This is a genomic window from Paenibacillus suaedae, from assembly GCF_032337355.1.
In the GTDB taxonomy this organism is placed as follows: Bacteria; Bacillota; Bacilli; order Paenibacillales; family Paenibacillaceae; genus Paenibacillus_B; species Paenibacillus_B suaedae.
Window position 1 is genome coordinate 230686 of the sequence record NZ_JAVYAA010000004.1, and the last position, 57671, is coordinate 288356.

The window sequence follows — 57671 nt, forward strand, 5'->3', positions numbered from 1 at the left end:
AGCGGCCAGTATGGGTCACGCAGCAGTTCGCGTCCGAGAAGGACGAGATCCGCACGGTCATTACGGACGATCTCTTCTGCTAGAGCTGGCTCGGTAATAAGGCCGACTGCTCCCGTAGCTATGCCAGCCGACTGACGAATGGCATGCGCATAAGGCACTTGGTAGCCGGGGAATACATCGATTGGATGCGGTACTACCGCGCCGGAACTGCAATCAACGAGGCTGACGCCTTGATCCTTCATACGGCGTGCATAGTCGATATAAGCTTCCAGAGAATTGCCTCCATCCGCATACTCATTGGCCGAAATACGCACGAACACGGGGCCTTCCCAATTGAGGCGTACTGCATCGATTACATCGCTTAAGAAGCGGTATCTTCCTTCTGTGCTACCGCCGTACATGTCCATGCGCTGGTTCGTAAGCGGGGAGAGGAATTCATTGATCAGGTAGCCATGAGCACCATGGATTTCTACGATATCGAAGCCTGCTTCCTTCGCTCTGCGAGCGGCCTCTGCAAATGCCTTCACTGTCCGTCGAATCTGCTCCTGCGACATTTCTTCCGGCACTGTGTATTCCTCGCTAAATGCAATTGCCGATGGGGCAATTGCGCCTGGAACGGTAGCCTTGCGGCCTGCATGGGCAAGCTGGATTGCGATCTTGCTGCCATGGGAATGCACCAGATCAGTTAGCTTGCGCAGACCCGCAATCTGATCGTCGCTCCAAATTCCTAAATCACGAGCACTGATACGACCTTCTGGTGTGACGGCAGTCGCTTCCACGATAATAAGCCCGACTTGCCCAACTGCACGAGAGGCATAATGGACCAAGTGCCATTCCGTTACTTTGCCATCTTCATCATCACATGCATACATGCACATCGGAGACATAGCAATCCGGTTCGGGATTGTAACTCCTCCGATCGTTATCGGTTCAAACAAGCGAGACATATGTAAAATCTCCTTCCATCTCCATTGGACTAAATCATTGACTCAAGTCTATTATACGCTGATCCAGATTGTGGGTACAAATGACAGACTAGCGAAACTTTAGGAGTTGGTCAAACTCGGGGTCTGACGCTGCAACCATGCAAGACAGTCCGCCGTAACCTCATCCCGATTCGTTTCATTTAGCAACTCATGGCGTGCACCTTCATACAGCTTGCACTCCACTTGTTCCAAGCCAAGCTGCATATATTGGTCCGCCAACCTCCTCACACCCTTGCCGTAGTTGCCTACCGGATCTTCATCTCCTGCAATAAGCAGCACAGGCAGCTGCTTCGGAATGCGGTTCATGACCTCGGGACGATGGATATTGCGCAGCAGCTTGAAGAAGTCGCGATAGAATCCGACCGTGCTTAGAAATCCACAGTAAGGATCTACAACATACTTATCGACTTCCTCCAGATCGCGGCTTAACCAGTCTACCTGTGTGCGTGCTGGCTTGAATTTGCGATTGAAGCTGCCGAACGCCATCTTATCGATGAAGGCGCTGCGATGGCGAGAACCCTTCACCGAGGCGATCAACTTCGTAACGCCGACACCTGCTAGCAGCTCAGGACCGCGAGGGCCATTGCTTCCGCATAGGATGACGCCGTCTATCAGGCTCGCATGTTCTGTTATATATTGCTGAGCGAGGAAAGAGCCCATGCTATGAGCGAACAGAAACAGTGGAATATCGCCATTCTGCTCTCGAATCATCTTGGTGAGCTGCGCCATATTGCGCACCATCCACGTGAATCCGTCCTCGCCAACATAGCCCAAGTCTTGCTCTGTTGCTGCTGTAAGGCCATGACCGCGATGATCATTGGCGTATACGATATAACCGGCAGCCGTAAGCTCTTCGGCAAAGCGCTCATAGCGAATCGCTGTTTCGGTCATCCCATGAGCGATTTGTACCACGCCTCGAACCTCAACTGTGTCCTCGGGCATCCAGTGGTAGACATGAATCCGTACTTGTTCTTCATCTATAAATTGAAAGGTGTTCGTTCTCATCAGATTGCCTCCTCATCGGCATTTGTCCCGTTACCCTTTTCTTACATTATATCGAGAGCTTTGAAACGAAAGCTACGTTATTTTCTAATTGCATCATACACGGAATTCATTCCACTATGGTATGATACATTACAAATAGGACTGAGGGAGGCGGTACAGATGTTCACACCGACACTATATACTGGCGATAGAGCCAAGGATTATCCGATTATCAATGGACAGCTGTCCGCATTAATCGCAGGTGAGCCGAATTTCATTGCGAATATGTCTAATGCAGCTGCGCTATTGTGGCATGGGCTTAAGGATATTAACTGGGCTGGATTTTACTTGATGGATGAGGGGAAAGGGGAGCTTGTGCTCGGGCCGTTCCAAGGACTGCCTGCATGTGTAAGAATTCCGCTTGGCCGCGGCGTGTGCGGAACGGCGGCGAAGGAACAGCGTACTGTAATCGTGTCGGATGTTCATGCATTTCCCGGACATATTGCCTGTGATGCGGCATCGCGCTCCGAAATTGTTGTCCCACTGATGAAAGAAGGCAAGCTTATCGGGGTATTGGATATCGATAGCCCGATTACGGATCGCTTCAATGAACAGGATCAAGAAGCGTTGGAGAAGTTGGTCAGTGCGCTTTTAGCGGAGAGCTAATTGTAGATATTTCGATTGGATGCGGAAAATAGAATATGGTGCTGCATGAAGGGAAGGAACATCGTTCTAGAACACTTCTGCAGCATCATATAGTAAATATAGGTAAATTTATTTTAGTGTTGAAACAATAATTTGACTTCTCTATAATATTTGGTGTCAACAAAATTTGCTGGTGTAGCTCAGGGGTAGAGCAACGCATTCGTAATGCGTGGGTCGGGGGTTCAATTCCCTTCTCCAGCACCATGTAATGTCGATAACGGCGCGGTTTCCGAGCAATCGGAGATCGCGCTTTTCCCTTTTTTAGGAGCTGACTTCTAACATTCTTCTAACCTTTATCCAGATAAAGTGGATTTTCAGTCTCGATTTTCGTTGCTGTAATCGAATCTCCTAGGCTGCGAAGAACCGCCTCCTGCATGTTTGGCAAGACATGTGAATAGAGATCCGATTAATTTTATTGTTATAGGAGATTTTGTCAGTGACGTACTGTTCGATGGACCCATAGGAAGGAAAAGAAAGCTAAATCCTTCAAGATACGATGGAAGGCATAGGATTAAAAGTTATTATGCTCAACCATATAGGGCAAACGGTAATTTGTAAAAATAATATTCCTTAACACTTCAACGCCCATTAACGTCATCTCACGTCGGTGGGCGTTTTCCTTATTATAAAAAGCATCCATACTGTAAATGGACTTGATACAAGAAATAGGCTGCCGTATTGGCAGCCTATTTGAGTTATGGTAGTCATTATTTTCAACGCTAAGCAGGTTCTTGTTCTGTTTATTCCTTTGAGATACTTACATGAACCTTCCAAAGACTACAGAGATACGTAAATTGAAGTGGGACCTGCTACAAAGGTATTCGTTGTGCCCCAAGCAAGCTGATTTCCATTTGACCCAACAGCTCTAATTTCTATTCTGTAAGCGGCGAATTCCTCCATCCCGACATCTCTGCCTGTAACACTCTGACTTCCCCACTCAACCAAATTTCCGTTTTTATACACGAAATACTCATAGCGAGTTGCGCCAGAAACATTTCTCCAAGAAACATTAGCGAAGAAGTAAGACGAAGCGGAAATCGATTTAGGATTAACAACACTTGTGGCTGCTGGTGCAGGAGCTTGAGTGCTTTCTTGGGCAAAAGCTGGAACAGCGGCAGTAAGTAAGAGAGCGGTCGTAAGTAAGGATACAAACGTTTTTTTCATAGTTTGGCACACTTCCTTTTTAATTTTTCAACTTTAAGTCCATTATGTGTAATATTCTTCCAGGTGAATCTATATTACCATTAATAGTAATAAAAGATGAATGATACAAATTACCTATTTTGTGGGTTTATTTATAATTTGTGGATATTTACTAATACTCTATTTGACAAAATAGGTAGGTATTTTGGGAGAATATGCAGGAATATAGTGGTATATGTCGAAGTGATGTGATTGGTCAATCCATGCTAAAAACATAAACAGGGGAGAACTGAATGATGAAGGAGAAACTAAAAGGCCTCCTGATGGGAGTAGTAATCGGGGGTCTGCTATTTGGTACAGCGGCATTTGCTGCTAGCACGGCAAAAATTGAAGTCTCGTTTGAAAACATAAAGTATATGTTCGATGGTGTCCAGAAAGTTAGCACAGATAATGCGATTCTCTATAAAGGGCAGCTATATGCTCCAGTGAAATTCGTTGCTGACGCTTCGGGGAAAGAATTTTCGTATGACGGGAAAAATAAAACAGCCTGGGTTGGTAAAAAAGAAGGTTCGTTTACATATTTATCTGATGTAAATTATGCAAGAACGGATGGCCCTAGTGGTTCAAGCGTTCATTTTAATCAAAACCCTTACAGCAATAAAATTGAAATTGCAGGAGATAAGTTCCAAAAAGGAATTGTTTTTAATCTTAGCTTTATGAACAACAAAAGTACCTCTATTGACTATAACTTAAATGAAAAATATAAAAAGCTATCAACTTTTATTGGTGTAGATGATGAAACGAAAAATTCGAATAGAGTGGTTACCTATCGCTTTATTGGTGATGGGACAGAATTGGCTTCGTTTGAAAATGTAAAGGGCGGAGATAACCCTAATCCTGTAAATATTGATGTGAGTGGGGTACTTAAGCTTCAAATTGTGGCGGAACCAGGCAATGTTTTCGAGTCTACGTGGGCAGCACTCGCAGAGCCTAAATTGTTTCAGTAACATGCATAAATGATACTTTATCAATCTTAACAAAACTAATAAAAGAGAGGGTCATCGAATAGCATTTCTCGTTGACTCTCTCTTTTTTGAATGACCTGATTTCTCAGTTCAGCGGATTGCAGAAGCTAGAGGTGTTTTACCTAAGCTCAAAGATACTATTTCTTAACAGGCGTAAACAAACCATTATGATAGGTTCCAAGATCATAGTTGCCTATCGTAATGGTATGCGTAAGCTCATTCCAATCTGGTGCAACGGCATCCATGCTGTACATTTCCAGACACCACTCATATTGATCTCGCGCTGCTTGCATGAACGTGGTTACAACATTGTTCAATTCTTTATCAGATAGAGTGAACTTCCCAGACCCCGCATATTTAGTGTTAAATTCGGGCTGAGTGCGAACGTCTATGGTCGTGCCGCTCGTTCCTTTGCGATAGACGATATCGTCGAAGTAGATTTTATCCAATATCAAATGATCGGATACGACGTTTTCCTCCATATCATGCTGAATATTTGCATACAAGAGATTGTTCTGCAGTTGATTCATCGTAAATCTCTGTTTGCTGTTGTCTCTTTTTAGTTCCTCATAGTCTGCTTGCAATTTAGAGAAGGATTGCTGCAGCTTCTCTGCGGCATCATTCACTTTCATGCTATGAACCAAAGTAAAGATAGACAAGCCGATTACACAACATGCTGCAAAGATAGAGGTGACGACGATACCGGTAGAGAATGGCCTCTTTTCAGTGCTAGGCGACGATTGTTCTAGTTTCCATTCACGCTCCACATAGATCTCTCCTAATTAATCAATTCTCATGAAGTCAATTGCTGGAATGCATGAGGTAATTGTATCATTGTCCTTCTAAACTGCGAATGCATGAAAAGTGAAATCAGCTATAAATTGGAATGATACTTTATTGCATTCATAATTCATTGTAGTTGATAGTTAACGAGATTCATTTGTTACTGTCATTTGAGGAGATTCATGGACATCTAAGCTGATGAGTGGAGCCAAAACAGACAAATCCATCGAGACAATTGCCAGAGCCAAACTTCTATGAAAGTACGTATGCTTTACTATAGAAGATTTGCGACGGCACTTATATCTTAGGGTGATTCTCCTATATACAATCCATTTGCGGCAATGATCCAAGCGGCGTTCAACTCCTTTGAACGCTTTTTGGTGATAGATCAGCTCTCGCAGCATGCATGCCAAGTCTTCTAGGACAACACATTATGCAGAAGCGAGATGATGAACCATGAGCATCGTCATTCAACAACGTCTGATTCCGGATGGCAGTCCGAACAAGCCGAGCAAGCCTATGACACCACAGTGGATTACGATCCACAACACGGACAATACAAGCGGAACAGCGGAATCGCACGCGCGCTACTTGTTAGATGGAAGCGGTGGGAGACAAGCATCATGGCACTATACGGTGGATGACAAGGATATTTATCAGCATCTGCGTGATAATGAGCAGGGATGGCACGCAGGCGATGGCAATGGGCCTGGCAACACGACAAGCATTGCTATTGAGGTATGCATGTATACGGGCATGAATCAAGATGTGGCTTGGAATAACGCAGCGTGGCTCGTGGCAACACTGATTTTGCGCTATACGCTTACGGTCGATCAAGTTGTCCCGCATAAGAAATGGTCAGGCAAGCAGTGCCCTTCGCAAATTCTCCCGTACTGGAGCCAGTTCATAATTTTAATTAAGGGGCAAGTACAGCAACTTCAAAATGGAATTCGCATTCTAGTCAATGGACAAGAAGCAGCGCAGGGAATAATGAAGGAAAATGTCGTATACGGTCCGATTCGTGATATAGCGTCAGCATTGGGTCTTTCTGTTGGATGGGACAATACGAAGAAGGTCGCGTATCTCAATAATATCTCTCAGCCAAATAGCATCATTCTGAATGGCAGTGCCTATGTACCTGTTCGAGCAATTGCCGAATCCATAGGGGCCAGCGTCACATGGAATGGAACAGAGAGAATTGTCAGCATCCAGCGCTAGGATAAGAAGGAAGGGGAGCGTAGAAGATTTACGTTCGTATCCCGTGTACCATAGGTTAATTTATTGGAGTAAAGTGGTAAAGGGGACGGATGTCGCCCCTTTTTTCTTTCTATATAGTCTTTTTAAAGAAAGTAATCAGTAAAATGAAAAATATAATTGCAAATTATAAATATTTTCCATCATTTTACTACCTGTAGGCTGATTCAAATGATACAATGTCTAGGAAAATATATCCTTCACAAAAATATCGAAAATGAGAGAGGGGAATTATGTGGCAAAAAAGAAATGGATGTCATTTATGCTGCTCTTGGTACTAATGGGATCGTTGTTGTCAGCGTGCGGAGGTTCAAGCACATCGACGAATCCTCCAAAGGATGAGCCCAAAAATACCGAACCAGCGAAAACGGAAGAGCCAGCGAAGGAGAATACGGCTCAGACCCCGAAAGATGGAGGTACAATCACGTTAGGTACCTTCTCGGATATCGTTTCGGTAAACCCATTGTACGTAAGTGATACTTCATCCGGGGATGCTGAAATCTTGATCTTCTCCAGCCTGTACGATCTTGACCGTCAAGCGAACGTAGTCGTAGAGCCTTGGTCTCTCGCGGCTGAGCCTCCTCAAATCAGTGAAGACTTGAAGACCTACACGGTCAAATTGAAGCCAGAAGCCAAATGGAGCGACGGCCAACCAGTAACAGCGGATGATTTGATCTTTACCATTAATACGGTACGCAACCCAGAAGTAGGTTCCCCAGGTATTAGCCAATTCGAACATGTTGAATCGGTAACGAAGATCGATGGACACACTGTTCAGATCAAGTTAAAGCAAGTATTTGCCCCATTCCTCTACTCTCTTAGACTTAAACCAGTGCCATATCACATCTTGAAGGATGTTCCGATTACAGAATTGAAGAAGCATCCATACGGTTCCAAACCAGAGCAGACTGTAACGAACGGTCCTTGGAAATGGACTGAATGGAAGCAAAAACAATACTTAAGCTTCGACGCAGACCCGAACTACTGGGGAGCGAAAAAACCTCACATCCAGAAAGTCATCTACAAAATCTACGCAGATCAAAATACAGAAGTGCAAGCTCTCATCAAGGGAGATGTCGACTCTGTATCAGCGATTCCAGTCACCCAACTAGCAGCTGTTCAAGCTCGCGACAACCTCAACGTCATCTTGGCACCAGGACCACTCTACGAATACATGGGCTTCAACTTTAACAAAATGAACTTCGATAATAAAGAAAGCTTCTTTGCTGGACAGAAGACAAGACAAGCGATCGCTCACGCGCTTAACCGCCAAGGCATGGTCGACAATATCCTTAAGGGAACAGGTAAGTTGATGAACTCGCCATTCCTGCCAGGCTCATGGGCAGATCCAGCCGAAACTGCAGTAGTTTATAACTATGATGTGGAATTGGCGAAGAAGCTGCTGGCTGAAGATGGATGGAAGGCTAGCACTGAAGGTGGCATTTTAGAGAAGAACGGCGTCAAGTTCTCCTTCGAACTTCAATACAATACAGGTAATAGCCGCCGCGAACAGGTTGCTGCTGTTATCCAACAGAACTTGAAAGATATCGGCATTGAAGTGAAGCCGAGAGGCGTTGACTTCGCTGCTTGGCAAGAGCAGAACATTGTACCGGGTAAATTCCAAGCTATCTTGGCGGCATGGTCATTAAATGATCCAGATCCGAACGCAGAAAGCATTCTCTCCTCAAAGTTCTTCCCGCCGAACCAAAATTCGGGTTGGTATAAAAACGAAAAACTCGATCAATTGTGGGTAAAAGGTTACTCTGTCGCTGATCAAAACGAGCGTAAGAAAGTTTACGCAGAGATCGGTAAAGAAATCACAACGGATCTTCCTTATGTATTCATGTATCAATATGGTACACCACAGGGCTTGAACCCTCGTGTGAAATATGCGGAAGAAGACAGACCTGAACCAGGACTCGCATATGGATACATGTTCCGCATGATCAACTGGTGGGTAGAATAAAATACCAAGCACAGGTTGAATATGCATGATGAGGGGAGGGGGTTGCTTGCCCCTTCCTCTTTTATATGGATGTGCTAATACATGAATTCACACGATACGATTTAGGAGGATTTCCTATGACGGAGTATCTGATCCGCCGTGTACTACAGTCACTCTTAGTGCTGTTTTTGATCTCCATCGTTACCTTTGGACTCATTCATGCAGCACCAGGAGGTCCGACGCAAATCTTTCTGTCGCCGGGACTGTCTCAGGAAGCGGGTAAAATACAAGCGAAAAATCTCGGCTTGGACAAGCCGATTCATATCCAATATATTCGCTGGGTGGGAGACCTGTTGAAGGGTGATTTGGGGAAAACCTTCAAGAATAATCTCCCAGTAGGTGATATACTCTGGCCGACGGTGAAGAATACGGTTGTTCTGATGAGCGTTGCATGGCTGCTCTCCTTAATCATTGCGATCCCCTGGGGGATATACAATAGTACGAGAGAGTATGGATTATCCGACCAGACAGCGTCGTTAATTTCTTATATTGGGTTTGCCATGCCGACATTCTGGTTTGGTATTCTTTTGCAGAGTTATTTTTCTATTAAGTTGGACTGGCTGCCTTTATCCGACATGTATTCGATGGGGAAAGAGGGCGATTTTCAGGACTTATTCATGCATCTTATTCTGCCTGTCACGGTTCTCACATTAGGCTTCTTGGCTTCTTACGTGAAATATTCTCGATCCAGCATGCTTGAGGTGCTGGGGCAGGACTACATTCGAACGGCGAGAGCGAAGGGAATGAAGGAAAGCAGGGTCATTTTCCGTCATGCCTTGCGGAATGCGCTCATCCCGATCATTACCGTACTTGGTCTGGATCTGCCGATACTCATAGCGGGAGCAGCGATTACGGAAAGCGTATTTAACTGGCCAGGCATGGGGCGGTTGTTCGTTGAGATGGCGGTGTCGCGGGAGTATTCGGTACTGATGGCAATTACCTTAATTACAACGGTTATCGTCGTTCTTGGCAACTTGATCGCGGACATTTTGTATGCGGTTGTTGATCCGCGTGTACAATTGGGCAAAGGGGGCATGTCGGCATGAGTGCAACGAGCTTACAAGGTGCTCAGCTTGACCCTGAACGCGGCAAGACGAGTGAGGTTGGCCCTAAGTCGGAGAAGCCGACAAGTATGACCTTAATGGCATGGAAGAAATTTATGAGCAATCCATTTGCAGTAGTTGGAGCCATCGTCCTATTGTTCTTTGTCGTCATTGCTCTATGTGCTAAATATATTGCCCCGTATGACCCAGCCGCGATCGATATGTTGAAGTCAAGTTTGCCAGCGGGCAGTCCTGGTCATCCACTGGGAACGGATGAATTGGGAAGGGACATCTTGTCACGGCTTATCTACAGCAGTCAAGTGTCGTTATCGGTCGGTTTCTCGGTTGCCTTTATTTCTGTCGTAATCGGAACCATTATTGGTTCCATTTCCGGATATTTCGGCGGCTGGATCGATACGATTTTCATGAGGCTGGTGGATGTCATGAACTCCATCCCGACCTTGTTCCTGAACATCTTGGTATTGGCTATCTTCGGTCCGAAGTTCAGCTACATGATCATGATTTTAAGCTTTACAAGCTGGATGGGCTCGGCGAGGCTTGTTAGAGGAACGTTCCTTCAACTGCGGGAGATGCAGTATGTGGAAGCGGCCAAGGCGATTGGTGTGTCCAGTTGGGGGATTATAAGCAGACATTTGCTTCGCAATGCCACGGCTCCGATTATCGTAAACGCTACTTTAATGGTAGGCGGGGCGATTCTTGCCGAGTCCGGATTATCTTATCTCGGTTTAGGGGTACAGCTTCCTGATACGAGCTGGGGATTGATGCTTAGCAACGCACAGCAATTCATGCTTGTCGATCCGACGCAAGCGCTTTATCCAGGAGCATGCATTTTTATTGTCGTGTTGGCGGTCAATTTTATTGGAGACGGCATCCGAGATGCATTTGATCCACGCAAGAAAGAGAAAATTCCACGTAGGAGGTTGCGGCAATGGCGGGAAAACTTCTCGAAGTCCGAAATCTGACAACAGGCTTTGTGACGGCGCAGGGCATTGCGAAGGCAACAGATCGAATATCCCTTAGCGTGGAGAAGGGTAAAACGCTCTGTATTGTAGGTGAATCCGGCAGTGGTAAGAGTGTCGCTTCTCTTTCGATTATGCGATTGATCGACTATGCAGGAGGAACCATTTTCGAAGGCAGCATTCGTTTTAATGGCGAGGATCTGTCAACCAAATCGCAAAAGGAAATGATCAACGTTCGTGGGGAAAAGATTTCGATGATCTTCCAAGATCCGATGTCGGCGCTTAATCCGGTGTTTACGATAGGCGATCAAATTGCGGAAAGCTTGCAGCTTCATGAGAAGATAAGCAAGAAGGAATCTTGGGAGCGGGCAATTGACATGCTGCGCATGGTAGGAATCCCGGATCCAGAGATGCGTGCGAAGCAATATCCGCACGAGATGTCCGGCGGCATGCGGCAGCGGGTCGTTATCGCGATGGCACTCGTCTGCAAGCCAGAGCTGCTCATTGCAGATGAGCCGACGACTGCGCTCGATGTAACCGTGCAGGCGCAAATTCTCGATCTGCTGCAGCGTCTTCAGCAGGAGCTCGGCATGGCGATTGTGCTGATTACCCATGATATGGGCGTAGCTGCGGAGATGGCTGACCGTATCGCGGTAATGTATGCCGGCAAGATCGTGGAGGAAGGAAGCGTAGCAGAAATATTTGACCATCCCTCCCATCCTTATACGATTGGTCTCTTGCAGTCGATTCCAGGCTTGGAAGGAGCAAGAGGCGAGGAACTCTATACGATTCCAGGAACCATTCCCGGAATTAACAACTTGCCTTCGGGCTGCCGCTTCAATCCACGCTGTGCGAAGGTGGAGGACAAATGCCGACATCACGAGCCTGCACTAGGGGAAATCCGGAGCAATCATCAGGTAGCCTGTTGGCTGTTCCACGGCGATAATGACGGACAAACCGAGGTGAAGCGCGCATGATGCAACAATCATTGATCGAAGTTCGCAACCTGAAGAAGTATTTCCCGATCAAGACGGGTCTCCTCAACCGGGTAGTTGGCCATGTGAAAGCAGTAGATGATGTTACCTTTAGCATTAATCAAGGGGAAACGTTCGGTCTTGTCGGCGAATCGGGCTGCGGCAAATCAACGCTCGGTAGAGCCATTCTCCAATTACAGAAGCCAACAAGCGGAGCTGTCTTTTTCGATGGGAAGCAGATTCAGAATATGAATACGAAGCAACTGCGACGGCTGCGGCAGGATATGCAAATTATATTCCAAGATCCGTTCGGTTCCTTGAATCCACGTATACACATCCGAGATATTATCGGAGAGCCGCTGCGTGTTCACCATAAGGCGTCACCGAGCGAAATCGATAAGCGTGTAGTGGAATTGATGGAGCTGGTCGGACTGGATCCAGTCCGACGCAACCGTTATCCACATGAGTTCTCTGGTGGTCAGCGCCAACGGATAGGCATCGCTCGAGCGATTGCGCTTAATCCGAGCTTTATCGTAGCAGATGAAGCCGTATCGGCATTGGATGTGTCGGTCCAATCCCAAGTGCTGAACCTGCTCATGAAGCTGCAGAAGGAATTGGGATTGACCTTCCTCTTTATCGCGCATGGGCTGAATGTCGTACGTCATATTTCTGATCGTATCGGGGTCATGTATTTAGGCAAATTAGTCGAAGTGGCCCGTACGGAGGATTTGTTCGCGAATCCTAAGCATCCTTATACCGCGGCGCTGCTGTCCGCGATTCCTAGACCGAATCCGCATTATAAGAAGGAGCGAATTGTCCTGCAGGGAGATGTGCCATCTCCGGCGAACCCTCCTTCGGGGTGCCGCTTCCATCCGCGATGTGCCTTCGCTCAAGAGAAGTGCCGGCTCGTAGCGCCGGAGCTGGAGACGGTTGGCGCAGACCGGCAAGTGGCTTGCCACTTCCCATTGGAGGTAGCTCCAGCATCAATCTTGGCATAATAGAATATACCCATAAAGGCCAGCCCAGTGTACCGGGTGTCATTACGGCATTATGGGGGACTTTTATAATGCTTCTTTCTTGCTGCGATATGAGAACACGCTTCTCTGCAGCAGGAAAGAGGCTTTATTCTTTTTTCGATGCCCGATTTAATCCTGTCAATGTTATGGACGTATGGTCACTCTTGTATGGATGGGGACAAGAGCTGCCAATTGGAGAACATCCTCATTGTACATGCGGATACAGCCGTGAGATACGTAGTGCCCAATGGAGGAAGGATCATTCGTTCCGTGAATGCCGTAATGGGGCTTCGACAAGCCCATCCAGAAGACGCCAAATGGGCCGCCCGGGTTCGGCTCTTTGTTAATGATCGTATATTCCCCTGTAGGGGTTTGGGTTAACATCTTGCCGACGCCCACAGGATATTCCCTTACAACGACATCTCCGTCCAGTAGGTATAACCTGCGATCAGACAGATCGACAATAATTAGATATTGTGGCATACGCCCAACTCCTCTTGATCAGCATATGCGATAGCAGGAATGGGGGTTCATTGAATGAATAAGCGTACAGTGGAAGTGCCTGTCGGCGGTTCACGGTACGCTTATTCTGATTCATGTCGTCTTATTGTATCGAACTCATTGCTCTTTTGAATCCATTGCTTTATTGAACGATCATGGCTTATTTGCCCTGTGTGAGAGAGTTGCATTAGACTAGATATGATGACTGTTATAAGAAAATCATAACGTAGAAGTGCAAAATTGCAACTAAGCGGGGGTAACGGTGTTTAATAGAGTAACTATTAATGCGGAACGTATTTCATATCGATCATATTTAACAATGTTCATTATCAATAGAGATCACAATCAATAGAGATCCTAATCTATAGGGATCATAGTTTGCGGGGGAAATTGAGATAGAAAGCGGCGATAAAGTAACGTGGCAATCCTCACTCCATTTACATAGTCGAAGAGAAGGAAATCATACAGGATTGAAATTTTGTCACCAAAGGGGAACAAAGGCATGGAACGGGCTAACATATTGCTGGTCGATGATGAGGAAGAAATGACGGTGTTCGTACGTGATTCATTGGAGGATGACGGGTATTCGGTACGCACGGCACACAATGCGGATCAGGCGCAGCGGCTTATTACGGAACAGTCGCCCGACCTAATTGTACTCGACGTTATGATGCCTGGCACGGATGGAGTGGAATGGTGTAAGCAGGTTCGAGAAGCGGTTGCTTGCCCGATTCTATTTGTCAGTGCGAGGGTGAGTGAAGCAGATCGTATATACGGTCTAGCGGCAGGGGGGGATGATTATATTAGCAAGCCATTTAGCATGCGTGAGCTGAAGGCGCGCATTGAAGCGCATCTTCGAAGAGAACGACGTTATGTGCGGCAGCAGGATAATCATGAGCAAGTACTCATATTTGGAGCATTTACAGTGGATGTGAAGGGGATGGAGCTTCGTTATGAAGGCAAGCGATTGCCGTTAACAAGCCGGGAGTTCGCGATCGTAGAACTGCTTGCTCTCCATCCGGGACAGGTATTTGCACGCGAGCATATTTACGAACAGGTATGGGGTATGGACGCCCTTGGAGATGATACGACAGTTACGGAGCATGTGAAGAATATTCGGGCGAAGATGGCAGCAGTTCACACGCCATCGCGCTGGATTGAAACCGTATGGGGCATCGGCTACAAATGGAAGGTGCAGGAATGAGCATGCACTCCTTTAAACGTCAGTTTATTACATACTTTGTATGGGTAATCGGTACGAGTCTGGCACTGACGATTGTTGTATGGGGAGCCTTCATATGGATGCAATCTTATGACGACGGCGTGTTCAGACCTGCCAATTACTATGAGAAGCAGATTCCGCCCATACGCAAGTTAGTAGAATCAGAAGGGGAACGCTTGCTGGATAAGGAAAATCAATCGCTCATCGAACGATTAGTAGATGAGAAGGGGATACGTTACGCAGTTGTTGATCGAACAGGTCAATATAGATATGGATCGCTGCCTGATCCGAACATACGTGGTGGGCGCGAACTGATTTCCCTACTCAATGCAAGCGGGATGACGGGAATGGGGCGTGCTCGCAACGTATTGCCTGTCGTCAATCGGTCAGGCGAGCTGCAGGGAGCTGTAGTCATCAACTACACACTTTCTGTTGGCGTTACTGTGCGATCGAAGCTAGGCCCTTACTTCGGACTGTTAGTCATCGCGGTCTTATTTTCACCTTTTCTATTTGTCATTCTATTTGCATGGCTGTTCGGTCGAAGGTTCGGCCGCAAGCTGAGCCGCCCCATCGAGGAATTAATAGAGGGCACGAGACGGGTTCAGCAGCGGGATCTGGATTTTAGCTTCTCCTATGAAGGTACTTCAGAAATGGCTCAACTCATGAAGGCATTCGACGAGATGAGGCGGGAGCTATATTTGTCTCTGCAACGCGAGTGGAAGTTGGAGCAGCGGCGGCGCGAGATGGTAGCTGCACTCGCACATGATCTGCGTACCCCGCTCGCAATCGTGCAAGGTCATGTAGAGGGTTTGCTGGATGGTGGAATGAATCGTCCGGATCGTCTGCAGCGATATTTGACGACGATTGATAAGAATACAAAGCGGGCCATTCGGCTCGTGCAGGAAATGAATCAGGTGTCGGAAATGGAGTCACCGCAGTTCCGTTTGAACCGAAAGCCAGTAGAGATGAATCGATTTATGGAAGAGATCGCACAGGATATGCAGCAGTTGTGCGCAGAACAGCAGATTGAATTCCATTGCATCCCACCTGCAGATCAACAAGCAGAGGGAGCAATGCTTCTCGATGGGAATCGTCTGAGACAGCTTATGGACAATCTGCTCGCTAATAGCTTACGCTTCACACCTTCAGGCGGCACAATTACGTGGAAGGCGGAATGGAAAGTGCATGAGCTGGAGATGTCGATTACAGATACGGGAACTGGATTCCCAGCACATATGCTGGATTCCGTATTTGATAAGTTCGTTCAAGGCGACGCATCACGTTCGCAATATCAAGGGCATGCCGGACTTGGGTTGTATATGGCGAAGCTCATTATGCGTAAGCATGGGGGAGGCATTCAAGCAGCGAATACGCCTGAAGGAGGGGCACGTATCACACTCAGTTTCCCATTACGTAGATAGCAAAAGAGTTGACAGCTGAAGAGCAGTAGCAACAGAATGCAACAAGTATAGCGAATAATCTATGTCATTTTGTGCAAATCTACTTTATATATTATACTAGTCCATGATTTTAGAAATAGAGAGGAGCAACCTCATGTCATCTATTCGTATAGGTATTGTAGGTTACGGTAACTTAGGCAAGGGCGTAGAGAAATCGATCCGCCAAAATTCAGATATGGAGCTCGTTGGCATTTTCACACGTCGCAGCCCAGAATCCATACAAGCAGAGGTTCCTGTCTTTTCACTCAATGATGCGGAATCTTACAAAGATAAAGTAGATGTAATGATTTTGTGCGGAGGTTCTGCAACGGATCTTCCAGAGCAAGGTCCTGAGCTTGCACGTATGTTCAACACGGTGGATAGCTTTGATACACATGCACGTATTCCTGAATATTTCGCATCTGTCGATGAAGCTGCTCAAGGAAACGGACATGTTGCAGTTATCTCGACAGGTTGGGATCCAGGCTTGTTCTCCTTGAACCGCTTGTTGTTCGAATCTGTTCTTCCAGAGGGCAATGAATACACATTCTGGGGACGTGGCGTAAGCCAAGGTCACTCCGATGCAATTCGCCGTGTAGAGGGCGTTAAGAACGGTGTACAATACACAATTCCTTCCGAGGAAGCTGTTGCGAAGGTACGTCAAGGGGAGAACCCTGAATTGTCCACTCGCGAGAAGCACCTGCGTGAATGCTTCGTTGTTGCTGAAGAAGGCGCGGACAAGGCTCGCATCGAGCAAGAAATCAAGTCCATGCCGAACTACTTCGCGGATTACGACACAATCGTGAACTTCATCAGCGAAGAAGAGCTGAAGGCGAACCACTCTGCCATGCCTCATGGCGGTCTTGTATTCCGCAGCGGCGTGACAGGTGAAGGCACATCGCAAATTATGGAGTTCGGCTTGAATCTGGGCAGCAACCCTGAATTCACAGCAAGCGTACTCGTTGCTTATGCTCGTGCTGTATCTCGTCTGGCGAAGCGCGGCGAATCCGGTGCTCGCACGGTATTTGATATTCCATTTGGCTTGTTGTCTCCGAAGTCTCCGGAGCAGCTTCGCAAGGAGTTATTATAATATCGTAGCCTAGAGCAAAAATGCTTTAAGGTGCAATAGTCTGGAAATATTTCAGGAAATAGACCGTTACCTAGAGCGAGGGGACGGTCTATTTGTTTTGTGTACATGTACGGACAAATTCGATGCTAAATATCAGAAAAGCGAGTATCCTAGACTAAATTATAGGGGGAAACATACGGTTACACCTCATAAGAACGTGTCTGATGACTAGATCGGCTACACTTAGTTGGACAGAAAAATTAAGGGCTAGTAGAATTAACACATCATAACAAGGAGCGGATCTACTATGCCAAGAATAAGACGAACATTTACAGATGATTTCAAGAAACAGATGGTTCAGCTATACGAGAATGGGAAATCAAGAGCAGACATTGTAAGTGAGTATGAGTTGAGTGCATCTGCATTGGATCGCTGGATTAAACAAGCCCACCAAACAGGTTCCTTCTCAGAGAAGGACAACCGCTCTCCAGAAGAAAATGAACTTATTGCATTACGGAAAGAAAACCAACGACTCAAAATGGAGAATGACATTCTAAAGCAAGCAGCGCTGATCATGGGACGAAAGTAAGTGTCATCCATCAAAATCGCGACAAATACTCGGTATCAGCAATGTGTGACGTCCTGCAAATAACTAGAAGTACGTACTATTATGAAGCAAAAAACTCCAGTAATGAAGATGGTATTACGAAGCTAATCGTTGAAATCTTCCAGAAGAACCGAAATGCATATGGTACAAGAAAGATTAAAGCAAAGCTTCACGAACGTGGACTTATCGTATCAAGACGTCGAATTGGCCGCATTATGAAGGAACAAGGCCTTGTTTCTACATACACCGTGGCTCAATACAAACCTCACAAAACAACATGCAACGAATCGCAACAGGTAAATGAACTGAACCGCAAGTTCCAGCAATCTGAAGCTAAGCGCGTCGTTGTAAGCGATCTAACGTATGTCAAAGTCAAAAACAGATGGCACTACATCTGTGTATTAGTTGACCTCTTTATTCGAGAGATCATTGGCTCAAGTGCAGGGCCGAAAAAGGACGCAGCTTTAGTCACACGAGCCTTTGCTTCTGTGCAAGGAAATCTAAGTCAAATTCAATTATTCCATACCGATCGTGGTAGTGAATTTAAGAACAAGTTGATTGATGAGACACTTGCTACGTTAAAGATCGGTCGTTCCTTAAGCATGAAAGGGTGCCCTTATGATAACGCAGTTGCAGAAGCTACGTTTAAAATTATGAAGACGGAATTCATAAATCAGATGAACTTCCAAAGTTTACATCGCCTAGAATTGGAGCTATATGACTACGTTAATTGGTTCAACAAACATCGCATCCATGGAACCTTAGGCTATATGAGTCCAGTAGATTACAGAAGATTATCCCTTAAAAAAGCTGTCTGATTTAGTGTTGACAATCCATGACATTAAAGTTAGTGTCAACAAAACAATTTATGCTAATGGCTTTGCCCTTTGTTATCGAGGGGTGAGGCCATTAGTTGTTTTAAGGGGTATCGGATCCAAAGGATGATTTATCGGGGTACAGGGGGGGATTTCTGGAGGTGATGAAGTTGTCTAAGCGAAGTGAAAGAAAAAAATTGCAAAGCAAATACATTAAGACAGTAAGAGGACAAGGTGTAGGAGAAGAACTATCAGCCGTTTATTCAAGCACATGACAATAAAATTACTTCAGGAGTTAACTCGACACAAAGGGTGGAAGACTGAACGAATTCATCATACTCTGTCCGAGTATGAGAGGATATATATATTACTGTGAATGGCTTGATGGGGTCATTGATATTCGTGTACGGTGTTTTTTTTACTATTCAAGAGTCCTGAATTTATTAAAATCAGCTAGACGGTTTGATTTCGATCGCATTATTAGAGCATTGAGGAGTAACGGTGTTGATGAAAGTAGTTTCCAATATATATTTAAGGTTTGGAGACACAGTAATTTCAATTATGTACTGAAAAAAGAGGAAGGCATAAGTTGGAGTCCAATAAGGATAGTAATGGTCAAAGCCTGATAAACAATAATTTTTAGGTGTTATATTTGATCAGGTTATAAATATCATCTACCCATCTTTATTAAATATCTGACTCAAAATTAGTTCAGTATGCTAAGTTTCATTTCGATAAGTTGAAAGAGCAGATTCAAGATGTGACTTTTATTCGCCCAATAATCGTCCGTAGACTGTTCTATACCGAGAGAAGTGAATGTTTGAGTAGTTATTCCTGATATTGATCCATGTGACATCCATATTATCCTTAGGGAAAAGGTCAGGCAATAATTACCGCAATGAGTGCCCTCTTGAAATAATACAGGGTGCCATCAGTTTCGAATATACATAAGAGATTCTTGGAATCGGGAACGGCTGCCCGCATATCCCAAAACTAAGAGTATTTGCCCCATTTCGAAAGAATCTAGTCCGATCCCTCATATTATCCAGGAAAATATAACCATATAATTTACAAATTAATATATAAATGGTATGATTACCCATGTAAAAAATACTTTCCTTGAAGGAGATGATATACGCGCTCTTGTGTAAATTTTTTTGTGGTTTTCGATTTATCTAATAGGAGGAAATACAAATGGCAAAGCGAATTCTAAGTATTATGGCTATACTTTCATTAGTGGTTTCTTTGAATACATCTTCAACATTTGCTGCGGATAATTCAGGAGACAACGCTAGCGATAATGTAGCTCAAGTAATGAATGTTGAGGGAAAAAATGAAGTGAGTCAACAATTTGTTGACTATATCGGTAAAGTTTTCAAGGATCTCGATGGAGTTAAAGTAGTAGATCCAAATGGAGTTAATGTGACAAAGGATTTTATCGAGAGTAATAAGAGTCATTTTTATAGTGGGGACTATAAAGAAATTAAACAAGCTATTCTTGACAAAAAATTATCTTTAACTTATGTAGAACAAATACAAGATACTCTTGGTACTGGAGAATCTAGTAAAAGTGCTACTTTAGCTAGTGGTGAGAGTGTGACAAAAAAATTTTACCATATGGCTTCAGACTCAAAAGGACATTTTACAAAAGAGTGGGTTGTTACTCTCAGTGGCAGCTTCTCTTATGGAAATGATTTCCGGATTACTTCAGTAAACGGGCCATACGCTGATCTTTCCGCAAATTTTGGATGGGGCATTTCCACCTCTCTTTCTAACATCAATACTGGTAACTCATATTCTGGCACAAGAGCAAGTTTTAATATTAGCTACAATATGACGGCTACAGTAGGAATCCCTGTTTGGGGTCCTTATACTTACGGCGTCAACGTAGATTTTGGAAGCTTTGTAGACTCCTTTGACGCTTATCCTTCAGGAATGCAAAATATAGTTCAATAACTCTAAGTCCCTCCACTGTTTAAGTCTTGACTATTAGGCGTGGCAAGACCCAAACAGTGGGGGACAATGGAGAATGTTCAACTTTTAAAGAGAAAGACTTGGGTGTATCTAAGATTAGAATCCCAAGTTAAATTTCAAAAGGTGACCCATTTACCACAAGGGATCGATTACCTGATGAATAGTGAAAAATAAGCGTCTTTAAAAAAATGAATTCATTTAATAGGAACTAGCTAAAGGGGGCGGGATAATGAATTTTTTCTCTGCAATTCGTAAAAATATATCTTTGTCAAAGACACTATTTATTGCTTACACTATTTTGCTTCTTTTATTTTACTACAGTTTTGGACTGCTAGAATATTATCGATTAAATCATTCGCAAGAGCTTGACTCAGCGATCCATTTTGAAAAATGGGTTTCTACATTCGCTAATCTATTTTCTTTTTTATTTTATATCGCGGTAATAACCTTACATATTGTTTTTCGTAATAACATTAAAGTTTTAATACGTTACTTATTATTAAACATTGCGCTATTTGTAGGAATGACATTCATAAACGTAATTATTTCTCTTGCCACCCCCTTACCTTATGATATATTTGCACAACCATTAATAATTATAATAATATTACTTTCAATTGACTCGTTAATAATGTGGTTTAGGAATAGAGAAATTTCTTGACGGATTATCCTTCGCAGAATATGACGGCTATCCCGGTATCAAAGAGTGTAAACGATATAAAGAACGAAAATTCCGATCTTATTATTGAGGAGGCTCCCAACGATTTCAAATCATCCTCTGAGCCCAATCAAAACGAGGTCAACAATTGATTGAGGGAATAAATTATCAAGTATGTTTTGAATTTTATTAAATTGTTTGAAATTATTAGCTTTCTTAAACTGCGATCAGGTGGCGTTTCCGGAGAAGTACAATTGAGGAATTAGTTCAGAACAATAAATCGATTAGTTTATATGATTGAACCCAATCTCACCAGAAATCGACAAAGTTCCAGATAAGCCTTTATAAAATGACATTCGAATAAGAAATTTTTGTCCTCATACCGTAGAATATTCCCAATGCAAACCCCTAACCCAATACCGCTGACAATTCGATAACATTTGGTTTATCAAACCATGAAGAGATATAAGCCACTGTAGTCCGGATGAACGAGAATTTACGGTTCATGAATATTGATAAAAGGAAATGGTGAGACACAGTGAATGATCGAACCTTTTCCGTTTTCCACCCCCATCCAATGCCCGGTCACCATCATTTAGGCGTTCTGAAAAAGAGTAAAATTTGTCCCTCCCATGTTAATGGCAAGGTTCCCAGCGATAAGAGCTAGTCAATCAAAAGTTTGACTGTGAATGAGAGCCGATATTCTCTTCTTTGCTGAAAATCGCGCAGCTAAATTCTATCTTTTGGCTCCAGTAATGCCCAATCATAATCAACTTGATTTCAGCTTTTGATATGTATAATTTCACTTGTTCGTTATTCTGATTCTTCCACCTTGTATCCCACCTGTTTACGAAGTGGATCAACTTGCCAAGCACGCGATTGATTTCCTGCTTCCACCGTTCATCTAAGCCACTCCACTTGTTAGCAAGATCAGCTTCATCCGCGGAGTGAGAGGGAAGAAGGGGCTCCTTCAGTTCATCGAACAAATGGCCCGTCTTCCATACGATAAAGTACTTCTCCTGATCGTATCCGCAGCGCTCTGTTTGGAAAACTTTTCGATGATTAATGAATAAAAGGTTCCCAGAGAATCGGCAATGACGACCGTTTCCTGTTCATCGCGGCCGGAGTTAATGGCCTGTCCCTTCGTGCCGCTTGGGCCAGGAGCGAGATCAAGCGCGATATAACTGACTGAACCATTGGCATTGATCGGAATCCAGCCGGGACTCCAAGTGACTTCTTGAATATGGTCCTTCTGATACGAGATTGCGTCGAACTCATATTCGGCGGCAATCCCCAGTAGAGGACGATTTCGTATTCAATATATTGCAGAGTCATCCAGTAGAACCCTAGCATCAATAGATGCTCTCCAGGCAGTTCTCCATTATAGAAGCTGTATAATTGCTTGAAATTATCGGGGAGCACGCATCCTGTAATGGTTTCAATGGACTTGGAATCTTCTACTCGTACCCCATCGGCCATTGCTTGGTGTGGTCCCAATTGAGTAAAGTCACGCACAAATTGTTCGGTATCGATCGCTTGTCCCTCCGTTTCTTTTCATATCGAATAAAGATGAATCCGCAGCATGCTTCTATACTTCTATATCTGTTGCTTTCCAATAGTGGGAAATGAATTCATCGCGTCCTGACTTGGAGCGTTCCTCCTTATAATGCTCGGGCTCCTTGCGATAGTAGTCTTGATGATAGTCTTCCGCAGGATAGAAGGGTGCAGCATCGCGTATTGGCGTCACGATAGGCTTGTCGAAGCGTTCACTCTCAGCAAGTGCCAGCTTGGATGCCTCAGCTAGTTGGCGCTGTTCCTCATTGTGCACAAAGATAGCCGCCGTATACGATTCACCGCGATCTTGGAATTGGCCGCCGTCATCGGTTGGATCGATTTGCGCCCAGAACAGTTCAAGCATCGTGCTATACGAGATGATGTCTGGATTGTATGTAATTTGCACGGCCTCCAGATGACCGGTCGTCTGCTTTTTTACTTGCTCGTATGTAGGATTCGGGGTATGCCCACCCGTATAGCCAGATACGACGCGATAGACGCCATCCCATTGGTCAAATGGCTTCACCATACACCAGAAGCATCCCCCCGCGAATGTTGCGGTAGCGGTTCTATTGTTCTGAACTTCAGACGTGCTGGATGTGGATTGATCGGCAGACGTTGTCATCATAGTTGCCCTCCCTGTTCCTAATCATAGATAATGTGGTTGTACTTCTCGCAGCCTTGTCTAACAGTGTACCGCGAGACGATTCACCTGCCAAGGAGGAATGAGCCTATGAATTCCCTATTTGAATCTTCGCCACTCTATTTGCGGCAAATAACGTTATTGCGTGAACAAGTGCCTTCCTTCCATCAGTATCCCTTTGATCTTACCGCGATTCGTTCCCTCGACCAGCTTGCATTTCGCAAACCTGTTACCTTTATTGTCGGGGAGAACGGTACAGGGAAGTCTACCTTGCTGGAGGGGCTTGCTGTTGCTTGGGGTTTCAATCCGGAAGGCGGATCGATGAATTTTTCATTTTCGACATCTGCAACACACTCTGAACTATATCGCTATCTGCGGCTGTCTCGGGGGGTTCAGCGCCCGAAGGACGGTTTCTTCTTGCGTGCGGAGAGTTATTATAATGTGGCGACAAATATTGAAGAACTGGATGCAATCGTATCTCCAGGCCCGAAAATTAAGGAATCGTTCGGGGGGAAATCACTCCATGAGCAGTCGCACGGGGAGTCATTTCTGAATACGTTCCTGCACCGCTTCGGCGGGCGCGGAATGTATATGATGGACGAGCCTGAAGCGGCTCTGTCGCCGCTCCGCCAGATGACGCTCCTTGCACGGATGCACGAGCTTGTGAACAAGCAGTCGCAGTTCATTATCGCAACTCATTCTCCGATCTTGATGTCCTATCCGAATGCGGAGATCTGGCAGCTCAATGAAGATGGGGTTCATCTGGTGGAGCTGGAAGAGACAGATCATTATATCATTACGAAGAGCTTCATGAATGATCGGGGGGCTATGATTCGCACGCTGTTCGAAGCGGATGAGGATTGATTTGTAGAGAGGCATCCATGTGTTGTGTGCGGGATCATCGGGGGGATATAGGGAAGTGAGTGGATAAGAACCGATTCCTGAAGCTGTGAATGAGTATATGTCCATTGCCGTATGCTATGTATAGTGAAGCCTGCTATAGGTATGGAAAAGGAGATGCAAGAATGGCGCACAGTTCGCGTTATCATGTCTATATTGCGATAAGTCTGGACGGCTATGTGGCACGTGACAATGGTGATGTTGATTGGCTGTTCACCGATCAAGACTACGGTTACGAGGATTTCTACCGTTCGATCGATACGCTTATTATGGGCAGACACACCTATGATCAAGTGTTGACTTTCGGCGCCTATCTTTATGAAGGCAAGGAGACCTATGTGCTAACGACAAGCCGCCAAGGTCGCGATGATTACGTGACATATGTTCCCGATATGGCTTCCTTGTCGGCAAAGCTCGGTGATAAGGAGCGTCAAGTATGGATTGTAGGCGGTGCGCAGATCATCGGCAGAATGCTGGAGGAAGGATGGGTAGACGAACTTCGCCTCTTCATTCACCCTATACTGCTTGGAGGGGGCATTCCTCTATTTCCACAGCATCATACGATGCGTACCTATCATCTGCTTGGCACGCACAGCTATTCTTCGGGGCTCGTAGAGCTGCATTATTCCCGTTCATAACAGGGAATGAATCCTTCATTTCTTGGGATTCAGCCTTACAACAAGAGCGCAGACGCTGTTCATGCGAACAGTGTTCTGCGCTCTTGTTGAATTCATCTAAGTACAATCTCGTTTACATATTGCCGATTTTGGTTTAAGAAATAACGTTACGAACGTTCTACAATCGTGTTGTACGTTGTACGGTCAGTATGCTTCACCAGTTGAACAAGCAGTTCTTTGGCTGCGTCGATATCGTCTGTATGAACGATCGAAGCAGGTGTATGGATGTAGCGGCCGCATACGCCGATGACCGTCGAAGGAACACCCTTGTTGCTCAAATGCACTTGGCCAGCATCTGTCCCGCCTGGAGATACAAAGTATTGATACGGAATGCGATATGTATCCGCAATATCTTGGATGAACTCCACGAGACCGCGATGTGTAATCATCGTAGGATCGAGGATGCGAAGCAATGCACCTTTGCCGAGATGGCCGAAGGAATTCACGTCACCCGTCATATCATTCGCTGCGCTGCAATCCAGTGCATAGAAGATATCGGGCTGAATCAAGTTGGCAGATGTACGGGCTCCACGAAGACCAACCTCTTCTTGAACAGTTGCACCGCAGAACAATGTATTTGGAAGCTTGAATTGCTCACGATGAAGTTCCTTCATCAATTCAATGGCAAGTCCAACCCCATAACGATTGTCCCATGCTTTAGCCATAATTTTCTTAGGATTAAGCAATGGAGTGAATTTGCAGACCGGGACGATTTGTTGTCCAGGGCGAACGCCCGCCTGTTCAGCCTCTTCACGGCTGTCTGCACCGATGTCGATGTACATATGCTTCACGTCTACAGGCTTGTTCGCTGTAGCTTCGTCAAGCAGATGCTTCGGAATGGAGCCTACAACACCTGGAAGTGGGCCGTTTGGCGTAATAACTTCAACCTGCTGGGCGAGTACAACTTGTCCCCACCAGCCGCCAAGCGGTTGGAACTTCAACATCCCGTTTGGTGTAATTTGCGTGATCATGAAGCCAACTTCATCGAGATGGCCGGCTACCATAACGCGAGGGCCTTGCTCGTCGCCGCGCATAACGCCGAAGACACTGCCGAGTGCATCATGCACGAATTCCTCTGTATATTTGGATAATTCAGTTTTTACCAAGGCACGCAGTTCCCGTTCGAAGCCGGGAGCGGAAGGGAATTCCGTCAGCGTGCGGAATAATTCTAACGTTTCCTGTTGCATGGGATTGCTCCTTTCATCACTAAAGCCTGTTCATCATTTTAGTATGAACCGATTTGATGCAGGATGCAAGCGTGTATCACGAGGAACATGTCTTGCTGCTGAGGTATGAAATGGAAAGAAAGAGATGAACATTTTCAACACTGTTTCATGATGCCACACTAAGTAAGCGCATGAAGCTAGAGATAAGGAGGAATTGAATTGAATCATCATTCGTTAACATCACTGGTTATCGTACTGATTGTTGCCTTCCTGACGCCAATTGCTCTGCACCGATTCAGGCTGGCGATTATTCCGGTCGTCGCTGATTGTTACAGGCTCGGTTGAGTACGTGGAAGAGCTGAAGAGGTAAATTGAGCTTACCGTATAAGGGAAGCATAATGGTGTATCGTGTCAGAGTGTCGCAATGGAGACGTATAAAGGCATTCCAAATCGGGGTTACGTAACGGAAAAGAATAAAGGGACGCCAAGGCGAGCAAGGCAACGGATTAGTATATTAGAATACACTGCAAGAATATTTAATCGGAAACGCATACGGATAAAGAAAAACAGCAGCTCCAGAGCATCTGATGCTCCGGAGCTGCTGTTTTTTGTTCGATGCCGCGTCATGATAACGCCATCCCGCAGAGAAAGCTGAGACGGCGGCGCAAATTACATCTATTTGATAACACAATGATGGATATTAGGATTGCGCTTGAATAAATGCATCGATACGCGACATTACGTCTTCCGATACGCGCTGCAAGCGTGCTGCAGCATCTTCGCCAGTCGAGCCCTTCACGGCGAAGTACATCTTAATCTTCGGTTCGGTTCCGGATGGACGGAGGCAGAACCAGCTGCCATCTTCGAGGTGGAACTTCAGTACATTTTCCTTCGGCAGATCGTATAGGCCTTGTGCGAAGTCTTCAGTCAAGGTGATGGCCACACCGCCTGCTGTAGAAGGAGCATCTTCACGCCAATTATTCATAATACCTTGGATGATCGCTACGCCTTCCACACCTTTCAACGTACGTGTTTGCAGGCCTTCGAGATAATGACCGTGCTGCGCATACAAATCTTGCAGTACTTCGTACAATGTCTTGCCTTGTGCTTTGTAATAAGCTCCAGCTTCACTGATGAGCATAGCTGCGATAACAGCGTCCTTATCGCGTGCATAGTTGCCTGCCAAATAGCCATAGCTTTCTTCGTAGCCGAAGATGAAGGTATGCTCTCCTGTGCGATCGAATTCTGTCATCTTCTCGCCGATATATTTGAAGCCAGTGAGCGTGTTGAATACCGTCATGCCGAAGGATTGAGCGATTGCTGCACCGAGCTCACTCGTTACGATTGTTTTGATCACAGCTCCATTCGCTGGCAATGTCCCCTTGGTCTTCATCGCGTCCAGCAAATAATGTACCATGATCGCTCCGGACTGATTGCCGGTCAGTACGACATATTCACCGTCCGTATTCTTCACAACAGCACCCATGCGGTCTGCATCCGGGTCTGTACCCATGATGATGTCCGCATCCCAAGATTTAGCCTGCTCAATGGCAATGCTGAATGCCTCACGCTCTTCTGGATTCGGTGACTTCACGGTAGGGAAGCTGCCGTCTGGAAGCTCTTGTTCCGCTACGACGCGAACCTGCTGGAAGCCGATGCGATCCAATACAGCACGTACAGGCTTGTTGCCTGTACCATGAAGCGGTGTGAAGAGTACACGGAATGAATCGCTGGATGCGCGAATGATATCTTCATTTTGGCTGACGGAAGCAACGGCATTTATGTATGCTTCATCCATTTCCTGTCCAAGCCACACGAGGAGTCCTTGTGCTTCTGCTTCCTCACGGGTTAGCTTCTGAATGCTCGCGAATGATGCGATGCCGCGAATTTCAGCAATGACGCGCGATGCTGTATGTGGTGTAATTTGTCCACCATCGTTGCCGTATACTTTGTACCCGTTGTACTCTGGCGGGTTGTGGCTTGCCGTTACCACGATGCCTGCGCTTGCCTTCAGGTTCCGCACAGAGAAAGACAGCTCAGGAGTAGGGCGTAGACTTTCGAATACGTATGCCTTTACGCCATTGCCTGCTAGAACCAAGGCTGCTTCAAGCGCGAACTCTGGAGAGAAGTGGCGAGAGTCGTAAGCAATCGCGACGGAAGGAGCGGCTTCTTCTGACTTCAAGTATTGGGCAAGACCTTGAGTGGCTTTGCCTACTGTATATACATTCATGCGGTTGCTGCCCGCGCCAATAACGCCGCGCAAGCCACCTGTACCAAATTCCAAGTCTTTATAGAAACGGTCTGTAATTTCTCGTTCGTTGTCAGCAATCTGCTGCAATTCTGCCTTCGTCGCCTCATCAATGTGTGCATCGTTCAACCACGCATCGTAGGCTTGTTGTGCATGCAGTGCAGTGTCCATTCGTGAAATCCTCCTTCAAAAGAATCATTTACCTGACGGTTACTTTCCCTATTGTACTGGATAATGAAGGTTCATGCATGTGTAAAAATCATAGATTCCTTTTTATTCCTAATCATGTAGAGTCTGTTGAACAATGAAACAAATATATGATTTACAAACCAAAATGATGCTTGAAGCAGCTCGTCTGAGGTCGGAAAGCGTGTATCGAAGATGAATATCCCGTTATCTGTAAGCAAGCTGCGAACAGACTGCAGGAGGCGCTTCTGTGACCAGATTCAATGCAGTTCGTTCTTGGAAATTGTTGTGTCAATTTTACTAGTATAAGAGGCAGCAATAACAATGAAAGCGCTGCTGTAGCCACTTTCTCCAAGAAAGTGGCTTTTTTCTTTACCCGATCTTTATCTCATCTTGATATGAGGCTAGTAAACTAGTTTCATCAACGAGATCGATAGAGAAGGGAAGAGGTAGTCTACGAATGAAAAGATTGACTATGGTATGTTTATCGGCGCTCCTATTTTTGGGGCTCTCGACTTATGTTTATATGCAGGATGTACACGGTTCGCAGGAAGAGCATGTCCTTCTACGAACACCAGAAGGTGGAGGGCAGCAATTAGTAGGAAAGACGATTGTTCTTGACCCCGGGCATGGGGGACACGATTCAGGCTCGGTTGGCCAGCAGGGCACACTGGAGAAGAATGTGACGCTGCAGACCGTTCAGGCGATTAAGCGCGAACTTCAGCGACGGACAGGCGCACAGGTTGTGGTCACAAGAGAGCAGGACGAGACGGTATCTTTGCAGCAGCGAATTGACGTCGCTGAAGAGAAGTCAGCAGATCTCTATGTGAGCGTTCATTATGATGCTTTCGATACGGGAGAAGCAGAAGGAATGACGACCTACTATTACGATGATAACAATTGGCAGCTTGCCAATACGATGCATGAGCATCTGAAGCAGAGCTTCAATATGCGAGATCGTGGCGTACATGTGGGGGATTATATGGTGCTGCGGGATAATTCAAGACCGTCGATCCTACTTGAGCTTGGATACATCTCCAATCATGATGATGAGAAGCGAATGAAGTCACAGGCTTTTCAAGAACAAGCGGCTAAGACAATTGTTGATGGAATCATAGACGTGCTGCGTTAATACGGAATGTAAGAGAGCAGGGTACAAATTGAAAAGTAGATATAAAAAGAACAAGGGCTGCACCGCAGTGTATCCCTTGTTCTTTTTATTATATATGAATTGGGAAGGAGGCAAAATAGAGAAAAATGATTAAGGCAAATCGATGACCATCACATGAGTGCCTGGTCTGAAGTGGAACTTCATCGTATCGGCATTCTTGATACGAGCTGCATCACGACGATGTAGTACTTCACCGTCCTCGAAGCCAACTTCGCCTTCCATCACGAATACATACAGGGAGCGGTTCGGTCGTAGTTCGATAGTCACTTCTTCTCTCTCTGGGAATTGGCCCAAGTACATCGTCATGTCTTGATGAATATGGGCAGTTCCAAGCTCTTCTGCGTGATTGGATACGACCGGAAGCAGGCGGTTCTGGATAGATTCCAAGCCGTAAGTATGCGTCTCATAGGATGGGTCGATCCCGAGTCGTTCCGGCATAAACCATAATTGCAGCAATTCAAGCGGCTCAGAGCTGGACGCATTCGCTTCACCATGGTAGATCCCTGTTCCGGAGCTCATTCGTTGAATTTGACCAGGCACAATAATTTCGCGGTTGCCCGTGCTGTCCTGGTGCTCCAGTTCACCTTTCAAGACGACGGTTACGATTTCCATGTTTTTATGGGGATGTAGACCGAAACCAGTACCCGGCGCAATATGGTCATCATTTAGTACACGCAGTTCGCTGAAGTGCATATTTTCTGGGTCATAGTAATCAGCGAAGGAGAAGCTGAAGTATGTCTTCAACCAACCATGGTTGTTATGATAGCGGTCTCCAGCCCGTTGGATGGAACGTTTCATTGTCGTGTTCATTGTAGAGTCCTCCCACTATGGTTCATATTCTGTACGATTAGGTTCGGCAGTTGTATGCCTTGATGAACAGAGTCTTTGATTAATTGCGTTAGTGAACGATTAATAATTGGATAATGCTGAAAAGTTACAGTAGTGCGTCCAGAGACAAGGAGCCTGCGCCAATCAGTGCAACACCGATAGCAGCTGCAATCAGCATCACGTTGTATTCAATCCCGTTCGACGTTACCCAGTAGCCGTTCGCCCCATGGACCTTCACAATTGCTACAAGCATCGTACCGATAATAAACGCTGCACCGAGCCATGTGAGGAAGCCGAGTCCGAACAGCAAACCGCCAGCAAGCTCAGTTAATCCAGCCATCAGTGCCATGAGTGGGCCAGGACGCATTCCGATGGACTCGAACCATCCGCCTGTACCTTTAATTCCGTAGCCGCCAAACCATCCGAACAGCTTCTGTGCTCCGTGTCCCATCATCGTCAATCCAATAACGAGACGAATAATCAATAAACCATAATCTGCCAACATATAATATTCCTCCTAATAATGTAAGGTAAGAACGTTTCTTCTTACCTATTTAGCTGTTAAAGTACTTGCACCAAGAATCTTGATTTCGAGATATTAGTTCAAAATGAAACCCTTCTCTGATGAAAAGGGCTATTTTGGTGAAGGGACGCTCTGTCCCAATTTTTTCAATAAGCCAATGAGTTGCTCCTTGTCCTCCGAAGACATTCCATTCACGGCTTCGTGAAGAGCCTCCGCGTGCCTTGGGAATATGTCGCCAATGACGGCTTCTCCTTCAGGTGTCAGTTCAGCGTATATGACGCGACGATCTTTCTCGCAAGGTCTTCGCTGCAGCAGTCCCTTCTTCACGAGCTTGTCGATCACATAGGTCATTGTGCCGCTTGCCAGCAAAATCTTGCCGCCAATCTGCTGGATAGGGGTAGAACCCTTATGATAGAGCAATTCCATGACCGCAAATTCGGACGGATTGAGCTCATAATGCTTCATATCCTGCTGGGCGTAATCCATTAGTGCCCTAGATGCGCGGGATAGGACAACGAACAGCTTCAATGATTGTTGAATCTCGGGATCGAATGCATCCGTACGAGGTCTGGTCATCTGTCATTCACCACCTTTATGGTAAGGAGTTTTGATATCTTGAAAATTAATATCTCTAATTCGAGATAAATATATCATGCCCAAAACTCTTTGTCAACTCATAATTTTCAGTTGAACATGTAATCCTATATTGGGAGAAGACGGAGACTCGGTACAGAGTCAGTATTCAGTGTAGGGAACTTCGAAGGAGGAGGGGTTATATGCCTACAACAGAAGAGCAGCATAACGGAACTGCACAAGCAGGTATGCCGCAAAATGTAGAATGGTCCTCCTATGGAGAGAACAATGTTGTCTTCTTGAAGGATTGCTTTCGGCAGTGTGAAGACATGATTTTTTACACCTTCGAGTTGCAGGGAGGCAAGAAGGCTACCTTATGTTATCTGGATGGGCTGACGGATACGGCGATGCTGGATGAGCATATTATTGAACCGCTAAAGCAGCGTTATCCGGACAAGCCAGACTCCGCTAATGTACTGGCAGAGGATATTCTGCGAACGGTTACGGCTGTGAAGGTGACGCCGACTCATTCAATGGAGGCGGCAATGGAAGCAGTATTAGCAGGCTTAACCTTGCTTATTCCTCACCGTTCATCTGCTGGATTTACGATTGATGCGATCAAGTTCGATCAGCGGGGCGTATCAGAGCCGTCTGCGGAATCGGTGGTACGCGGCCCAAGGGATGGATTCGTAGAAACGCTGCAGACAAACGCAGCATTGCTTCGTCGTCGTGTTCGAACACCGAGGTTGAAGATGGTGTCGCTAAAGCGTGGTGAATTGACTCTCACAGAAATCCGGTACGCCTATATAGAAGGCATTGTGGATCCCCGATTGCTGGAAGAAGTGCGGAAGCGTCTGGAAGGCATGTCCTTGCAAAGCGTGCTGGACAGCGGTTATGTGGAAGAATGCTTGGAGGATATGCCGGCATCTCCATTTCCCCAGTTACTTACTACAGAGCGTCCAGATGTAGCTGCCTCCCATTTACTTGAGGGACGTATCGTCATATTGGTTGATGGGTCGCCAGTTGCCCTCATTGCGCCAGGACTGTGGGCATCGTTCTTGCAATCTCCTGAGGATTACTATGAGCGCCACCACTTCGGCACCATCATCCGCTGGCTGCGCTACATTTGCCTCGTGATTTCATTAATTGGACCCTCTCTTTATGTAGCCATTATCACCTACCATCAGGAGATGATTCCAACTGCTCTCATATTAACGATGGCTAAAGCCCGCAGCCAAGTCCCATTTCCAGCGCTTGTAGAGGCGTTCTTGATGGAGATTATGTTCGAGGCGCTTCGTGAAGCGGGCGCGCGGCTGCCACAGCAGGTTGGTTCTGCAATCAGCATCGTCGGTGCTCTCGTTATTGGTCAAGCCGCAATAACTGCAGGGCTCGTCTCTGCTCCAATGGTTATGGTTGTCGCGATTACAGGGGTATCCTCATTTTTAGTGCCGCATTACAACTTGGGAATCGCTGTGCGGCTGCTGCGCTTTCCTATGATGATCCTCTCGGGCATGCTTGGCATGCTGGGATTAATGATGGGGATCATATTGCTGATGACACATCTGTTTACATTGCGATCGTTCGGTATCCCTTATATGTCAGGAATTGCACCAATGCGCAAAGAAGAGCTCAAGGATATTTTTCTTCGTGTCCCTGTATGGACGGAGAATACCCAAATGGAGCGCGATGTATCTGCGCGAATGGAAGTCGGGGGTAACAGAGGCAGAGGGGGAACCTAGAAGGCAGCTTGATTGGCAGAGAATAAGAAGCGGGATGCTGTCATATCAAGAAAGCCTTTAGGGTTGATTATTCTCATGGAGAATAGAGGTGAAGTATGCGTTGGACTTGGGTGATTCGATATATAGCTAGCATAATTCTTCTCTGTCTGCTGGTACCCCTGCTTGCAAGCTGCTGGGATCGGACTGAAATTGAGCAGCTCTCCATTATTCTTGCTGCCGGATTGGATCAGGACGGGGATGGGGGGATAAAGACGACATTGCAGGTATATGTCCCTAAGGAAGGAGGAGCTTCGGCTACGTCCAGCGGGGGCAAGGAGGGGGGAGGAGGCTCAACGACAGTATTCTCGGCAAATGGGAAAACACTTGGCGAGGCCGTATTTGAGCTGCAAAATAAGATGCCGAGATATATATTTTGGGGACAAACGGAAGTATACGTAATTAGCAAAAAGCTGGCACAAGAGGGGCTGCTGAAGCATTTCGACTTCTTCCTGCGATATCAGAATCCGCGTGAACATGCGCTTATATTTATTACAGATGGGGAAGCAAGTGATTTTCTCAAGTCGATGCCTCAGCTCCATCAAAACGTTGCAGAGATGTTCAAGGATCTTGGCAAGTCGCGTTCAATATGGGATGTTACGCTGCTTGATTATATGAAGATGATGGCTGGAGATTCATCGATGGGGTTTGCACCGTATGTGGAATGGAAGACGAGCGAACTTGGTGTCCGTGTCCCTTCGATAGATAAGCTGTCAGTCTTCAAAAAGGATCATTATGTTGGCGAAATAGGCGGTAAAGATGTGGTTGGTGTGATGTGGCTGCGTGGGGAGAAGAAGCGTTTAACGGTCTCTTTGTGCAAGGAAGGGGATGGAAAGGACTGTTTGTCGCTTCGAGTTCGCCGCAATACGTTGACATTCGATCCACATTGGGATGGGAAGCAGTTGACAATGCAGATGAAGCTGGTTGCCTTCATGGATATGACGCAAAATAGCACCAAGCTGGACGTATCTGATTCGGATCAAGCGCGTCAAGCGGAAACCCGGATAGAAGCGAACATTGAGCAGCTGATTAAGCAATCTATTAAGACTTCACAGCAGAAGCTGACCGCCGATGTGTTCGATTTCGCAGCACGTGTGCATCGAAAGTATCCTTTACAGTGGAAAGATCAGATCGGGCCAAATTGGGATCGCATTTATGCCAACATGAAAACCGAAATTGATGTACATGCCCTGATTGAGCGGCCAGGCAGCATCACAAGCACCATTGAGCAGAAGGCGGGTGTGCATTAATGGGGAACTATTTTCTAGCGGGAATGAGCCTGCTGTTGATTGTCAATCTGATCTGGGAATGGAAGATCGGTACTTTTTCCAAGCGGAATGTCAGAGAGGAACGGGCGTTTCTTGTGTTGTGGGGTCTCGCCTGGATCGTTGTCATTTCTATAAGCCAGTTCCCGCCGTGGACGTCGCCCCGGCAATGGATTGATTTCGTATACAAGCCGCTGTTGTTATGGCTGAAGCATCGAGCATGATCCTGTAAAAAGAAGGAGTTGGCAAGGGTATGGAACGAGGGCGAATAACTTGGCCGCAGCTGTGCATGCTGACCTATTTGATGGTGTGCGCCACAGCCGTGCTCGTGATTCCAACGGTAGCTTCCCAAATCACGGGTCGAGATGCGTGGATGACATCGATCATCGGCTCAGTGGCGGGGTTTATCACACTGTATATTGCCATGCGTCTAAATCAGTACTACCCCGAGATGACGATGGTCGAATATGCACCCAAACTCATTGGACGCTGGGCTGGTATGATAGCGAATGGAGTGTTTTTATTTTTTCTGCTGCATAGTGTAGGGCTAATCGTAAGGGAATATGGAGAGTTTATCGTTGGGTCGCTGCTCATTCGCACTCCTGAGACGGTCATTAATACAGCCCTTATATTTGTATGCGCCGTAGCAATCCGTGGAGGAATCGAAGTCATCGGTAAATTCGCCTTGCTCATTGCTCCTTTATTTATGATTTTATTGCTCTGCATCCCGTTGTTCCTCCTTCCCGAATTGAATGCGACAGAGATGTTCCCGATTTTGAACAATGGATGGAGGCCTGTATTGGAAGGTTCGATTACGCCAGCTACTTGGTTTTTGGAATTTTTGCTGATCGGATTTTTCCTGCCTTATGCAATCGGCAAACGCAGCCGAATAAAATGGAGTTTATCACCGCTAATCCTTACGCTGCTTACCATGGTGCTCTCAAATTTAGTTTGCTTGTTTTTATTTGGCCCGCTGACATCGATGTTTACCTTCCCTGTATTTGTGGCGTCTCGCTATATCAGCCTTGCAGGGTTCTTTGAACATGTGGAATCGATGGTAGTCGTTCTGTGGGTAATGGGGGGCTTCGTGCAAATTGCCGCCTGGTATTACGTGCTTGTACTTGGAACCGCTCAGTGGCTGAGGCTCAAGGATTATCGGCCAATCATTTTTCCGATTGGCGTTCTCATCATCGCGATGAGTTTCTGGATTTCCGATAATTTGCAGGATATGGTGGATTTATTTATGACAACGGAGCCTCTTTTTTCTGCAACTGTGCTGCTCGTGTACCCACTGCTTCTGCTTATCATTGCGTGGTGGAAAAAGAGACGGGCCTTACATAAGGAAACGCGTGATTAATGCCGTAATTTCTAACTAATAAGCGAATGCTTCCCTTTGAGATGGATCGTGCCGCAACTATGTTGAAATTTCGGTGCTGCAACGCAGCAGTCTTAATTGACGATGATGGTGCCAGAGGGTAGAATGACGGTGATTTCGCAAAGTAACCGCTTTCGGGAGGTACCTGACACCTATAAGGAGTGTGCATGATCATTCTTACTACCAAGTCTCGTCATAAGCGCAAATTCTCCGATAGTCGGAAGTATTTGTGGATAGGCACACTGGAGGGAGCTAACGCGGTCGTTACCCTTACTTTGCTGGGCGGCCCTTTCCGCTGATTAGATGCATAGCATAGCTATGCCCCTAGAAAATAGCTGTGTTTTTAAAATAAAAGATGGGGCGTTCTATGAGGGTAGCTTTTCGCTTCTATTCATGGGACGCCCCTGTTCTACAATATAGTACGGTTACGGATTCATTTGCTGCTTGCGATATGTGTTTGGTGACATGCCTTGTGTCTTCTTGAATACTTTACTGAAATATTTCTCATCCTGATACCCAACCATCTCGGCCACCTGAGCGATGCGCAGGTGGGGGTTGAGCAGCAGCCGGAGTGCCTTGTCCATGCGAATATTTGTTATATAGTCAGACAGGTTAATGCCGAGCTGCTGCTTGAATTTGCGAGAGATGTATTCGCGGCTTACATAGAAGCGCTGCGCGATATCCTGCAGCGATACCTCCTCATGATAGTGCTGCTCCACGTACTTGGCGATATCATAAATGATGTGCTGTTCTTCCTTCTTCTGGTGCATCAGCAGGCCGGACAGCTGAGTAAGAGAAGACAGCCAGGCCTGCTCCCAGTCGCTCCATGAGAAATCATCCATACATTCGGGACAATGGAAGTGAACAGACAGCTGATCTGGTGTACCAGCGTGCATCTCCTCAACTGAAGCGGCATCTGGAGCGGCAGCTTGCTCCATCCGCACACGAAAGGCTTCCCACTCCTTCATCCACCCAATAAGCATATCCGGGGTTAGCTGCGACAGCTGCTTCTGTGCTTCGATGAAGGCGTGCACGGCCTGGCGGAGCTGTTCTTTATGCCCGCTTAACAGAGCAAGTCTCCATTCCTCCTCGAAGGAGGCAAGTCGGATTTGCTTGGAGACTCCCGTATGCTGAGGGGGAGAAGCGATTCGCGCGGTCTCATCCGCTAATGATTCCGTTGTAACCTTAGACTTATGGATATGCGTTCTGTGCTTGAGCAAATTGCGGTGCATTAACGCATGCTTGGCTTCGGCATATCCGGCGGAGATTCCTGCGGGTAGGGAGAATGAACTCGATACACCGAAGTGCAGTCGGTGCTTGAAGGTCTGTTCCAGCCCGGCATTCAGTTGATCCAGCACAGCCTCCAGCCGCATGGGAGAATCCCACATGACGATAATAAGCTCGCCTTCCGGGGCGCCATAGCGGAAAGTGGTGCCGCAAGTCGATACGTGATTACGCTGCCCATCCGATGTGTTGGTCTTGCCGTTCAGCAGTTCATCGGCGATATTGACAAGCGAGTAGAATAGCAGCTGTCTATTATCGCCGAATCTACCACGCCAATTGACATGTCCTGCGTGAATTCGAGCTACAGCAAGCCGAGCGCACGTGATGGCTTCGGGGAGATAGAACTCGCGCTGCAATCTGCGCACATTTCCTTCATAGACACAAGGATCGTCCAATAAACCAGACCACAGCTTCTCAGCCAGCATCGGCTTGAATTCGTTGGCTTGCATGCGCTGCTGCTGGCTTGATTGGCGAACGTCCTCTTCTTGCGTCCATGCGGCGATCGCCTTTCCGATTGCGTTATTAACTGCATCGGGGTCGATTGGTTTCAATATATAATCCATGCCACCATGCTGCATAGCATGGCGAACGAGTGAGAAATCATCATGCCCGCTGATGGCAATGATCTTGCTTGAAGGAGCATGGCGGCTCATCCACTCCATAAGAGCTGTTCCGCTCATGGTCGGCATCATCATGTCGGTCATGACCAGTTGAGGCTTGTGCTGTTGAATCAGTTCGACAGCCTGCTCACCGTCCGCAGCCTCCATAATCGTATCAATTCCGTGTGTATCCCAATCTACAAGCAATCGGATTGCATCCCGTACGTGCTTCTCATCGTCTACGATTAATGCCTTCATCATGTTAGTTATCACGCTCCAATTCCAGCTCTATCACAATACGAGTGCCTTGTGGATCCTGCTCCTCGACTCTCATCGTAGATTTGCCGTCGGTGAACAGTTGCAGCCGGGCGAGCACATTGACCAGTCCAATGCTGGACGGCGAGCCAGAGGAGGAATCCGAGACGAATTCGTCCCGTGACAAGGTATGGCTTGTTCGTGTGCCCAGCAGCTCTGGATGTACCTCCTTCAGCCTCTCGTTCAGTTCGATTCTACGCATCAAGGTCATGCCTCGACCGTTATCTTCAACGATTAGCTGCAGACAGGGGACAACTATGCCTTGTGCTTGTTCTGTCCGCTCAATATATCTGGTATGAATGGCAAGCTGCCCACTCGGTACGGAACGGTCTATTCCGTGCTTGAAATAGTTTTCGACGAGAGGCTGCAGCGTCATCTTCGGCACTTGAGTGTCCAGCGTTCGTTCGTCAATATCGAATACGGCTTGGAAAGTGTCTTCGAATCGCTGTAATTGCAGCTGCAAATAGGCCTTCACATGTTCGAGCTCTTCTTGCACGGTTGCTGTGCTCTTGTCCGTATACATGCTGTAGCGCATCATCTTACCCAGCGCGGTGACAAGCTTATAAATATGCGGCGCATTATGCTGCAGCGCCAGTGTTCCAATCGATTGCAGCGCATTGTTCATGAAATGCGGGTTAATCTGGGCCTGCAGCGCTTTGAGCTGGTTTGATTTGTTCGCAAGCTCAAGCTGATATTCCCGCAAAATAAGGTTGTTGATCATATCCATCATATTGCGGAATCGCTTCAGGACGACGCCGATCTCATCGTTGCTGACAGGCTGGATATCTACGCGCAAGTTCCCCGTTTGCACTTGGTTGATGTAGCGGACGAGCTGACGTATCGGCTTCGTAATGCGGAACGATACGACGATCGTAGCAATAATGATGACAATCAGCGACAGGGCGATGAGCATCATGTTAATGACTGCGGCCTGATTCGCCTCCTGCAGCAAGTACGATTTCGGTATCTTCTTCACGAGCGTCCAATTCGCCAGCGGCGTCGCAACGCGCTCATGAATGAAAATGGCTCCATCCTGCTCGAAGTGGCCACTTTCTTTCTTGTTGATTTGTTCGCGGTCGTACCAGCTTGCTTCGAGCTGCTGTCCAATGATTTGTCGGTCATCTGCGTAGAAGACGTGTCCGGAGTCATCTAGCAGATAGATGCTTTCCTGCTCCAGCGTGTACAGCTGATCCATAATTTGAGCGAGTGATTCAAGCTTCACATCGACTGACAGCATCCCAATTCGATCGTTGGCCGGGATGCGGTAAATCGGCCGGTGCAAGGTGAATACCTGTACACTCGGGAAGTAGAACGGTGACGAGGAGAACCCGTACGTATGGCTTAAATGTGTAGGCTGCATCTGAATGCCGTTCTTCGCATAGCGGGCTGTATCCTCATAGAGCTTCGCATCGTAGATGCGCCGAGGCACGCTCTGAATGACCAGCGAGGCGCGCTTCGTTTCGGTGCGATAGAAGTACACCTGCCATATTCCGTTCATGGATGATGCCATATTTTGCAGCGTGACATAGGTGTAGGAATCGAACGTGTAATCGTCATAGCCTCTGTCCAGCTGGCGATAAAATTCATAGTCGGTATAGATCGTTAAGGAGGCACGGTTCAAATTGTCCACGAAATTCGCTAAATTCGTCTTCCCTTGGAACATTAGCTGATGGCTCTGCTCAATGGCGCGCTTCTCTAGTGAATCCGTCGTATAGCTGTATGAAATGATCATCGTCGCTACAGTCGGGACGATAGTGGCAATGAGCATAAATAAAATAAGTTTGGTACGGATACTGTTCCAACGCATACATTCGCCCCCTCAGATTCACAGTGTAACGCTTACATTGGGAGGGGGTCAATATATTCCACCTTTTCGTTCAAGACCATCTGTGGTAACCGTTTACATTCGCGTGCATACTGAAAGCAACAAGAACGAATAACCTCTATTATTTCTGTTGAAAAGGAGAGAGTCGGATGTCGCGTAAACGATCATCTCAAGCCCTGCAGCAAGTCTTTTTCATCGGACCTGCGGCATTCTTTTTTACCCTTATCGTCGCAATTCCTTTTGTGCTCGGCATGTACTATTCCTTCACCGATTGGAATGGAGTCGCGGGTACTGTGAAGTGGGTAGGGCTCGATAATTTCATTCAAATATTTGCGAAGGACTCGGATTTCTTCCCAGCATTCTGGTTTACGACACGCTTTACGGTCGTCGGCATTATACTAACGAACTTATTCGGCTTCGCGCTGGCTTACATTTTGACCCGACAACTGAAGCTGCGCAACGTGCTGCGGACGGTATTTTTTATGCCGAATGTCATCGGGGGGCTGCTGCTTGGCTTCATCTGGCAGTTCATTTTCATTAAGGGATTTGCAGCGGTAGGAGAGATGACGGGGATTGAATTTTTCAACCTGCCATGGCTCGGTGACGAGACAACGGCCTTCTGGGGAATCATTATCGTATTTGTCTGGCAGACTGCCGGTTACTTGATGGTTATCTATATTGCAGCAATGATGAATGTGCCCAGAGATGTGCTGGAAGCCGCAGAAATTGACGGGGCAACCCGGGGACAGGTGCTGCGCAACATTATCATCCCGCTGATTATGCCGGCTGTAACGGTATGCTTGTTCTTGGCGATCTCTTGGTCGTTCAAGATGTTCGATCTGAACTTGTCCCTGACGAAGGGCGGCCCGTTCAAATCAACAGAATCGGTTGCGCTTAACATTTACTTAGAAGCATTCCAGAACAATCGATACGGCCTCGGCACAGCGAAGGCGCTCGTATTCTTCTTGATTGTCTCTGCCATTACGCTCATCCAAGTGCGCATCACGAAGAGCAAGGAGGTTGATATGTAATGGAAGCCATTAAATCATACAATATGCGAACCTTTATTTTAGAAGTCCTGATGGTTATTGTGGGGCTTGTCTTCCTTGTCCCGTTCTACTTCTTGCTCGTGAACTCGGTGAAGTCCTTCGGAGATCTGCTGTCCAACGCGGCAAGCTGGCCGGCATCGTTCGAATGGGCGAACTATCAGAAGGCATGGGAAATGACGAAATTCCCGCAAGCATTCACCAATTCATTGCTTATTACGGTAGTAAGCGTTCTGCTCGTAGGCTTAACGAGCGCTATGGCGGCATATCGGATGGTACGCCATAATACGCGCTTCAACCGAACGTTATTCATGCTGTTCGTTGCGGCAATGGTCATCCCGTTTCAATCGATCATGATTCCCCTCGTGAAGGTAACGGGAACGTTGAAGCTAACCGATAGTATGCTAGGGCTGGTTGTATGTTATATTGGATTTGGCGCGCCGCTGTCGGTATTCCTGTTCCACGGCTTCATCAAATCCGTTCCGCTTGAAATTGAAGAAGCTGCTGTCGTGGATGGTTGTTCACCCTATGGCGTGTTCTGGAAGGTTGTATTTCCGCTGTTGAAGCCGATGTTCGTTACGGTTGCGATTCTGAACAGCTTATGGATCTGGAATGACTACTTGCTGCCTTCACTTATGCTGCAGAGTGCCAGCCTGCGGACGATTCCGCTCGCAACATATGCATTCTTCGGACAGTTCACGAAGCAGTGGGATCTCGCACTGCCAGCACTCGTGCTTGGTATAACGCCGATCGTAATCTTCTTCTTGGCGATGCAAAAGTATATTATCGAAGGGATTACTGCCGGATCGGTCAAAGGGTAATTAGTAAACGAATCGATCAATGAATTCCACCTGATCGGTCAATTCTCTCTCTGTAACCGTTTGCAAAACAAGAGCTATAATCAAGATGCAGCAAGCGATAAGAGCCACTGGCAGTTCACCTTAGCAACTTATGCTGCTGGGATATTGTTGATGGTTCCGACGGATGAGTTGTGGAACATGTGGAAATGGTACAGTGAGAAGATTGGTATAGCAACCGAATGAATGAAAAGGGAAGCAGACAAAGGGAGGTCTTGCAATGAAGCGAGTTGCGAAATGGTCTTTGTTAATGATGTTGGCAGTATCCGTCATGCTGGCGGGCTGCGGATCGAAGGGCGATGGAGGAACAACGAGCTCTGGCGGCGATCAAGGAAAAGGCAATCAAGAAGTAAAGACAGTTAAAATATTTCAGTTCAAAGTCGAAATTGCTGAGGCACTCAACCGCCTAAAGGGCGAGTTCGAGAAGACTCATCCGAATATTAAACTCGATATTCAGACTGTGGGCGGCGGTGCGGATTACGGCGCAGCATTGAAGGCGAAGTTCGCAAGCAACGATGCTCCTGATATATTCAATAATGGCGGCTATCAAGAGATGACTACGTGGTCAGATCATCTAGAAGACTTGTCTGCGGAGCCATGGGTGAAGGATGTCATTCCTCTTGCTAAGGAGCCTATGACGAAGGACGGCAAGCTGTACGGCATGCCGATGAACTTAGAGGGATACGGCTTCATCTACAATAAGGATCTATTCCAGAAGGCAGGCATTACAGAGATGCCGAAGACGCTGACTCAGCTTGAAGACGCAGCGAAGAAGCTTCAGGCAGCGGACATTACGCCTTTCTCGAATGGTTATCAGGAATGGTGGATTCTCGGCATTCACAACTTGAACGTGCCGTTTGCACAACAAGCAGACCCAAATGCATTTATTAAGGCGCTTAGTGACGGCAGTGCGAAGTTCCAAGGCAACCCGGAATTCGAGAAATGGGTGAAGCTGCTCGATCTGACGGTGAAATACGGAAATAAAAATCCGCTCACTACGGACTACAATACACAAGTAACGCTGTTTGCTAAGGGTGAGACGGCGATGATGCAGCAAGGCAACTGGACACAAGTGCAAATCGACAGCATTGATCCAAAGTTGAACTTGGGTGTACTCCCAATGCCAATCGATGATGATGCAGCGAAGAACGATAAGCTCCTCGTAGGCGTACCGAACAACTGGGTAGTGAACAAGAACTCGAAGGTAAAAGAAGAGGCGAAGACCTTCTTGAACTGGATGGTATCTTCTGATATCGGGAAGGAATACATTGCGAAGCAGTTCAAGTTCATTCCTGCGATGTCGACGATTCAGGCGACAGCGGATGACCTTGGCGACATTGCCGCAGAAGTGGTGAAGTACAGCCAGGACAACAAAGTGCTTAGCTGGAACTGGTTCAAGTATCCGGACGGCGCAACGCAAGAATTTGGCAATGCAATTCAAGCCTATATTGCCGGCAAGTCGGATAAGGACAAAATGTTCGCTGACTTCCAGAAGGCTTGGGATAATCTGAAAAAGTAACAATAAATGCGGCGGCCTCTATCCATGTAGAGGCCGCTTTGCTGTTGCACAGGTTAGCGTTTTCATCACAGGTTTGACTTAAAAGGCAGTCAATTTGGGGCAGGTGATCTCACAATACCTGCATTTCGAGGTTTGTCACACTGGTGTAACAGAGGGACGATATGATGTGGCATGCATTCAATTCGCTACCTTCGTGCCCGAGGGCATACTTCTGTGTTCTATTGATGGTATGGGGGAGTAGCGGTAATGAAGGAGGCATGCACACAGATGAGAAGAGGATTACTAACAACGATTGCAGCAGCTATGGCTGTAAGCATGTTCACAGGCTGCAGTCAACAAGAGGTAGCCAAGGTGGAGGATAGTGCAGTAGCGGTATACAACCCGGTTCAAGCCATACAGGCTGCTTATCGTAAATTCACGTACCAGGTTGACCCGGCAACATTTGATATCGTGATCGAGCATGGCGGCGTTAAGGAACACGCTTCTGTCCCGATCAAGCCACGGAATGTACGTGATATGAAGCAGATGATTGACCGTACAGAATGGACGTATCCGGATGATAAGGTCAAGGTAATTCTACAGAAGAAGGAGGGGTATCTGGACATTCGCATTCAATCGATCGGAGCGGAGCAATTCGCATGGCCGACGGTACAAGCAGACAACTACATGCTGCCGCTATGGGAAGGCAAGCGAATCCCTGCCCAAGATCCGAATTGGAAGAAGTTCCTTCACGAAGAGACGATGACATGGGGCGAGTCCTTCTCGATGAATTTCATGGCGCTCAATAAGAGCAAGTTCGGCCTGCTCTATGTGGTCGAGAATCCCTTTAACAATGAAGTCTCGTTCCATACAGACCCGAGCATTGAGATGGCGTTTACGCATGAGTTCCCATCGATTAATCCAAGCAAAGAATATGGATTCCGTTTATATGTAACGGACAATGATCCGGTAGCTGTTGCGAAACTGTACCGGGAATATGTGAAGGAGCAGCATGACTTCAAGACACTTGCGGAGAAGGCGAAGGACAATCCGGACATTGAGAAGCTATATGGCGCTCCGCATATGTATATGTGGAACAGCCAAGCGCTGGATGAGACGAATATCCATTGGCCTGTCATGAAGAAGAAGCTTAATGAACCGATATGGTCATGGATTGCGAAGCTGGCGGATCAATTTACGGAGGATGGCGGTCAAGAGCTGCGTAATGCACTTGCAGAAGGCAGGCAGGATGGTGTGTATGCATACCAGAAGCGGGTCATGGTCAGAGCCTTGAACCAGGTGATGAAGCTGGAGCAGTTGTATCAAGCGGATCAATTCCCGAAGCTGGATGCCGAATCACAGCAGCTTGTCTCTGCTGGTGTCAGCAAGCTAAGTGAACAGAAGCTGTATGAACTGAACAAGCGCTTATTGAAACATGCATTCGGAGAAGCGCTGGACGATCCTTCAGCATGGGGAGAGGATAAGTCTAATGCGATCATTTCTGAGATGAAGCAGTCCGGTATTGGTAAGGCGTGGATTGGATTGCCGAACTGGGCAGATGGATTAATGAATCCAACTTTCGTCGAGAATGCTTCGAAGCTGGGATACTTAATAGGGCCTTATGATTCGTATCATTCGATCCAGAAGGAAGAGAACAAGGACTGGAATACAGCGTACTTCCCAGATGCCTCGCTGTATGAAGAAGCTACGGTTACCAATAAGAAGGGGGTCAAGATCGGAGGATTCCTGAATCGCGGACGCAAGTTGAATCCGACCTTATCACTTCCTAGTGTGAAGCAGCGCATGGAGCTGATTCTGCAGGATCACATTCTGTATAATACGTGGTTCATTGATTGTGATGCAACAGGGGAAATTTATGATGACTACACACCTGGACATATCACGACGCAGGAGCAAGATCGGAAGGCACGCCTTGAGCGCATGAATTATATTGCGAAGGAGAAACATATGGTCATTGGCTCCGAGGGTGGGAACGACTTTGCCAGCAGCGTGATCTCTTTCGCGCATGGCTTGGAAACCCCGGTCATCAAGTGGAACGATAAGGATATGCGCGAAGATAAGAACAGCCCCTACTATGTAGGAGCCTATTGGTCACCGGACGGCGGTATTCCGGGCAAATATGCGAAGCAGGTCCCGATTAAGGAACTGTACCAGCATATTTATATTGATCCGGTGTACTCCCTGCCTTTATTCAAGCTGGTATACAACGATTCGGTCATTACAACCCATCACTGGGAATGGGGAAGCCTCAAGATAAAGGATGGGGTGGCAGCACGCATGCTGTACGAGCTGCTGTACAATGTACCGCCACTGTATCATCTTGATAAGCAAGAATGGGATAATCATAAGGCGCTGCTCACGTCATATTTGAAGGTGTGGTCTCCATTCCATGCGAAGGCTGTGCAGCGGGAGATGACCGCATTTGAGGTGCTGTCATCGGATCGCCTTGTTCAGTCGGCTCAGTATGGGGAGGATTTGAAAGTCGTCGTTAACTTCTCCAGTAAGAATTTTTCTTACGGTACAGATACTGTGAAGGCGATGTCGGCGCTTATTCTCGATGGGAAGCAGCGCGTTGTCTTCGAGGCAGGTTCAGCTGTCATGGCGAAATAATCTATTAGCAAAGTAACGAAGAAACGTAGCACAGGAGTAGTATGCTTGCTGCCATGCGTAAGTTGTATGCCAACTGCCATGCTCATGCTACTGATCCTGTGCTATAGGTGCAGGTGAGTTTGGAAGGTTGATGGGGGATGCGGGGAGAATATCTATATGGTCTATTAATTCGTTGGGAGTATGGTTGGCATGAGACTTGGGCGGCAGCTACCGACTTTCAAACGATTGCAACTCGTCGATATAAGGGAGAGATATTCATGAGCGTGTATCCAATCGAACCACTTATTGAATCCTTTCGCGCAAGTGCCGATCCAGATAGAGCGTCAGCAATGTCCGCTTATATGCGGGATCAGTTTCCGTTTCTGGGCGTCCCTCAGCCTGTACGCAAGCTGTTGATTAAAGAGCATACGCAGTTGTACGGCAAGCCGCAGTCTGCAGAAGAGATATTGCATGCAGCTCAGCATTTATGGAATCTGGAGGAGCGGGAATTTGCTTATGTTGCAATGGGACTATTAGAAGGTGGAGTGAAGTTTTTCAATTTGGCACATATACATAGAATCGAGCAATTCATTGTAACCCGATCTTGGTGGGATACGGTTGATGGACTGGCAACCTGCACAGTGGGAGGGGTGATGAAGCGATACCCTGAGGCTTGGGCGGAATATGCCGATCGCTGGATTCATTCGGATCAGATGTGGCTGAACCGCACAGGGATACTGTTCCAGTTGAAATACAAAGATCAGACGAATACGGACTTGCTGCATCTTGCGATCCATACGCATATTGCATCGAAGGAATTTTTCTTGCAGAAGGCCATTGGCTGGGCATTGCGTGAGTATGCGAAGACAAATCCAGAATGGGTAAGGGATTATGTAGAGCTGCATGCGCTGATGCCGCTAAGCCGGCGTGAGGCATTGAAGAGATTGGAGAGCAGGTAATACAGCAGTGAGTGCGGCAGTGTGGCAAGCAGTTTGGTCTAGTTGTACAGATCCGTATTGGAGGCAAGCTAGTTCATATCTATCCAGCAAATACATTCATATCCAGTACATCCATTCATATAAAAAGTATTGACGAGTTCCGTCCCTATTTTTATAATACCAATTAAACAACTTGGAATTATTATAATAAATAGACGAAGGGGTTATGATGATGAAGGAACAGAACTGGATCACCCTGCAAGACTGGAATGTCTATGCGAGCTGGGGGGCTGCATTGCTGCTCGTTATCTTGCTGTGGTGGCTTGCGAAGAAGAAGGTTGGGTTCGGCCTTCGCGTACTGCTGGCCATGGCGCTTGGCTTGACTCTCGGCGCGGTATTCGGAAAGTCTGCGGCAGATGTTAGTATTCTAGGCTCTATCTATGTCAGCTTAATTAAGATGGTTGTCATGCCGCTCGTATTTGCTGCTATTATTTCGAGTATTACCTCTGTGAAGGATCCGAATGTATTGAAGAAGCTTGGAACGAAGACCATCGCGTTGTTCCTGATTACGACCGCTATCGCGGCTGTTATCGGTCTCGGAACAGCTCTCGTTATTGATCCTGGTTCTGGTATTGCTCAGAGCTCGGAAGCGGCGCAGGGGTTCGAACAACGTGAGATCCCAACTTTCAAGCAAGTGCTGCTTGATCTCGTACCTTCCAACCCGATCAACGAGATGGCACAGGGCAAGGTCGTACCGGTCATTATATTTGCGGCCTTCATTGCAGTGGCAATTACACTAGAGGGGCTGCGCAATCCCGAACGAGTACAGCCGATTCGCGCCTTCTTCCAATCTTTCTCCCATGTTATGTTCCGTGTGACGAAACTGGTTATTAAGCTTACTCCGTACGGTGTATTCGGGCTTATGACCTCGATGGCCGCCAAGTATGGATTATCGACTTTGAAGGAGCTTGCTTGGTTCATTATTGCGGTCTATGTAGCGTGCTTGATCCATATGATTGTGACTTTCGGATCGCTTGTCACCTTCGGTGCGCGTGTGAATCCAATCCGCTTCTTCAAGAAGGCGTATCCGACCATTGCAGTCGCCTTTACGACACGCAGCAGCTACGCAACTCTGCCTGTGAATCTGGAAGTGATTACGAAACGAATGAAGGTGTCGGATCGGATTGCCAGCTTTGTGGCTCCGCTTGGTGCTACAATTAATATGAATGGTTGCGGCGGGATTTACCCGGCCATTGTTGCCGTGTTCATTGCACGCGTATACGGCATTGATTTGAATATTGCCGATTACTTGCTCATCATTGGTGCAGCTACGTTAGCTTCTGTTGGCGTAGCGGGTGTTCCGGGTCCAGCGTCCATCTCAACGACTGTCGTTCTCGTTCAGGCAGGCCTGCCGATTGAAGGATTTGCACTTGTTCTTGGCGTAGATGCAATCGTAGATATGGCGCGTACGGCAGTTAATGCGACAGGTACGACGGTTGCGTCCTTGCTGGTTGGCAAAAGTGAAGGTGAGTTCGATCGAGAGGCCTTCAATCGTGATGAGGATGATGATATTGAAGTTGGACGGGAAGCGAAGAACAGTCATAACACTGTAACCGTATAGCATCTGTATCGCATCTCTACTATTCGCAATACCAATTCTATTGCGATATAATAGACTCTCAATCTGCAATTGATAGATTGGGAGAGGGGAAATACCAATGAGTCAGCATAGTATGACTGCGAAGTGTCTTGTATTTGCTCTGGGAACAGCAATTCTGCTCAGCGGCTGCCAAAGCACGGACAAGGCAGCAGTAACATCTGGACAAGAACAAGTTGACCCGGCATTGACACCAGCGCCGGATAATAATAAGCAGGGAGAAGGAAGCGGAGAGGGTCAAGGAGAGAATGGCTCCGCCAATACCGATGACGCATCATCGGTTACAGCCAAGCTAAAATCGGAATACGGACTCAGCTCCACGATTGAACAGCAAGGCGATAAGGCGGTTGTTACGAATCCGGAGTCCATCCTCGTTGTGGTCAATAAGGAGCGTTACTTGCCAGATGGTTATGAGCCGCCGGATCTTGTGGAGCCGAATGTGAAGTTCTCCTTCGAAGAGGCACATGAGAAGCGTCATATGCGCAAGGAAGCGGCAGAGGCGCTTGAGGAGATGTTCAAGCAGGCCAAGGAAGAGGGCGTGACGCTGCATGCCGTATCGGGTTACCGTTCTTTCAAGCGTCAGGAATCCCTATTCAATCATTACGTGAATACGCAAGGGAAGGAATATGCGGCCCGCGTTAGCGCAGTTCCTGGAACGAGCGAGCATCAGACGGGCCTCACGATGGATTTATCGAGTCCAAGTGTAGGCGATGTACTGGAAGAGGTATTCGGTGATTCGGATGAAGGGAAGTGGGTGGCTGAACACGCTCACGAATTCGGATTCATGATTCGCTATCCGAAGGACGGGGAGAGCATTACCGGTTATGTGTACGAGCCATGGCATGTCCGCTATGTTGGCAAGGAAGCAGCCAAGGCAGCTTATGACGGAAAATTGACGTTAGAACAGTTACTGCAATAATACAAATTATATTACTTAATACGAGAGGCTGAGCTTGGATTTCAAGCTCAGCCTCTCTTCATTCGATTCATCTGTCAACGATTGGGTGCACTACGAGGAAGCGTTCGATTGCTCGTCACGCTTCTCAGCCGCAAACCCTTCGATGCTGTGGCGGCGGCGCTCATTCTTGGCTTGCAAGTTATGACGCTCTGTCGCGCTAATCTCTTCAGCATGCTCAGTTAAATACTGCTCAGTTTCATGCAGTTTGCTCGATGTGTTATCAATTGCATTCTGCAGACGAGCTGCGTTGTTAGAGCGATCATCGGGTTTGGCCATGTTCGTGGTCCTCCTTCGTGATGACAGTTATCGGTTGACGCCGGTGAACATGATAGATCAAGTCCTCCGGCGTCATCGTTACGATGTGCAAATGGTGCGTGTTTTATCCAACCATTTCTCATCCCAGAGATGAACATCATCACTGCCTATGGGGAGCATTAGCACTATTGAGCATTCTCCCAAGGCAAGCCCTTCTGAATCGTGTTCGCCCAATCCTCGTGATTGTACGATAATATTTCTTTGCGCAGCTCCAGCATCTTCCGATCCAACTGATCGACTGCTCTTGCGGCCTCGGTTAACTCTTCTGTTACATGAGCCGGAACCTGCTGTTCGAACTTGTAGTAAATAATGTGTTCCAGACTTGCCCAGAAGTCCATGGCAAGCGTACGAAGCTGAATTTCAACATAGATCCAGCGTGTATCCTCGAATAATACGAGCGGCACTTGAACGATGACATGGAGACTCTGGTACCCATTGCTCTTCGGATTTTTAATATAATCCTTGATTTCCACGATACGAATATCTTCACGAGTCTTTAAATGTTCGAGTATGAGATAAATATCCTTAACGAAGGCGCAGACGATACGCATGCCCGCTACGTCATATATTTTGTCCACGATGGAATCGAGCGTTAATGGGAAGCCCTTGCGCTGCAGCTTGCTGAAAATGCTGTTAGGCTCCTTCAGACGCGTCTTAATATGTTCGATGGGCGGATAACCATTGCGTATTTTCCATTCCGCTTGAATGACCTTGATCTTAGTCTCCAGTTCTTCTAATGCAAGCTGATACAAGGTAGGTAACTGCTTTACCTGTTCGTATTGCTTCATAATCATATCGGTTTTGGACATGAAATATCCCCTCAATTTAGCACGGTATAGTAATCGGTTATTCGTCGTTTTTCTTCTATTCCTAAATAACAACATAGCATCTGATCCTATTGTACTGGATAAAGGGTGTGTATTTCAAAACTCAACTTTCGGTGCGCAACCCTATATGACGATGTTCCAAGCATCCAGGAGCAGTTGGCTTACTTCAGCCTTCTGTCCATGCACGATTGCTGGGGAACTGATGTACAACTGCTCGCGTGCCCTCGTTACGGCCACATAAGCAAGCCTGCGTTCCTCTTCAAGGAGCGTATCATTCGTGCTTGCGTTCTCCGCCTCAGGACGGGAGATGTCATGCATCTGTTCTGCTCGTGGTCCTGTTCGCAGTGCCGCTGAGCGGTCTGGCGGGGCTCCCTTGCGAAGCGCTGTGCGGTGAGGGAGAATTCCATCGGCCGCACCGATTAGGAATACTTCAGGGAACTCCAGGCCCTTGGCGCGATGAATGGTCATGCAGGTGACGGCATCCTCCAGATCCCCATCCTCTGCACGTTGCATCGCGGAAGGAGCTCTTGTCCCTGCCTGCATTGGTGCTCGTCCAGAAGACAGAGAGCTGCTTGTTCGATGCTGTGCTCCATACTCGGGGTTCATCGCAACATACTTCTCCTTCAACTCGTCAATATGCTTCAGGAAGGCCTCGACAGTATCGAAGCGCTTGGCTGAGGACTCCAATTCCTCAAGCGTTTCCGCTGCCCCTTCTTGATGAGCGGTTGATCGTTCTCCAGAAGATGCAGCCGTGAACTTGTCATAGAATTCGCGTCGCATCTCTCGTAGCGCGATATATGGCTTCATCGCAGCCAGCTTCTTAATAAGCTTAATGCGTGGCTTGACGGCCTCGCGCTGGAAGGAGGGCAGCTTGTCCCAGCTCTGCAGATGGATAAGCGGATATTTCTTGGCCTTGCTCCGCTCTGCTCCCATCAGATATTGCATGCCTGTCTCCCGCGGGATATATAGTGCGGCAACAGCGCTGTCCAGTGCGCTGAACTCACGCGGGGCAAGCGACAGCCGAAGATGGTCGATAAGCGGGCGAACAAGATTATGGTCATAGAAAAACGGCTCGGCTCCGAACTGGCGAAATGGAATGCCCTGTATCGTCAAGCATTCAATGAGTGCGCGGCTGGTATTCGCTGTTCGGTACAGGATAGCAAAGTCTCGCCACGTATGCGTACCGGCACTAACAGCTGCTTGAATATGATCGGTGATAATCTGTGCCTCTTCCTCCGCATCGCGGGGGCGAAGATAGCGCGGCGCACTTGGTGCATGCTCCTTATCTGTCACGACATGAACGCCAGTTGGAGTTCTCATCTGCTTCGGCAGCCGCTCTTCATTATGGGCAATGACCGCATTGCCTAGGCCAACAATGGCTGGTGTAGATCGGAAGTTAAAGTCGAGCGTAACCTGCTTCGCTGCAGGGTATTGATTTTTAAATTCCGTGATATAACGATGGCTTGCTCCATTAAAAGTGAATATCGTCTGATCATCATCACCGAAAACGGCTAAGTTTTGGTGCCCGTCGGTAATTCGTTGAAGTAGTTCATACTGCACAGGCGTCGTATCTTGAAATTCATCTACAAGCACATATTGGAAACGGCGGCGGAGACGCTCAAGCAAGTTAGCGTCTTCCTCCAGCAGCCGTAGAAGATCGATTAGGAGATCATCGAAGTCTTTGCACCCTTGCTGCGCTTTTTGTTCTTCGAAACGAATAAGCGCACGTCGCATATCGAGTTCACTTGCATTTGTTGTTTTCCAATCAGTAGGCATCAGGCGGCGCGACTTGAGCGAGGAGAGCGCAGCGAGCGCCGTCTCGGCTTGCAGGGTATCATGCAGCCCGAGCTCTCGCAGTATACGCTTCATCAAGCCATGCCGTCGGCGTTCCTCTGCCATCAGTTGGAAGGGAGGCGCATAAGCCTGCAGCAGCTTGAGAGCGAAAGAATGAAAGGTGCGTGCCTGAACCTTGCGAGCCATATCGCGTGTAACGCCGGGTAGCTTGGCAAGGCGCACTCGCATCTCTTGCGCAGCTTTATTTGTGAAGGTGACCAGCCATAGCGACTCCGGTGATACTCCACCGACGGTCATCAAATAGGCAGCGCGTGCGGTCAGCACGGATGTCTTGCCAGATCCAGCTCCTGCCAAGCAGAGCAAGGGCCCGTCTATATGGCGTACTGCATCCCGCTGTGCGTCATGCAGACGTATCCCTTGTCGCTCTAACGCAGCGAAGAAGTTTGCAGATGCAGGAAGGGCACCGTTGCCGTCATTGCTCGGTTGAGCGCGATCATGGCGAGAAGCTGTGTATGGGTCTGCCGATCGCGCTGTAGGTACGGGTTGTTCCCTCTTTGTACCAACTGGACGAGAGCGCCACTGGGCCCTGACCGTTTCTGATGAAGAAGGAGTGGTCATGATGGTGTATCTCCTTTATGATAGAAATAAGCGTTACATGATATTATACATGTTCAAGCAAGGTAGCGGACAGGGATACATGTTTTGCCTGAGCCATGCATACGTTGTTGTTGAAGACGTTGTAATGACAAGTTCAAGGCAGAGAATAGCGCATGGTTGTGGCGATGGGTTTCACATCGCTAATACTGCGTTTATTAGTTTAACAGAGGAATTCTGCCGTAATGGCAGTTGAAAGGAGATATTGGGATGAACCGCTTTATACAAGTAATTAAAGATGGTGCTTCCAAAGCATCGGAAAAAGCGCATAACATGATGGAAATGAACCGGGTTCAAGCCCAAATAGTAGCTAAGCGCAAAGAATGGAAGCAGAATGTCTATGATATCGGCGAACTCGTATATGATGCCTATAAAAAGAATGACTTAACACTTGCGGAGGAAGGTTTGAAGGAAATTGCTAAGCTGAATCTGCTCGTTGAAGAAGAGATGAAGCTTCTGGATTGGAAGGTAAGCGAGCTGCGTAAGCAGAAGCGATGCGAATGCGGCGAAATTGCCCCATTTTCGGCTAATTATTGTTCGGTATGCGGACGCAAGCTGCCAGAGCCGCCACAAATGGAGGAAGAAGAGATTGATGAGCTCGGCATGGCCTTCCTGAAGGCCAAGCGGGAAGAGCAAGAGGAGGCGGCTGCTGCTCAAGAGGCTGTGCGTTATCCGGAACATACCGATTATAGGGAGCATGACTATACGTACGAGGAAGAGGAAGAAGATGAGCATGTATTGGAGCCGCATGCGGAAGACTCTCAGAGCAGTGCATCTTCCGATCAAGGCCGGCTTAAACAAGGTGGAGCGGCCGATCGGGATCATGATGACTTGAACGTAACGGTCGGCGGTCGCCGAATTACCATTATGAAAGAAGAAGAAATAGCGGGTCGACGCTGTTCGAACTGCAACAGCACGGCAGACGAGGAAGCCAAATGGTGTGAACGGTGCGGGACGCCATTCGTATAAGCATCTGGTTCCGTTGCACCATTCACTTCGCGTAAGTTGAGGCAGTACAGACTGACAACAACCCAGCTGCAAGAAGTCTAAACTGGGAATGGGAAATGTGTATCAGTCAGCTTATATGCATGGAATGACAATAGGGGCCTGCCATCTATGGAAATACGGCGGCCTCTTTTTCATTGTACGAGCAATACGAGTAAGGAGACACCTAGAGTAGGAGGAGTACGATGGAAGGTCAAGGTCTAATTACACATTTACGTTCATTGGGATTTACCGAGATGGAAGCTAAAATTATTGTCAGTCTATCCGAACAAGGTGCGATGACGGGGTATGAGGTTGCTAAGAAACTAGGCGTGTCGCGCTCCAATGTATATGCAGCATTACAGCGGCTCGTTGATCATGGAGTCATTCTGCATCGGGATGGAGAACCCTCTCACTATGCGGCATTGCAGCCGGAGGAATTGACGCGCATATTAGCCTCTCGATTAGATTCATCGCTTCACTATATTCGGGAGCACATGCCCGTGACAGAAGCGGATGAGACTTCGTTCTACAGTATCGAAGGTGAGCGGGCGGTTATCGAGACCGTGAAACGCGTACTGCAGGAGGCTAAGCTGGAAATTATCGCAGATGTGTGGCCAGAGGATGCGACCTTAATTCGGGAGCACTTGGCACTTGCTGAGGCGCGGGGAGTGAAGGTGCTGTGGTCCATCGCGGGTTCGGAGGACAATGCAAGTATGCGGGTGCCTTCCTTGTTCGATGCAGATGGCATGCGTCACACGCGTCCTTTTGCATTTATTATTGATCGTAAGGAAGCATTGGTTGGGTCAATGGGGGAAGGTGTGGCAACGAAGGCGCTGCTTACAGAGCATGCAGCGATCACCCGGCTTGTCTTAGGGAAGTTCGTACAGGATCTCGTATTGTACGAATGGCAAAGCGAGATGGGGGCTGAAGATGCAGAGGCATTTAACAAGCGGATCCAAGCGGTCATCTCATCGTATTTTGATTAACATCAATCGTGACAGATAAGTGAAAAATGACCAAAACCCGAAACCGGTCAAAGTATCTTTACGTATAGAAACATATCGGAACGACTAGTATACCAGCAAGCCAAATCGGTGTTTGACATAGATACATGTAATGGATGTTGAAGACTTCATATGCATGTAAAGTATGTGCCGATCTTCTTTCGGAGAAGATACGAGGAAGGACAGCTTCGCTAAGAGACAGCAAGAGGAGGGCATCGTATGGAGTGCATTGTACATTTTGAAGTTGTTCATCACGGAACTGACGAGATCGCGAAGCTTCGCGGCCTAGTTATGACACCGGATAAAGAGAAGCCAACTGTGGATGATATGCAGGAAATGCTGCGCATGATGGGATATGAAGTTCATTGTACGGATGAAGCAGCGCTTCGCTTCGAACCAGATTACGCGGGTACAGATGTAGAAGAAATTCGGATTAAAAAAGTGGATATGGGAGAGGAAGTATATACGCCAGATATGCAGCTTCGCGCGATTGCGGAGCAGCTTATGAGCAAGCCGAACCGCTCCATATAGCCATGTAGTCTCGTTATATCCGATTGGACAAAAAAGGCCTTCTTCCTACAGACATCATCACGAGGATGGTGTGGTGCAGCAAGAAGGTCTTTTGTTGAATGATTTTAAATGGAGAACTTACCGAACGTGCTCGTTACGCTTTGGCTTCGGACTCGTTCAGGATAGAAGTACAGTGTCCGCAGCGAGTAGCTTCTTTCGGAATTTCCGACAGGCAGTATGGGCAAGACTTTGTTGTCTCCTCTGCAGGTGCTTCGGGCTTCTTGCGATGAAGCGCATTGATCCCTTTAATAAGCAGGAACACAGAGAAGGCCACAAGGATGAAGTCGATAATAATACTAATAAATTGGCCGTATGCGATAACGGGAATTCCCGCTGCTTGTGCTTGCGCCAATGACGATACGTCTTGATCACTCAAGTTAAGGAACAAATCCTTAAAGTTGACTCCGCCCATCAACAGACCGAGTGGAGGCATAATGAGATCGTTGACAACCGAAGTCACGATTTTGTTGAAGGCGCCACCGAGAATAACACCGACTGCTAGATCGATAACGTTGCCTCGCATTGCAAATTGCTTAAATTCTCCGAAAAATGATTTGACTTTTGATTCTCCCACGAATGGTTCCCCTTTCTCATGTAGGCATTACCATGTAATACTTACCCTTAATCGCGATACAGAAACAGTTTTTTTTAGACAATCTTCGATTCGTAATGATGACTTGATGAAGGCTGAAGCATGAGCAGCTTATGTCTACCAATTGCAGCTTGGAGCGGAGTAGTGCCAATCCGTTCCCCATCACCATAAGCAACGCGAGCGTTCGATGAAGTGATATGAACATCGTGTCCGCGCAGCATCGAGACATAAGGCAGATTCACATGCTTGCCGGAAAATACGGTCGGGAATAGCTTCATTAAGGTCCAACGGGTGCAGCTGTGTACAATGCATATATCCAGCTCTCCGTCATGTGGGTCAGCTTGTGGACTGATACGGATTCCTCCCCCGTAGGAAGAGGAGTTGGCGATAGCCGCTAGCCACACGTTGTCAAAATGATGTATGGTACCGTTGATTGTAATGGAGGCTCTTGCGGGCTTGAACGTGAACATCGCGATGACCGCACCGATCAAATAGGCAGCGGAGCCTATTCGAAGTTGGTTGCACCAACGCTTATAACGGCTCCGGTTGACGGCTTCTGCTACTTCCGCATCAAATCCTGTCGCCAAAGCGGTCAATGTCCACTTGTCGTTGATCTCGATCAGATCGACAGCATTTCGCTGCCCGTGAAGAATGGTATGCAATGCTTGCAATGGTTCAGTAGGTATATGAAATCCTCGAGCGGTATCATTGCCTGAGCCAGCAGGAATAACTCCTAATGCAGCTTGGGTACCTGCTAGAATTGGCAGTAGTCGATGAATCGTTCCATCTCCGCCGAGTACCACTATCGTAGAACGAGGGTATTTCGTAAGATGAGCACTTACGTGCATCTCTGCTTCTTCGGGTGTTGCTGTCACGCAGGAGGTATATTCGATCTTTAGCTGCTGCATGCGCGACTCTATCAATTGCCATGTGCGCAGCCCTTTTCCATTGCCTGCATGTTGATTGATTACAAAGAGCATCAAGATTCCATCTCTCCCATGTTTGCCGAATCCAAGACGTTTCATACGGGCACTATATTGAGATTGCAACTGACTATTATTCTGTTTACTGCTATTCCATAATAGCAGAACGTTCTCTGTTTGGGGTGATTTTCGGGCAGGAAGTTTATATCAAATGTAAATGTTTGTGAGAGAGATTCATGAACATCGTTCAAAATTAAGTATTTCTTGCTCGTGTCGAAAAGGGAAAATGGGGAAGCTGTCGAATGGGTATAAGAAACATTTTCCATATTTGCTCATGTGAATAGTTCAGGG

General features: G+C 47.1%; 50 protein-coding genes, 1 tRNA gene and 2 pseudogenes (1 of these 53 running past the window's edge). 33 read left to right on the plus strand and 20 right to left on the minus strand.

All coding sequences use genetic code 11. From position 1 onward, the window contains the following. Positions 1-947, minus strand: partial view of an NADPH dehydrogenase NamA gene (gene namA / locus RQP50_RS18015; protein ID WP_072730206.1) — the 5' portion only. It extends 64 nt beyond the left edge of the window; 947 of the gene's 1011 nt are visible here — the first part of the coding sequence; the start codon lies at positions 945-947; its stop codon lies off the left edge, out of view. A 99-nt stretch (positions 948-1046) separates the two neighbouring features. Next, the gene (locus RQP50_RS18020; protein ID WP_072730205.1) at positions 1047-1991 is read right to left on the minus strand and encodes an alpha/beta hydrolase; all 945 of its coding nucleotides are present in this window, start codon (positions 1989-1991) and stop codon (positions 1047-1049) included. A 159-nt stretch (positions 1992-2150) separates the two neighbouring features. Here RQP50_RS18020 and RQP50_RS18025 point away from each other — a divergent pair, with 159 nt between their 5' ends. Together RQP50_RS18025 and RQP50_RS18030 are read left to right on the plus strand one after the other, a co-directional pair. After that, complete coding sequence (locus tag RQP50_RS18025) at positions 2151-2636, plus strand: GAF domain-containing protein (protein WP_315746271.1); 486 nt, start codon at positions 2151-2153, stop codon at positions 2634-2636. A 168-nt stretch (positions 2637-2804) separates the two neighbouring features. After that, positions 2805-2879: transfer RNA gene (locus RQP50_RS18030), tRNA-Thr, on the plus strand. A gap of 573 nt (positions 2880-3452) precedes the next feature. On the opposite strand, the gene RQP50_RS18035 is transcribed toward RQP50_RS18030, so the two are convergent. Beyond that, a complete protein-coding gene (locus RQP50_RS18035; RefSeq protein ID WP_315746272.1) occupies positions 3453-3839 on the minus strand; it encodes a hypothetical protein in 387 nt (128 codons plus the stop codon). Between the two features lie 272 nt (positions 3840-4111). On the opposite strand from RQP50_RS18035, the gene RQP50_RS18040 reads away from it, so the two are divergent. Next, positions 4112-4825, plus strand: a complete 714-nt coding sequence (locus RQP50_RS18040) for an NPCBM/NEW2 domain-containing protein (protein ID WP_072730202.1) — start codon at positions 4112-4114, stop codon at positions 4823-4825. 155 nt (positions 4826-4980) lie between these two features. Here RQP50_RS18040 and RQP50_RS18045 read toward each other — a convergent pair whose 3' ends face one another. Then, a complete protein-coding gene (locus RQP50_RS18045) occupies positions 4981-5610 on the minus strand; it encodes a hypothetical protein (protein WP_072730201.1) in 630 nt (209 codons plus the stop codon). Between the two features lie 472 nt (positions 5611-6082). Between RQP50_RS18045 and RQP50_RS18050 the strand changes: the two genes are divergently transcribed. The 6 genes from RQP50_RS18050 to RQP50_RS18075 all read left to right on the plus strand — a co-directional run bounded on the left by RQP50_RS18050 (position 6083) and on the right by RQP50_RS18075 (position 12880). Further along, complete coding sequence (locus RQP50_RS18050; protein WP_315746274.1) at positions 6083-6844, plus strand: N-acetylmuramoyl-L-alanine amidase; 762 nt, start codon at positions 6083-6085, stop codon at positions 6842-6844. Between the two features lie 298 nt (positions 6845-7142). Then, positions 7143-8846 carry a peptide-binding protein gene (locus RQP50_RS18055; RefSeq protein ID WP_175560753.1) on the plus strand — a complete coding sequence of 568 codons (1704 nt, stop codon included), beginning with the start codon at positions 7143-7145 and terminating at the stop codon, positions 8844-8846. A gap of 116 nt (positions 8847-8962) precedes the next feature. Then, positions 8963-9931, plus strand: coding sequence for an ABC transporter permease (locus RQP50_RS18060; RefSeq protein WP_072730198.1), 969 nt, complete (start codon positions 8963-8965; stop codon positions 9929-9931). Continuing rightward, positions 9928-10911 (plus strand): ABC transporter permease, encoded by a 984-nt coding sequence (locus RQP50_RS18065; RefSeq protein ID WP_174809319.1) that lies wholly within the window; start codon positions 9928-9930, stop codon positions 10909-10911. The genes RQP50_RS18060 and RQP50_RS18065 overlap by 4 nt, the downstream gene beginning before the upstream one ends. Beyond that, positions 10878-11885 (plus strand): ABC transporter ATP-binding protein, encoded by a 1008-nt coding sequence (locus RQP50_RS18070; protein WP_072730994.1) that lies wholly within the window; start codon positions 10878-10880, stop codon positions 11883-11885. Before RQP50_RS18065 ends, RQP50_RS18070 begins: the two co-directional genes overlap by 34 nt. After that, positions 11882-12880, plus strand: a complete 999-nt coding sequence (locus tag RQP50_RS18075; protein ID WP_072730995.1) for an ABC transporter ATP-binding protein — start codon at positions 11882-11884, stop codon at positions 12878-12880. The genes RQP50_RS18070 and RQP50_RS18075 overlap by 4 nt, the downstream gene beginning before the upstream one ends. A 162-nt stretch (positions 12881-13042) precedes the next feature. On the opposite strand, the gene RQP50_RS18080 is transcribed toward RQP50_RS18075, so the two are convergent. Further along, positions 13043-13381 carry a L,D-transpeptidase gene (locus RQP50_RS18080; RefSeq protein WP_072730996.1) on the minus strand — a complete coding sequence of 113 codons (339 nt, stop codon included), beginning with the start codon at positions 13379-13381 and terminating at the stop codon, positions 13043-13045. A gap of 520 nt (positions 13382-13901) precedes the next feature. On the opposite strand from RQP50_RS18080, the gene RQP50_RS18085 reads away from it, so the two are divergent. The 5 genes from RQP50_RS18085 to RQP50_RS18105 all read left to right on the plus strand — a co-directional run bounded on the left by RQP50_RS18085 (position 13902) and on the right by RQP50_RS18105 (position 20507). Beyond that, positions 13902-14603 (plus strand): response regulator transcription factor, encoded by a 702-nt coding sequence (locus tag RQP50_RS18085; protein ID WP_028533538.1) that lies wholly within the window; start codon positions 13902-13904, stop codon positions 14601-14603. Further along, positions 14600-16042: a sensor histidine kinase gene (locus RQP50_RS18090; protein ID WP_315746275.1), complete on the plus strand. Its 1443-nt coding sequence runs from the start codon at positions 14600-14602 to the stop codon at positions 16040-16042. Before RQP50_RS18085 ends, RQP50_RS18090 begins: the two co-directional genes overlap by 4 nt. Positions 16043-16175: 133 nt before the next feature. Continuing rightward, on the plus strand, positions 16176-17150 hold the full coding sequence (locus RQP50_RS18095) for a diaminopimelate dehydrogenase (RefSeq protein ID WP_072730998.1): 975 nt from the start codon (positions 16176-16178) through the stop codon (positions 17148-17150). A gap of 286 nt (positions 17151-17436) precedes the next feature. After that, positions 17437-18554 (plus strand): IS3 family transposase gene (locus tag RQP50_RS18100; protein ID WP_315746277.1). Its coding sequence is split into 2 segments (ribosomal slippage): positions 17437-17683 and positions 17683-18554, totalling 1119 coding nucleotides; the frame shifts between segments, so codons are not numbered across the junction. Positions 18555-19745: 1191 nt separating this feature from the next. Next, entirely contained in the window at positions 19746-20507 is a 762-nt protein-coding gene (locus RQP50_RS18105; RefSeq protein WP_072731000.1) for a hypothetical protein, read from the plus strand. A gap of 1646 nt (positions 20508-22153) precedes the next feature. On the opposite strand, the gene RQP50_RS29365 is transcribed toward RQP50_RS18105, so the two are convergent. Continuing rightward, positions 22154-22498, minus strand: a complete 345-nt coding sequence (locus RQP50_RS29365) for an SMI1/KNR4 family protein (RefSeq protein ID WP_083545316.1) — start codon at positions 22496-22498, stop codon at positions 22154-22156. Between the two features lie 273 nt (positions 22499-22771). Then, positions 22772-23365: a peptide-methionine (S)-S-oxide reductase MsrA gene (msrA, locus tag RQP50_RS18115; protein WP_315746279.1), complete on the minus strand. Its 594-nt coding sequence runs from the start codon at positions 23363-23365 to the stop codon at positions 22772-22774. Positions 23366-23470: 105 nt separating this feature from the next. Between msrA and RQP50_RS18120 the strand changes: the two genes are divergently transcribed. Together RQP50_RS18120 and RQP50_RS18125 are read left to right on the plus strand one after the other, a co-directional pair. After that, positions 23471-24244 carry an AAA family ATPase gene (locus RQP50_RS18120; RefSeq protein WP_315746280.1) on the plus strand — a complete coding sequence of 258 codons (774 nt, stop codon included), beginning with the start codon at positions 23471-23473 and terminating at the stop codon, positions 24242-24244. 161 nt (positions 24245-24405) lie between these two features. Further along, positions 24406-24918: a dihydrofolate reductase family protein gene (locus RQP50_RS18125; RefSeq protein WP_315746281.1), complete on the plus strand. Its 513-nt coding sequence runs from the start codon at positions 24406-24408 to the stop codon at positions 24916-24918. Positions 24919-25064: 146 nt separating this feature from the next. On the opposite strand, the gene RQP50_RS18130 is transcribed toward RQP50_RS18125, so the two are convergent. Then, positions 25065-26144: a M42 family metallopeptidase gene (locus RQP50_RS18130; RefSeq protein WP_315746282.1), complete on the minus strand. Its 1080-nt coding sequence runs from the start codon at positions 26142-26144 to the stop codon at positions 25065-25067. A gap of 198 nt (positions 26145-26342) precedes the next feature. Here RQP50_RS18130 and RQP50_RS18135 point away from each other — a divergent pair. Continuing rightward, positions 26343-26450, plus strand: a pseudogene (locus RQP50_RS18135) (cation:proton antiporter); the annotation flags it as partial. Between the two features lie 373 nt (positions 26451-26823). Here RQP50_RS18135 and RQP50_RS18140 read toward each other — a convergent pair. Further along, positions 26824-28542: a phospho-sugar mutase gene (locus tag RQP50_RS18140; RefSeq protein ID WP_315746283.1), complete on the minus strand. Its 1719-nt coding sequence runs from the start codon at positions 28540-28542 to the stop codon at positions 26824-26826. A gap of 164 nt (positions 28543-28706) precedes the next feature. Further along, positions 28707-28808, minus strand: a pseudogene (locus tag RQP50_RS18145) (SAM-dependent methyltransferase); the annotation flags it as partial. A gap of 209 nt (positions 28809-29017) precedes the next feature. Here RQP50_RS18145 and RQP50_RS18150 point away from each other — a divergent pair. Beyond that, complete coding sequence (locus RQP50_RS18150; RefSeq protein ID WP_227775026.1) at positions 29018-29689, plus strand: N-acetylmuramoyl-L-alanine amidase family protein; 672 nt, start codon at positions 29018-29020, stop codon at positions 29687-29689. 129 nt (positions 29690-29818) lie between these two features. Here RQP50_RS18150 and RQP50_RS18155 read toward each other — a convergent pair whose 3' ends face one another. The 3 genes from RQP50_RS18155 to RQP50_RS18165 all read right to left on the minus strand — a co-directional run bounded on the left by RQP50_RS18155 (position 29819) and on the right by RQP50_RS18165 (position 31655). Next, entirely contained in the window at positions 29819-30538 is a 720-nt protein-coding gene (locus tag RQP50_RS18155) for a pirin family protein (protein ID WP_315746284.1), read from the minus strand. Between the two features lie 124 nt (positions 30539-30662). Further along, entirely contained in the window at positions 30663-31061 is a 399-nt protein-coding gene (locus RQP50_RS18160) for a DoxX family protein (protein ID WP_175560787.1), read from the minus strand. Positions 31062-31190: 129 nt separating this feature from the next. Then, positions 31191-31655 carry a MarR family winged helix-turn-helix transcriptional regulator gene (locus tag RQP50_RS18165; protein ID WP_072731007.1) on the minus strand — a complete coding sequence of 155 codons (465 nt, stop codon included), beginning with the start codon at positions 31653-31655 and terminating at the stop codon, positions 31191-31193. Between the two features lie 200 nt (positions 31656-31855). Here RQP50_RS18165 and RQP50_RS18170 point away from each other — a divergent pair, with 200 nt between their 5' ends. The 5 genes from RQP50_RS18170 to RQP50_RS18190 all read left to right on the plus strand — a co-directional run bounded on the left by RQP50_RS18170 (position 31856) and on the right by RQP50_RS18190 (position 36366). Further along, the gene (locus RQP50_RS18170) at positions 31856-33391 is read left to right on the plus strand and encodes a spore germination protein (protein ID WP_072731008.1); all 1536 of its coding nucleotides are present in this window, start codon (positions 31856-31858) and stop codon (positions 33389-33391) included. Between the two features lie 95 nt (positions 33392-33486). Beyond that, on the plus strand, positions 33487-34677 hold the full coding sequence (locus RQP50_RS18175; RefSeq protein WP_315746285.1) for a Ger(x)C family spore germination protein: 1191 nt from the start codon (positions 33487-33489) through the stop codon (positions 34675-34677). Next, entirely contained in the window at positions 34677-34916 is a 240-nt protein-coding gene (locus RQP50_RS18180) for a hypothetical protein (protein WP_315746286.1), read from the plus strand. The genes RQP50_RS18175 and RQP50_RS18180 overlap by 1 nt, the downstream gene beginning before the upstream one ends. Positions 34917-34945: 29 nt before the next feature. After that, complete coding sequence (locus RQP50_RS18185) at positions 34946-36049, plus strand: GerAB/ArcD/ProY family transporter (protein WP_072731011.1); 1104 nt, start codon at positions 34946-34948, stop codon at positions 36047-36049. Positions 36050-36234: 185 nt separating this feature from the next. Next, positions 36235-36366 (plus strand): hypothetical protein, encoded by a 132-nt coding sequence (locus RQP50_RS18190; RefSeq protein WP_265332130.1) that lies wholly within the window; start codon positions 36235-36237, stop codon positions 36364-36366. 126 nt (positions 36367-36492) lie between these two features. Here the strand turns inward: RQP50_RS18190 and RQP50_RS18195 are convergent, their stop codons facing one another. Then, entirely contained in the window at positions 36493-38211 is a 1719-nt protein-coding gene (locus tag RQP50_RS18195) for a response regulator (RefSeq protein ID WP_315746287.1), read from the minus strand. A 1-nt stretch (position 38212) separates the two neighbouring features. Then, positions 38213-40072, minus strand: coding sequence for a cache domain-containing sensor histidine kinase (locus tag RQP50_RS18200; protein ID WP_315746288.1), 1860 nt, complete (start codon positions 40070-40072; stop codon positions 38213-38215). Positions 40073-40239: 167 nt separating this feature from the next. Between RQP50_RS18200 and RQP50_RS18205 the strand changes: the two genes are divergently transcribed. From RQP50_RS18205 to RQP50_RS18235, 7 genes are all read left to right on the plus strand, one after another. After that, the gene (locus RQP50_RS18205) at positions 40240-41121 is read left to right on the plus strand and encodes a carbohydrate ABC transporter permease (protein ID WP_072731013.1); all 882 of its coding nucleotides are present in this window, start codon (positions 40240-40242) and stop codon (positions 41119-41121) included. Continuing rightward, complete coding sequence (locus tag RQP50_RS18210; RefSeq protein WP_315746290.1) at positions 41121-41957, plus strand: carbohydrate ABC transporter permease; 837 nt, start codon at positions 41121-41123, stop codon at positions 41955-41957. The genes RQP50_RS18205 and RQP50_RS18210 overlap by 1 nt, the downstream gene beginning before the upstream one ends. Before the next feature lie 256 nt (positions 41958-42213). Continuing rightward, on the plus strand, positions 42214-43512 hold the full coding sequence (locus RQP50_RS18215) for an ABC transporter substrate-binding protein (RefSeq protein ID WP_315746291.1): 1299 nt from the start codon (positions 42214-42216) through the stop codon (positions 43510-43512). 267 nt (positions 43513-43779) lie between these two features. Beyond that, the gene (locus RQP50_RS18220; RefSeq protein ID WP_072731015.1) at positions 43780-46122 is read left to right on the plus strand and encodes a glycoside hydrolase; all 2343 of its coding nucleotides are present in this window, start codon (positions 43780-43782) and stop codon (positions 46120-46122) included. A 137-nt stretch (positions 46123-46259) separates the two neighbouring features. After that, positions 46260-47060, plus strand: a complete 801-nt coding sequence (locus tag RQP50_RS18225) for a DNA alkylation repair protein (RefSeq protein ID WP_315746292.1) — start codon at positions 46260-46262, stop codon at positions 47058-47060. Between the two features lie 211 nt (positions 47061-47271). Next, the gene (locus RQP50_RS18230) at positions 47272-48660 is read left to right on the plus strand and encodes a dicarboxylate/amino acid:cation symporter (protein ID WP_083545307.1); all 1389 of its coding nucleotides are present in this window, start codon (positions 47272-47274) and stop codon (positions 48658-48660) included. Positions 48661-48757: 97 nt separating this feature from the next. Continuing rightward, on the plus strand, positions 48758-49615 hold the full coding sequence (locus tag RQP50_RS18235) for a M15 family metallopeptidase (protein ID WP_072731018.1): 858 nt from the start codon (positions 48758-48760) through the stop codon (positions 49613-49615). A 90-nt stretch (positions 49616-49705) separates the two neighbouring features. Here the strand turns inward: RQP50_RS18235 and tlp are convergent, their stop codons facing one another. The 3 genes from tlp to RQP50_RS18250 all read right to left on the minus strand — a co-directional run bounded on the left by tlp (position 49706) and on the right by RQP50_RS18250 (position 53208). Then, complete coding sequence (gene tlp / locus RQP50_RS18240; RefSeq protein ID WP_021256236.1) at positions 49706-49930, minus strand: small acid-soluble spore protein Tlp; 225 nt, start codon at positions 49928-49930, stop codon at positions 49706-49708. 164 nt (positions 49931-50094) lie between these two features. Beyond that, on the minus strand, positions 50095-50778 hold the full coding sequence (locus RQP50_RS18245) for a GTP pyrophosphokinase (protein ID WP_021261278.1): 684 nt from the start codon (positions 50776-50778) through the stop codon (positions 50095-50097). A 141-nt stretch (positions 50779-50919) separates the two neighbouring features. Further along, the gene (locus RQP50_RS18250) at positions 50920-53208 is read right to left on the minus strand and encodes an ATP-dependent helicase (RefSeq protein WP_315746293.1); all 2289 of its coding nucleotides are present in this window, start codon (positions 53206-53208) and stop codon (positions 50920-50922) included. 246 nt (positions 53209-53454) lie between these two features. Between RQP50_RS18250 and RQP50_RS18255 the strand changes: the two genes are divergently transcribed. The 3 genes from RQP50_RS18255 (at position 53455) to RQP50_RS18265 (ending at position 55766) form a co-directional block, all read left to right on the plus strand. Further along, positions 53455-54213: a hypothetical protein gene (locus RQP50_RS18255; RefSeq protein ID WP_072731021.1), complete on the plus strand. Its 759-nt coding sequence runs from the start codon at positions 53455-53457 to the stop codon at positions 54211-54213. 221 nt (positions 54214-54434) lie between these two features. Next, positions 54435-55217: a TrmB family transcriptional regulator gene (locus RQP50_RS18260; protein WP_021256232.1), complete on the plus strand. Its 783-nt coding sequence runs from the start codon at positions 54435-54437 to the stop codon at positions 55215-55217. Between the two features lie 237 nt (positions 55218-55454). Next, on the plus strand, positions 55455-55766 hold the full coding sequence (locus RQP50_RS18265) for a dipeptidyl aminopeptidase (protein ID WP_315746294.1): 312 nt from the start codon (positions 55455-55457) through the stop codon (positions 55764-55766). Positions 55767-55899: 133 nt separating this feature from the next. Here the strand turns inward: RQP50_RS18265 and mscL are convergent, their stop codons facing one another. Both mscL and RQP50_RS18275 read right to left on the minus strand, forming a co-directional pair. Continuing rightward, on the minus strand, positions 55900-56379 hold the full coding sequence (gene mscL / locus RQP50_RS18270; RefSeq protein ID WP_021256230.1) for a large conductance mechanosensitive channel protein MscL: 480 nt from the start codon (positions 56377-56379) through the stop codon (positions 55900-55902). 74 nt (positions 56380-56453) lie between these two features. Beyond that, positions 56454-57377, minus strand: a complete 924-nt coding sequence (locus RQP50_RS18275) for a diacylglycerol/lipid kinase family protein (RefSeq protein WP_072731080.1) — start codon at positions 57375-57377, stop codon at positions 56454-56456. Positions 57378-57671 lie beyond the last annotated feature (294 nt).

Bases quoted from the DNA above. Each gene is read 5' to 3' on its own strand.
- RQP50_RS18020 (WP_072730205.1), bottom strand. From the start codon at position 1,991: ATGAGAACGAACACCTTTCAATTTATAGATGAAGAACAAGTACGGATT.
- RQP50_RS18025 (WP_315746271.1), top strand. From the start codon at position 2,151: ATGTTCACACCGACACTATATACTGGCGATAGAGCCAAGGATTATCCG.
- RQP50_RS18035 (WP_315746272.1), bottom strand. From the start codon at position 3,839: ATGAAAAAAACGTTTGTATCCTTACTTACGACCGCTCTCTTACTTACT.
- RQP50_RS18040 (WP_072730202.1), top strand. From the start codon at position 4,112: ATGATGAAGGAGAAACTAAAAGGCCTCCTGATGGGAGTAGTAATCGGG.
- RQP50_RS18050 (WP_315746274.1), top strand. From the start codon at position 6,083: ATGAGCATCGTCATTCAACAACGTCTGATTCCGGATGGCAGTCCGAAC.
- RQP50_RS18055 (WP_175560753.1), top strand. From the start codon at position 7,143: ATGCTGCTCTTGGTACTAATGGGATCGTTGTTGTCAGCGTGCGGAGGT.
- RQP50_RS18060 (WP_072730198.1), top strand. From the start codon at position 8,963: ATGACGGAGTATCTGATCCGCCGTGTACTACAGTCACTCTTAGTGCTG.
- RQP50_RS18065 (WP_174809319.1), top strand. From the start codon at position 9,928: ATGAGTGCAACGAGCTTACAAGGTGCTCAGCTTGACCCTGAACGCGGC.
- RQP50_RS18070 (WP_072730994.1), top strand. From the start codon at position 10,878: ATGGCGGGAAAACTTCTCGAAGTCCGAAATCTGACAACAGGCTTTGTG.
- RQP50_RS18075 (WP_072730995.1), top strand. From the start codon at position 11,882: ATGATGCAACAATCATTGATCGAAGTTCGCAACCTGAAGAAGTATTTC.
- RQP50_RS18080 (WP_072730996.1), bottom strand. From the start codon at position 13,381: ATGCCACAATATCTAATTATTGTCGATCTGTCTGATCGCAGGTTATAC.
- RQP50_RS18085 (WP_028533538.1), top strand. From the start codon at position 13,902: ATGGAACGGGCTAACATATTGCTGGTCGATGATGAGGAAGAAATGACG.
- RQP50_RS18090 (WP_315746275.1), top strand. From the start codon at position 14,600: ATGAGCATGCACTCCTTTAAACGTCAGTTTATTACATACTTTGTATGG.
- RQP50_RS18095 (WP_072730998.1), top strand. From the start codon at position 16,176: ATGTCATCTATTCGTATAGGTATTGTAGGTTACGGTAACTTAGGCAAG.
- RQP50_RS18105 (WP_072731000.1), top strand. From the start codon at position 19,746: ATGGCAAAGCGAATTCTAAGTATTATGGCTATACTTTCATTAGTGGTT.
- msrA (WP_315746279.1), bottom strand. From the start codon at position 23,365: ATGATGACAACGTCTGCCGATCAATCCACATCCAGCACGTCTGAAGTT.
- RQP50_RS18120 (WP_315746280.1), top strand. From the start codon at position 23,471: ATGAATTCCCTATTTGAATCTTCGCCACTCTATTTGCGGCAAATAACG.
- RQP50_RS18125 (WP_315746281.1), top strand. From the start codon at position 24,406: ATGGCGCACAGTTCGCGTTATCATGTCTATATTGCGATAAGTCTGGAC.
- RQP50_RS18130 (WP_315746282.1), bottom strand. From the start codon at position 26,144: ATGCAACAGGAAACGTTAGAATTATTCCGCACGCTGACGGAATTCCCT.
- RQP50_RS18140 (WP_315746283.1), bottom strand. From the start codon at position 28,542: ATGGACACTGCACTGCATGCACAACAAGCCTACGATGCGTGGTTGAAC.
- RQP50_RS18150 (WP_227775026.1), top strand. From the start codon at position 29,018: ATGAAAAGATTGACTATGGTATGTTTATCGGCGCTCCTATTTTTGGGG.
- RQP50_RS18155 (WP_315746284.1), bottom strand. From the start codon at position 30,538: ATGAACACGACAATGAAACGTTCCATCCAACGGGCTGGAGACCGCTAT.
- RQP50_RS18160 (WP_175560787.1), bottom strand. From the start codon at position 31,061: ATGTTGGCAGATTATGGTTTATTGATTATTCGTCTCGTTATTGGATTG.
- RQP50_RS18165 (WP_072731007.1), bottom strand. From the start codon at position 31,655: ATGACCAGACCTCGTACGGATGCATTCGATCCCGAGATTCAACAATCA.
- RQP50_RS18170 (WP_072731008.1), top strand. From the start codon at position 31,856: ATGCCTACAACAGAAGAGCAGCATAACGGAACTGCACAAGCAGGTATG.
- RQP50_RS18175 (WP_315746285.1), top strand. From the start codon at position 33,487: ATGCGTTGGACTTGGGTGATTCGATATATAGCTAGCATAATTCTTCTC.
- RQP50_RS18180 (WP_315746286.1), top strand. From the start codon at position 34,677: ATGGGGAACTATTTTCTAGCGGGAATGAGCCTGCTGTTGATTGTCAAT.
- RQP50_RS18185 (WP_072731011.1), top strand. From the start codon at position 34,946: ATGGAACGAGGGCGAATAACTTGGCCGCAGCTGTGCATGCTGACCTAT.
- RQP50_RS18190 (WP_265332130.1), top strand. From the start codon at position 36,235: ATGATCATTCTTACTACCAAGTCTCGTCATAAGCGCAAATTCTCCGAT.
- RQP50_RS18195 (WP_315746287.1), bottom strand. From the start codon at position 38,211: ATGATGAAGGCATTAATCGTAGACGATGAGAAGCACGTACGGGATGCA.
- RQP50_RS18200 (WP_315746288.1), bottom strand. From the start codon at position 40,072: ATGCGTTGGAACAGTATCCGTACCAAACTTATTTTATTTATGCTCATT.
- RQP50_RS18205 (WP_072731013.1), top strand. From the start codon at position 40,240: ATGTCGCGTAAACGATCATCTCAAGCCCTGCAGCAAGTCTTTTTCATC.
- RQP50_RS18210 (WP_315746290.1), top strand. From the start codon at position 41,121: ATGGAAGCCATTAAATCATACAATATGCGAACCTTTATTTTAGAAGTC.
- RQP50_RS18215 (WP_315746291.1), top strand. From the start codon at position 42,214: ATGAAGCGAGTTGCGAAATGGTCTTTGTTAATGATGTTGGCAGTATCC.
- RQP50_RS18220 (WP_072731015.1), top strand. From the start codon at position 43,780: ATGAGAAGAGGATTACTAACAACGATTGCAGCAGCTATGGCTGTAAGC.
- RQP50_RS18225 (WP_315746292.1), top strand. From the start codon at position 46,260: ATGCGGGGAGAATATCTATATGGTCTATTAATTCGTTGGGAGTATGGT.
- RQP50_RS18230 (WP_083545307.1), top strand. From the start codon at position 47,272: ATGAAGGAACAGAACTGGATCACCCTGCAAGACTGGAATGTCTATGCG.
- RQP50_RS18235 (WP_072731018.1), top strand. From the start codon at position 48,758: ATGAGTCAGCATAGTATGACTGCGAAGTGTCTTGTATTTGCTCTGGGA.
- tlp (WP_021256236.1), bottom strand. From the start codon at position 49,930: ATGGCCAAACCCGATGATCGCTCTAACAACGCAGCTCGTCTGCAGAAT.
- RQP50_RS18245 (WP_021261278.1), bottom strand. From the start codon at position 50,778: ATGTCCAAAACCGATATGATTATGAAGCAATACGAACAGGTAAAGCAG.
- RQP50_RS18250 (WP_315746293.1), bottom strand. From the start codon at position 53,208: ATGACCACTCCTTCTTCATCAGAAACGGTCAGGGCCCAGTGGCGCTCT.
- RQP50_RS18255 (WP_072731021.1), top strand. From the start codon at position 53,455: ATGAACCGCTTTATACAAGTAATTAAAGATGGTGCTTCCAAAGCATCG.
- RQP50_RS18260 (WP_021256232.1), top strand. From the start codon at position 54,435: ATGGAAGGTCAAGGTCTAATTACACATTTACGTTCATTGGGATTTACC.
- RQP50_RS18265 (WP_315746294.1), top strand. From the start codon at position 55,455: ATGGAGTGCATTGTACATTTTGAAGTTGTTCATCACGGAACTGACGAG.
- RQP50_RS18275 (WP_072731080.1), bottom strand. From the start codon at position 57,377: ATGCTCTTTGTAATCAATCAACATGCAGGCAATGGAAAAGGGCTGCGC.